The organism is Rhizobium sp. Root1220 (assembly GCF_001426265.1).
In the GTDB taxonomy this organism is placed as follows: Bacteria; Pseudomonadota; Alphaproteobacteria; order Rhizobiales; family Rhizobiaceae; genus Rhizobium.
This window is the reverse complement of record NZ_LMDG01000002.1, coordinates 169,069-210,049: the sequence shown is the minus strand read 5'-3', so window position 1 is coordinate 210,049 and position 40,981 is coordinate 169,069. Positions and strand designations below refer to the sequence as shown.

Sequence of the window (40,981 nt, the reverse complement as noted above, 5' to 3'; positions counted from 1 at the left end):
AAACCTGGTAACGCGGGGTGGAGCAGCCCGGTAGCTCGTCAGGCTCATAACCTGAAGGCCGCAGGTTCAAATCCTGCCCCCGCAACCAACGAAACTTGCAAAATCAGCTCGATCATACACAGCCCTTCGCTAACCCGAAGGGCTTTTTGCGTGCGCAAAGCAGCTCAACGACCAGAGCCGATCATACGGCCGCCTCGGCGGCGGCGCCAAAATAGAGCTTGGGGTGACGACGGCCCCCCTTGGTTTCGATGCGTGGCATGACTGTCGATTTAGCGACGCCAAAATGCTCGCCGTCATGATTGACGTTCTCTTCGGTCCAGAGCCTGCGGACCAGCCGCGTAAACTCCTTTGTTCGGCCGTAGCGCTGTGCCTGGTCGCCCTCGTGGTCGCCATAGGCGGCGAGATTGTCGAGGCCGGAGACGATATTGACACGGACACGACCGCCGGTGAGAAGGTCGAGCGTCGCGGCGGCGGAGGCAAAGTTCGCCGGCCGCCAATAGCCCGGACGGATTGCGATCAACGGCTCGAACGTCCGCGTGCTTATCGCGAGCGCGGTCGCGACGGTGAACGTGTCGGGCCTACCCCATCCCATTCCGATGAGTGCCCCTTTCCAGCCATGGTCTTCGAGTGCCCTGGCATGCTCAGTCAACGTCGCCAGACTATTGTGGTTTTCCACTGCGTCATCGCCGCGGTGACCCGGCCTGGTGTCGTTCGGTATGTACCAGAGGAATTCGCTGTCGTTGCTCATAATCTGCCTGCATTCATGAAATCGAACAGGGAAGGCGCGCCGGTGGCTCAGCTATCGCGCTACGAGCCGGCCGAGCGCGCTGCGTGCGGCGATCGTTCTGATCATGTGGCTCTGCGGTGCATGCGAACGGGCGGTGATGGCGTCACGATGGTGGCGCTCCAGCTGAAAATCGCGATTGAGGCCGGGGTTCCCGGCGAGGTCGAGGGCGAGGCTGGTAATCGCAACCGCGTTGTCGATGACGACGTGGCGGACATGCATGCCGTCCATTCCCACGACCCGGCCGGCATCGACGTCCTCGCCAAGCGAGCGCAGCAAGCGGGCATTGGTTGCCAGCCGGACTTCAATCTCTCCCAAGCCATCCTGAATGCGCGGGACCGTGGATAGCGGAGCGCCGAGACTTGCCGGTGTATGGTGGGCGGCGAAGGCGAGCACGCGATCCCGGGCGGAAAGCGCCACGCCATGGTAGACCGCGCCGATCAGCGAGAAGAAGAAGGCTGTCGCGTGCTCCTCGCGGCGTAGCGGTTCCGAGGCAGGCTGGAATTCGACGATGTCGTCCAGTGGGATGACGACGTCATCGAGAATGATATCGTCGCTGGCCGTCGCGTGCATGCCGGCGGCATTCCATGCCTTTTCAATTCGCAGGCCGGGGCTGTCGGTGGGAACGAGGAAGGACGCCAGCCGGGGCTGATCCTCTTCTGTCAGCGCCAGCAGCGATACCCATTTGAGCACGGGTATGCCGGTCACGTAGCTCTTGTGGCCGGTGATGCGCCACACGTCGCCGTCGCGGCGCGCGATGGTCTCTGGCAGCGCGCCGTGTGCGGGAGAGCCGATGCGCGGCTCGGCCTGGGCGGCATTGATCAGCGCCGGGCCGAGCCGGTTGGCCGTCAGGACCCGGTCGGCAAGATGGGCCGGCCACTTCGCGAAGCGGCGCAGGCTGTAGTGGCTGTTATAGTGCATGGCCAGTACCAGCGCCGTCGAAGGCTCGCCACGCGCGATCTCGCTGATCACAGCTTGAGCCTCAGCGAGCCCGCCGCCATGGCCGCCATGCTCGCGCGCGGTGACCAGGCCGAGCAGGCCGGATTCGAAGAGACGGGTGAAATTCTCGAACGGGAAATCCCCCGTCTTATCGTAATGCGCGGCGCGTTCGGCGAAATCGATGGCGAGCCGCCGTGCCTTGTCCACCGGGTCGATTTTTTCCTGAAGCATGGTTTTTCAGTCTCCCGGTTCAGGCCACGGCGCGCCTGTTGAAGCCGTCGATATGACGACGGTCGACCCATTCAGCGATGTCGAAGTCGGCGGCGAGGTAGCCGAAATCGCGCAGGAAATCCTTGTAGTGGCCGATTGCATCGACCAGCTCGGGCTGCAGCCCAAGGCCAAGGTGCTTGTGGATGTCAGGGCCATTGGCGGCGAGAACCTGCTCTTCCGTGGCGCCTGCCTCGCGGGCGACGAAACGTCTCGTTTCCTCGGGATGAGCTTCGGCCCATGCGCTTGCCTTGAAGATCGATTCCAGCAGGCGGGTGACGAGATCCGGCCGTTCGTCGGCCAGCAGTTCATCCACCGTCAGCACCCGCGGCGAGCCGGAGTTGATGCGGATCTTCGGATCGGGATGAAAGCCGAACTCGGCCACCTGGACCGCGCCGATGAGGTTGGCGACGTTGATCCCAGCCGTGCCCTTCACATAGATGGCATCGACGTCGCCGCGAATGAGGGCCGCGACCTCCTCGCCATAGGCCTGCCGGCGCTTCAGCCCGAACAGCGATGAGCCTTCCTGCGTCGACAGTACGGACTCAGAAAGCGCGATATCGACGATCTCGACATCGCCGATCACCAAGCCTTCGAGCGAGAGGGCGGAGATAAGCCCCTTCAATGCGGTGGCTCGCATGAAGTCGACGATACCTTCCGGCCGGCGGGCGATGCCGAAGCGGCGACCCTTCAGGTCCCTGGTGGCCTTGATGCCGGTGTCCGGCAGCGTGATGATCGCCTGAAACTCGTCGGTCCAGGTGATGCCGACCAGCCGTGTCTTGCGTCCCTCGGAACGGGCGCGGATCGGCGGGACATTGCCGCCATGGCGGAACGACCAGTCGAGCGTGTGGTTGAAATGGCTCTGGCGGATGTTGCGATCCGGTGAATCGATGATCGACTTCAGTGTCACGCCGTCTTTGCGGAAGTTTTCCTCGAGATAACCGAGTTGCGCGGCAAGGCCGACGGGCGTCGGCACCGGGCAGCGCGTGTACCAGATTTCGGAAATGGCATTACGTGTCATGGCGTTTCTCCTAGTGGCGCAGGCCGGCCTGTTTCATCAGCGGCAGGACGTCCGAGCCGAAGAATTCGAGGTCGTCGCGGAAGTCGAAGAAGCTGAGCTGCAGGCCATCGACGCCGGCTTCCTTCAGCTTGACGAACTGATCGACCACCTGTTCAGGCGAGCCGATGACGCGGATATTGCCGCCGATGGCGCGGTAGGGATCCTGCGGATCACGGCCCTTCCAGGCCTGCGCGTCCGAGTTCAGCGACTGGAAGCCTTGCGGCGAACGCTGGTCTGCGTGGGCAACGATACGGTCGGCCAGTTCCCACGCTTCCTTCTCCGTCGGCCGGCAGATCACCATCGGATTGAGCAGGGTGCGCACGGTGCGGCCGACGCCGATTGCCGCGTCCTTGACGCGTTTCGTGTGCGCCGGCAGAGATTCCAGCGCGCTGTCGATGTCGGCACCGGTCGGACTGGTGATGAAGACGATATCCGAGTAGCGACCGGCAAAGGCAATGCCGGCATCGGAGCCAGTGGCGTTGACGAGGATCGGGCGACCGAAATTAGGCTTCGGCGTCACGAAGCCGCCCCCGAGCTTCCAGCTGCTTTCGCCTTCGAAGGAGAAGTTCTCGCTGTCGCTCCAGAGGCGTTGAACGACTTCGAGGAATTCGGCGGCCAGTTCGTAGCGCTTGTCGTGCTCGATGCGTGGCCAGCCGAACATCTCGTGCTCGACTGCCCGGTGGCCGGTGACCACGTTGATGCCCCAGCGCCCGCCGGTGATATGGTCGAGCGTTGCCCCGAATTTCGCCAGATGCAGCGGATGCCACGGGCCGTAAAGCACATGCATGGTAGAGATCAGCATGATCTTCTTCGTGAGGCCCGCCAGTGCTGCGGTCGATACGAAGCTGTCGAGCGCATGGCCGTCGAAGACGCCGCCATAGCCGCCTTTCGGTAGCCATTGCGACAGCGCGAAGACGAGATCGAAGCCAAGCTCCTCGGCCCTGAGCGTCAAGGCCTTGTTGTAGTCGAAGCGCCAGTCGGTCGATCGTTCAAGCGTCGATTGCGTCCAGCCGCCGGCCTGGATCGGCAGGAAGAGGCCGAGCAGGACGGGCTGTTTCAGCGCCTGCGACAGCGGGCTGTCAGGGAAATCGGTCGGGGCGGCGAATTTCGGCAGGCCGACGATTGATCCGGGCGGGTGTTGAATGGACATGGATAGGCTCCCGTTTGCTGGACGATCAGGATGCTGCGACGTAGGCAAAGGCGAGGCTGCCTGCGACGCCTTCGCCACCGACCGTGTGATCGGAGATGCGCTTGTTGTAGATCGTCAGTTCCGGCTGGCTGACGATGTCGATGGCCGGGACGTCCTCGACGAGGATCTGCTGGATCTCGCGCCACTGCTCGACGCGCTTCTTCGGATCGACCTCGATGGCGGCTGCCTCGAGGAGTTCGTCGACCTTGGGGTTGCTGTAGGCAGCGCCGTTCGAAAAGGGGACGCCCGGCTTGAAGTTCTTGCTCCAGTAGAGGCGTTGCACGCCGACTGTCGGGTCGAAGAGGTTGCTCATGCCCTCGAAAGCGAAGTCGAAGTCGCGATCAGTGTAGATGCGCTTCGTATAGGTCGCGAAATCCTGGCTGCGAACGGTGGCGTTGATACCGACCTTGGCCAATGCCTGGCGGATATACTCGGAGCCGCGCGGATAGGTTTCTCCACTCGGCACGTAGTCGAGATTGATACTGGCGCGGATGCCATCGGCGCCGCGCGGATAGCCAGCCTCATCAAGGAGCTTCTCGGCTGCGGCGAGATCGATCGGATAGGTCTTGAGGTCCGGCACGTACCATTTTGCAAGGTTTGGATTGATCGGGCCGGGGATGGCGGCGCCGTAGCCGTAGTTGATGGTGTTGAGGATGACGTTGCGATCGATCACGTGGGCGAAGGCCCGGCGTACCCGCACGTCCTTGAAGAACGGGCGCTCGAGGTTGAACTCGATGCGGCTGACGCCGTTCTGGTACTGATAGCCATTGGTCTCGAAAGCCAGCCCTTCGGCGCTCTGCAGCCGTTCGAGGTCGCTGAGCGGCACAGGCGTCGAGGGCGCGAGATCGATTTCGCCGGTCTCGATCGCGATCGAGCGAGCGGCAGCATCAGGAATGAAGCGGATGATCAGTTGGTCGAGATAGGGGAGGGGCTGATCCCAGTAATCGGGGTTGCGCTCATAGACGAGATGGCTGCCGCGCACCCATTCCTTGAACTTGAAGGGACCGGTGCCGATCGGCGCCAGATTGGCGGGGTTCTCGGCGACCTTGGTTCCCTCATAGATGTGGCGTGGCACGATCGGCGTTTCGGAGGCGGCAAGAGCCGTGATCAGATAAGGCGCCGGCTTTGACAGTTTGAGGATAGCCGTCTGCGCGTCGGGCGTTTCGATGTCGACGAGATTGAGGAATGTGTTGCGCCCGCGCGGATGAACTTCCTTCAGCGTCTTGATCGAAAAGGCGACGTCGGCGGAGGTGAAGGGCTGACCGTCATGCCATTTCACACCTTCGCGCAACTTGAAGGCATAGGTCAGGCCATCGGGGCTGACGGTCCACTCTTTGGCCAGCAGCGGTTTTGGATTGAGCTCGAAGTCGTAGGTCAGGAGGCCTTCCGTGGTCTTCGGCGAGACGTAGACCGCATTGTAGGCCGTATGGGCGATCGTTGTCAGGACAGGTGGCTCGGCTGCCAGAAGGAGCGTTGCCGTGCCGCCGCGCGTGGCGGCCGCCGCAAAGGCCGGAAGCCGGGCTGTTGCGGTAACGCCGAGTGCGACCGAGGCCAGGAGAAAGCTGCGGCGTGTGGGTGCAGGGAATAGAGTCATCTTGTTCAACCCTCATCATCTCGGGGCCATCGCGGCCCGCTCAGTGCCATTCCGCAGATCGATCCTGCTTTAGAGATTTTTGCCCCATCATTGCTGCGAAGTGGCATAAAATTCTTTCACGTCACGATATACGGTATTATGTTTCTAGAAGATCGCTATAAGGCGATGTTGTTGGAAATATTTACCAATATGGATTTGACAAAACCCACAGAATTAGTCAACTACTAAGCGACAAGACGAGGTGAAATCTTTTCAGATCGCGGGGTAGGGCACATGTCGGCTTACAGGCGGATCGGTCGAACGATCAGCAGGACGATCATCCAGGCCGTGCCTACGATGCTCGGGATCGTCATCTTGAATTTCTTCCTGTTGAAGCTTGCGCCCGGCGATGCGGCCGATGTGATGGCGGCGGAATCTGGATCGGCAACGGTCGAGACGATGGCTGCGCTGCGAGAGCGGTTCGGGCTCGACAATCCGATCCTGGTTCAGCTCGCCAACTACCTGAACAACCTCGCACATTTCAGTCTCGGCTTCTCACCGCGCTACGGCATGTCGGTTGCCGATCTGATCGGCCAGCGTTTGCCGGGCACGCTTCTCCTCATGCTGACGGCGTTGGCCATCGCGATCGCGGTCGGCCTGTTGTTGGGTTCGCTGATGGCAACCTTCTCCGGGCGCTTGCCTGACCGGATCATCTCGGTTGTTTCGCTGCTATTCTATTCAATCCCAGGCTTCTGGATCGGCCTGATGCTGATCCTTCTTTTTTCGGTGAAGCTTGGCTGGCTGCCGAGCGGCGGTGACAGCACGATCGGCTCGCGGCTGACGGGTCTGCCGGCACTGCTCGACAGATTGCGTTACATGGTGTTGCCGGCAACCTCGCTCGCACTCTTCTATCTCGCGATCTATGCCCGGCTGACGCGCGCCTCCATGCTTGAAGTCAAGTCGCAGGATTTCGTGCGCACAGCGCGCGCCAAGGGCGTCTCGCCCTTCGTACTGACCACGCGACACGTGCTTCGCAACGCTCTCATCCCGATCACGACCTTGGCCGGAATGCACTTCGGGGGCATGCTCGGCGGGGCGGTGGTGGTCGAGACAGTCTATAGCTGGCCGGGGCTCGGGCGCCTTGCTTTCGAAGCCGTCATGGCGCGCGATTTCAGCGTACTGCTTGGCATCCTTCTGCTTTCATCCTTCCTCGTGATCGTCGCCAACGCGGTCGTCGACCTTCTGCAGGCGTGGATCGATCCCCGAATTGGAGCAAGCCGATGAACAGTCAGAAACTTGGAACACTGGCCGGCCGGGCGATCGATTTTGCGCCTCAGACAAAGACCGAGACCAGCCAATCGACAGCGGAAGTGCCCAAGCAGCCGCGCTGGACGCATATCCACGCGCCTGACGTGCGCGCCTCCGTCTCGGGCACGGCCTGGCGCGGCATGCGTCGCGAGCTGAAGATCTTCCTCGGCAACTACAACGCGCTTTTCGGCACGGGCATTCTGTTACTTGTCGCTCTGTCGGCGCTGTTTGCACCGCTTCTCTTTCCAGGCGACCCGCTCGAGATGGTGGCGCGACCCTTCCTATGGCCCGGGCAGAATCCGGCCTATCCGCTCGGCACGGATTCTATGGGCCGCAACGTGCTCGCCGGCATCGTCCATGGCGCGCGGATATCGCTTACCGTGGGTCTCGCGGCCACCGCGCTGGGGCTGACCGTCGGGATCGTCGTGGGGGCCGTTGCCGGCTATTTCGGTGGCTGGATCGACACTGTGCTGGTCAAGTTCATCGAGATTTTCCAGACCATTCCGAGTTTCGTGTTGCTTGTCGTTCTCGTGGCGATCGCCCAGCCGACGACGGGAACCGTGACCATAGCAATCGCGATCGTCAGCTGGCCGACGGTAGCGCGGCTGACGCGCGCGGAATTCCGGGCCATCCGTGAGAAGGACTATGTGCAGGCCGCCCGCAGCTTGGGCTTCGGCCATGCCCGCATCATCTTCCGCGAGATTCTTCCCAATGCGCTGCCGCCGCTGATCGTTACGTCCTCTGTAATGGTGGCGAGTGCGATCCTGATGGAATCGGCGCTCTCCTTCATGGGGCTTGGCGATCCCAACCGCGTCTCCTGGGGCTCGATGATCGGTGCCGGACGCGATGTGATCCGCACCGCCTGGTACCTGACGGCATTGCCGGGTCTGGCGATCGTCTTCACCGTGCTTGCGCTCAACCTGATCGGCGACGGCTTGAACGATGCGCTCAATCCGCGCTTCTCGGAGGAACGCTGATGGCCAAGCTTCTGGAGGTTTCCGATTTCTCTGTGGGCTTCGGGTCGGCCGAACCTGTGAAGGGCGTCAGCTTTTCCACCAATCCGGGCGAGATGCTGGCCATCGTCGGAGAATCCGGCTCCGGCAAGTCGTTGACTGCGCTCGGGCTGATGGGCTTGTTGCCGCGGCACGCGCGGGCCGGCGGACAGATCCGCTTTGATGGCCGAGATCTTGTCGGGCTTCAGGAAAGAGAATTGCGCCGGATCCGTGGCCGCGACATCGCCATGATCTTTCAGGAGCCGATGACATCACTCAATCCGGTGCTGACGATCGGCGATCAGATTATCGAAGTGCTGCGCATTCATGAGGATCTCAGCCGGCGTCAGGCTAGGGAGCGCGCCATTGCACTGCTTGATCTCGTCAGCATTCCCGAGGCCCGCCGTCGTATCGACGACTATCCGCACCAGCTGTCTGGCGGCATGCGCCAGCGGGTGATGATTGCGATTGCGGTCGCCTGCAATCCGAAACTGCTAATCGCCGACGAGGCGACGACGGCGCTCGACGTGACGATCCAGGCGCAGGTGCTGCAGCTGCTCGATAATCTTCGTGTGCAGCTGAACATGGCCGTCATCCTGATCACCCACGATCTCGGTATCGTCGCGCAATGGGCCGATCGCGTCGTCGTCATGTATGCAGGGCGCAAGATCGAGGAGGGGCTGCCGGGCGAGGTGTTCGAGAAGCCTTACCACCCCTATACCAATGGCCTCCTGTCGGCATCGCCACGCCTGAAGGCCGATTACCACTATCGCGACGGGCCACTCACGGAAATCCCGGGCTCGATCGTTTCGGCGGCCGGCGAGAAGGGCTGTTCGTTCCGCCCACGCTGTCCGGTGGCGCGACCTTCCTGCGCTTCCGTGGTGCCGCAGCTCATCGCACTGCCGGCTGGCCGGCAGGTGGCGTGCCCCTATGTTCCAGCCATTGCGGAGAAGGCTCATGTCGCTTCTGTCGGTTGATCGGCTCTCGACGCATTACCCCGGGGCTTCCGGCACGGTTCGCGCCGTCGACGGTGTCTCGCTTGACATCGCCGAAGGCGAGACGGTGGCGCTGGTCGGCGAATCCGGTTGCGGCAAGTCCACGCTCGGCAAATCATTAGTACGGCTTGTCGATCCGTCGTCCGGGAACGTCACCTTCAAGGGCAGGGACGTCACCGCCATGGCGGGACGCGAACTGCAGTCGGTCCGGCGCAGTATCCAGATGATCTTCCAGGATCCCTTCGCCTCTCTCAACCCGAGGCAGACGATACGCACGATCCTGACGGCGCCGCTTGCGGTCCATGGCATTGGGGAGCGCAAGCAACGCGAAGCAATCGCTGCCCGGATGGTCGAGCATGTCGGCCTGCCAGCGGATTCGCTCGATCGCTTTCCGCACGAGTTCTCGGGTGGCCAGCGCCAGCGGATCGGTATCGCACGCGCCTTGATCCTCCAGCCGGAACTGGTGATCTGCGACGAGCCCGTCTCGGCGCTCGACCTGTCGATCCAGGCGCAGATCCTCAACCTGCTGGTCGATATGAAGACGGAGCTGTCGCTCTCCTATCTCTTCATTTCCCATGATCTCTCGGTCGTGCGCTATTTCGCCGATCGCGTGCTCGTCATGTATCTCGGCCGCATCGTCGAGAGTGCTCCGACGAGCGAGTTGTGGACGGGCGCCAAGCATCCCTACACGCAGGCGCTGCTCGCAGCGGTGCCCGATCCGTCGCGGCGCAAGCAGGCCGCGCCGATCACCGGCGATCTGCCAAGCCCGCACAATCCACCTTCCGGCTGCCGTTTTCATACGCGCTGTCCGCTCGCCACAGATATCTGCCGGGCTGAAGACCCGGCGTTCCGCCAGTTCGGCAGCAGCCATGCCGCTGCCTGCCATCACGCTCAGTAAGAAGGAGAATACAATGGTCGATTATCGCTATCTCGGGCGCAGCGCGCTCAAGGTGTCACCGCTCAGCCTGGGAACGATGATGTTCGGTGGCCCAACGCCCGACGACGTCGCGTTCCGCATCATCGACAAGGCGCGCGAGCAGGGGATCAACTTCATCGACACGGCCGATGTCTATCACGACGGCAAATCCGAAGAGGTTGTCGGCAAGGGTATCAAGGCGCATCGTGACCACTGGGTGCTGGCGACGAAGTTCGTCAATTCGCACAAGAAAGGCCCGAACCTCGGTGGTCATTCCCGCAAGTGGGTGATCGAGACCGTGGAGAACTCGCTCCGTCGCCTCAACACCGACTATATCGACATCCTCTACTTCCACCGCGCCGTCTTCGACGCACCGCTGGAAGAACCGGTTCGTGCGATAGCCGACCTTATCCGCGCCGGAAAGCTGCGTTACTTCGGTGTCTCGAACTTCCGTGGCTGGCGTATCGCGGAGATCGCACAGCTTGCCGATGAACTCGGCATCGACCGTCCGGTGGCAAGCCAGCCGCTGTATAACATCGTCAACCGTACCGCTGAAGCCGAGCAGCTGCCGGCTGCTCATCACTATGGTCTCGGCGTCGTCTCTTACTCGCCGCTTGCCCGTGGCGTCCTGACCGGCAAGTACGAGCCGGGCAAGGAGCCGGCCGCCGATACCCGCGCCGGTCGTGGCGACAAGCGCATCCTCGAGACCGAATGGCGGCCTGAATCGATCGCTATCGCGTCCGAGATCGCGGCGCACGCCACCCGCAAGGGGATTTCGCCGACCGAGTTCGCGCTTGCCTGGGTGCTGAACAACAAGCTGATCTCGGCCGCGATCACCGGCCCACGCACCGAGGAGCATTGGGACAGCTACATCCGCGCACTTGATGTCAAGCTCGATGCCGAGGACGAGGCGCTGGTCGACCGACTGGTCACGACAGGTCATCCCTCGACCGCAGGCTTCAACGATCCGAGCCATCCGGTCGAGGGCCGGGTGCCGCGTAGTGCTGCCGGTGGTGCCGACAATGTCGTGCCGCTGACACGCGCAGTCGCCTGATCTGACGATCATGGCATAGGGGATCCGCCGCGCTGGCGGATCCCTCCATCTCTTTCCCTGCCGAGAAGGTTCCCGCATGCCGAATACCGCTCCTTCAGCACTGACCGCTACGCCCGCGCCTGCGCAGGAGGGCGGCGATCTCTCGGCGCTGCTTGCGAAAATCCCTGATCTGACAGCGGAAATATCGAAAGAGGCGGCCAAGCGTGATTTGGAGCGGGAGCTTCCCTTCGAAGCCTTCCGGCTGTTCAAGGAAGCGGGGCTCGGCGCGCTACGTATTCCGGCCGCGCTCGGTGGCCCCGGCGGCTCGGTTGCGGATTACATCGACATGATCATGGCGATTGGGGCGGCGGATTCGAATGTCGCACATGCCCTGCGCAGCCACTTCAACTTTACCGAAAACCTTATTCTTACTCCCAACACCGCCATCGATCGCACGCAGCTCCGCCGCGTTCTCTCCGGAAAGCTCTTCGGCGGTGCGCACACGGAGCAGGGCACCAAGCGCCCTGGCGAAGTGACGACGCTGCTGACGAAATCAGGCGATCACTACCGGCTTAACGGCCGCAAATGGTATGCGACGGGAACGGCATTTTCGGACTTCGCCTCCTTCAGCGCGAAGAACGACGAAGGCACGTTCGTGGGCGTTCTGCTGCCCGTCGATCGCCCCGGCATTTCCATTCTCGACGACTGGGATGGCATGGGCCAGCGGCTGACGGCAAGCGGTGGCGTCCTGCTCGAAAATGTCGAGGTTCTGCCGCACGAGATTTCCACGCGCGGGCTCAACACGCTGGTCGGTCGCCACACCTCGACCTTGCGGCAGCTTCACCTCGCTGCCTCGATGGCGGGCGCTGTGCGCGGCGTGCTGGCCGAGGGGACGGAGTATGTCCGCCGGCAGGCGCGCTCGGCGGCCCATAGCGCGGCCGAAACCGCCAATGCCGATCCCTTCGTGCAGAAGATTCTCGGGGAGATCGCCGCCGGCTCCTTTGCCGTCGATACGCTGATCCGCGAAAGCGCCCGCGCGCTGGACAGAACGGCCGCTGCGTTCAGCGCGAACGATCCGCAGACGATCGAGACCGCCCTGATCGAGAGCGCGTTGGCGACCGCCCGGACGCAGATCGTCGCCTCGCAAATCGCGCTTGCCGCCGCCACCAACGTCTTCGAACTCGGCGGCGGCTCCGCGACGTCGAGTCATCTCAATCTCGACCGGCACTGGCGCAACATCCGGACGGTGCTCAACCATAACCCGCTGCTGCACAAGGCGCGCGTGGTCGGCGATTTCTACATCAACGGAACCACGACGCACCTGGAGGAAGGCAAGGTCTTCTAAGGCCTGCCGCGCAGCGATTGTCACGGAGACACCATGAGCAAGCTCGATATCGTCGATTTCCATACGCATTTCCTGCCGGAGGGCTGGGAAGTCTATCGCGCGCCGGGTCGCCCGCTCGATCCGCTCTGGGCGCGGATCGGCACGAAGATCTCCGATATCGATGCGCTGATCGCCGACAGCGATGCGGCCGGCATATCGCGGCGGGTGATTGGCGTTGCCCTCTCCATGGTCGCGGCGCCCGATGCGGATCTCGGCGCAGTCAGCCGCCGGCTGAACGACGATCTCGCGGCGACGGTGGCGCGCCATCCGGATCGGCTTTTCGCCTTGGCAACTGTCGACGCATTTGGCGGTGAGGCTGCCGCCGCCGAGGCGCGACGCGCCATCGTCGACCTCAATCTGTCCGGTCTGTTTCTCGACAGTGCAAAGGGCGACAGGCTGATCGATGCGCCGGAGGCTAGGCCTGTGCTGCGGGTCGCCGCAGAACTCGGCGTTCCCGTCTTCCTGCATCCCATCAATCCCGATCCGCTTACGACGCAGCTGTCCGGCCTTGGCAGGCTCGGCACCCGCCTGAGCCGGGGCACAATCAACGCCGCCGCCGCGATCTCGCTGGTGACATCGGGCGTCTTCGAGGAGTTGCCGGACCTTCGGGTCGTCATCACCGCACTCGGGGTTTCGGCGCTTGCGCTGACCGGCCCCTTTGGCGAACTGCCTTCCATTTTTGCGGACGCTCCGGAGGGCAAGCGACGTCATCTCTATATCGACATCATGCCGTCGGAAGCGCGGTTCATTCGCTTCGTGACCAGCCTCGTTGACGCCGATCACGTGCTGACCGGCAGTGACTGGCCGATTCTCGGATACGACCCGACGCAGGATGGACTGGCTGCTGCCTTTAAGGAGGCCGGATTGAGCGCGCATGAGGCGGAGCTGATTGCCAGCCGCAATGCCCTCGAACTTCTGAAAGGTCATCGCCGCAACCGCGACCGGCTGATCGCATAACGGCGCGTCAGCCCATTTTCATAGGCCGTCATATCACGCCCTATCGACACCGATGGGAGAGGAGGTCCATTGCGCATCGATCGTATTCCGCATCACTCCGTTGCCATCGTTGGGGGCGGCTTTGCCGGCGCGCTGACCGCGCTCAAGCTGCTCGACCGAACCGAAGTGCCCCTGGCGATCACCATCATTGAACGGCGCGAGGAGCTCGGCCGCGGCATCGCCTATAGCACGCCAGAGCCGGTTCATCTCGTCAACGGACCGGCGGAGATCTTCTCCCTCCATCCCGAAGACCCAGGGCATCTTTCGCGCTGGCTTGTCGAAAACGGGCCCGCCAATGGCTGGACGCCGCCTGCCGAGGCGGGCTCAAGCAGCCCGCCGCGCTATCTCTACGGTACCTATGTTCGCGACGAACTCGCGCGTGCGGTGGCAAACGCGCGGCTTGGCTCGACCTTGCGGCATATCCGGTCCTCAGCCTCAGCACTCGTGGCTGCGCCGAACCGAATCCGGATCACGACCGCCGACGGCGCCGTCGTGGAGACTGACGAGGCCATCCTGGCCCTTGGCGCCTTCCAACCTCGGCTGTCGGCAACCGAATCCCAGCTTGCCGGCCATCCGCGCTTTGCTGCCAATCCCTGGGACGCACGCGCGCTCGATCGCCTGGTCGACTGCCATGAAATCCTGCTGATCGGTTCAAGTCTGTCGATGGTCGATGCCATCGCCAGCATGGAGGCAAGAGGTTATCGTGGGCGCTACCGGGTGATATCCCGTCGTGGCCAGTTCGTGGAGGGGCGCAGGACGGTCGACGCGGCACGCGACTTTCTGGCCGACGGCCCCTTGCCGGTCACCGCGCGCGAACTGCTATCGCGGGTCAAGGCGGAGCGACGGGAGATTTCGGCCCATGGCGCGGACTGGCAGGGGCTGCCGCTGGCGATCCGCCCTCACATCCTCTCGCTATGGCAGGGTGCGAGCGATCGCGAACGGCTGCGGTTCACCAGGCATCTCAGAGCGTTCTGGGATGTGACGGCGCACCGCTCGGCGCCGGAAAGCCACCAGGTCGTCGACAGTGTCATTTCGGAAGGCCGGCTGGAGCACGGCCGCGCCCGCATCCTCGGATTTGCCGTCGAAGGCAGCGATATCGCAGCCAGGCTGAAGACGGGAGTGGACGTCGAGACCGTTTCGTTCGATGGGGTGATCGATTGCCGTGGTCATCAGTTGCATGATTGGCGCCGCGTCTCCGATCCATTCGTGAAGGGCCTGCTCGCAAGCGGCGAGGTTCGCCCCCACAGCACTGGCTATGGCATCGATGCGACGCCTGCGGGAGACCTCATCAACGAGGAAGGCCTTGTTCATCGGAATCTCAGTGCCATCGGGCATCCGCTGCGTGGCGTCGCGTGGGAATCGAGTTCGATCACCGAGCAGCGTACCCAGGCGATTGCGCTTGCTGATCGCATCCTCGCGAAATTTACGCCGATCCGGATCGCCTGATCTCATCGCAAAAGCAGAAAGGGGCGCCTCGCGGCGCCCCTTTCTCGGCCAGATCCGCCCGCCTCGCCTCAGCCTTCGCCGTCCTTGATGTAGACATCCGCGAAATTGGACTGCACGCCCTCTGCCCCGATCGTGTGGTTCTTGACCCGCTTGTTGAAAACGGTGACGTTCTCCAGAGAAATCAGGTTCACCACTGGCACTTCATCGGCAATGATCTTCTGGAAGGCAGAGAATTGCTGCTTGCGTTTCGCATCGTCGATCTCGACGGATGCGGCTTCGAGCAGCTTGTCCACCTCCGGATTGGCGTAGTGGCTGGCGTTCGAGAAGGGCAGGCCGAGCTTGAAGTTCTTCGACCAGTAGACACGCTGTACGCCGAGCGTCGGATCGAACTGGTTGCCGAGATATTCGGCCGTCACGTCGAAGGCGCGCTCGGTGTAGACCTTCTTGATGTAGGTGGAGAAATCGTAGGAATCGATCGTGGCGTTGATGCCGATGCGCGTCAGGTTCTGCCTCAGATATTCGGCGACCCGCTTGAACCCTTCATTGTAGGAATTGTGGGTGAGACGCAGGTCGAAGCGCACGCCGTCCGCGCCGCGCTTGTAGCCGGCTTCGTCGAGCAATTGCTCGGCGGCCTTCAGATCGTAGGCATAAGGCTTTATCGAGGTGTCGAGATAACGTGGCAGGAAGGTGCTGATCGGGCTCGGCGAAACGTGGCCGTAACCGTACCACACGGTGTTCAGGATGACGTCGAGGTCGATCGCGTGGGCGATGGCGCGGCGAACGCGGACGTCCTTCAGATACTCGTTGTCGAGATTGAAGATCAGCTGCGTCTGGTCGCCCTTCGTCTCGTAGCCACGGGAATCGACGCCGATGTTCGGGAGTGCCTTTACGCGTTCAAGATCACTCAACGGGATTGGATTGTCGCCACCGATATCGAATTCACCGGTTTCGAAGCCGGCCGCACGTGCTGCGCCATCGGGCACGAAGCGGACGATGATCTGGTCTAGATAGGGCTTGCCGGCGTCCCAGTAGTCCGGGTTGCGTTCCAGGATGATGTGCGATCCGCGTACCCACTCCTTGAAGACGAACGGACCGGTGCCGATCGGGGCGCCGCCATTCGGATTGGTCGGCACGTCGGCAATCTTGACGCCGTCGTAGATGTGCTTTGGCACAATCGGCGATTCCGCCGCGTAAAGCGCACTCAGCAGGTAAGGGGCTGGCTTGGAAAGCCGGATCACGGCAGTCAGCGGGTCCGGCGTTTCGACCTTCGTGACATTGGCGAAGGTGCCGCGCCCGCGCGGGTGGACCTGCTTCAGAAGCTCGATGGAGTAGGCGACATCATCCGATGTGAAAGGCTTGCCATCGTGCCATTTCACGTTCGGGCGAAGCTTGAAGGTGTAGCTCAGCCTGTCGTCGCTGATCGACCATTCCGTCGCAAGCTGCGGTTTCGGCGTCAGGTCGAAATCGTAGGTCAGGAGACCTTCGGTGATCTTGGGGCTTACTTTCTGGGTGCCGCCCGCCGTGTGGGCTAGCGCCAGGATCGTCGGCGGCTCCGGCTCGACGATGAAGTTCAAGGTGCCGCCCTTTGTCGGTGCCGCGGTCTCGGCGAACGCGGTGAAAGGGACCAACGCGGTAAGGCCGGTCGCGGCGAGAAGCTTGTTGAGTTGGCGTCTGCTGATGTCCATGAATACCCCCTGAATTGCAATGGGACGCCTCCATCGAAGCGTGTCCCCGCAATCATCGGGCAGCGTGGTGCAAAACCGGAAGAATGTTTTTCTCCGCGTCTGGCAAAGGAAAACTTCGCGTCGGGGGACAGGGCTGATTCAATTATCTACCAAAAATATAGACAATTTTTGAAAATGAGTTTTTGCATCCATGATCCACGCTTCCGGCGCAAGAAAATGTTCCGCGCGCGGGATTGGACGCAATGCGCGTTCTCGTCTTCAGGGGCGGGTTTATGGTGCTATCGCCTTATGAGCACCTTTGCCGACACCCGTAGAAAAGCAATCCAGCCGACTCTTGCGCGGCTACCACCACTGACATCGCTACGGGCCTTCGTCGCGACGGCGCGACACTTGAATTTCGTGCGCGCCGCCGAGGAGTTGCACGTCACCTCCGCGGCTGTTGGCCAGCAGATCAGGCTTCTCGAGGATTACCTCGGTCAGCCGCTGTTCGACCGTGTCCGTGGCCAGCTGCATCTGACCTCGGCGGGGCTGGCGTTGGTGCCAGGCCTGACGGGCGCCTTCGACGCTGTTCTCGCGGCGATGGCCCAGTTCGTTCAGAGCGATCATGAACAGCCGATCCGCATCTCGGTGGCTCCTTCCTTCGCCAGCAAATGGCTGATACCCCGTCTCGATGCACTTCGACGTGCGGCCCCCGGCTTGGAAGTTCTGGTCGATGCATCGACACAGTTGACCAACCTCGATGCGGGCGATGCCGATTGCGTGATCCGCTACGGCAGCGGGCACTATCCGGGGCTTGTCGTCGATCATCTCTTCTCCGAAGCCGTGCTGCCGGTATGCAGTCCGGAGTTCGCCGACGCCCAGGGGCTATGGGGCAGTCCGAGCGCTATCGAGCATGTGCCGCTGTTGCATGAGGAGGGAGCCGAGCACGATCAGTCCTTTCCTGATTGGGCCGGGTGGCTGCGCGCCGCCGGATTTTCCTATCATCCGTCGCAAGGCGGTTTCAGGCTCAACCAATCCTCTCTCGTCCTTGATGCCGCTGCCGCCGGGCAGGGATTGGGGCTTGGCAAGATCAGGTTGGCGGAAGCCGATATCCGCTCCGGGCGCCTGGTCAGCCCTTTCGGCGTTCCGCAACCGATCAGTTCATCCTATTTCTTCGCCACCACGGCGCATGCGGCGCGGCAGATGCGTGTCGAGTTGTTTCGCGAATGGCTGCTCGCCGAAGCGCGCGCCCTGCAGACGATGGACGAGATTATCATGCGGCGTATCCGGCCGGCCGCCGACATGATGGCGGCCGAGTGAACTCTTCCTAAAACTCCGGCTGCGCTACTTGAGATGAAACCCGAGCCTGCGCACGACGGCTGCAAGCACGTGCCGACCCTTCAACGCCTCGACGGTGCCGATCCGGTTGCGAACCTGATCGCTCCAGTCGACCGATGGCATGGCCTGCTCCGCCTGGAAGGCTTTCAACGCCTTGTTGTAACTGGCAAGATCCCGCATGCGTGTGGCATCCGCATATTGCTCGCGGTGCAGAACCGTCGACTGCGGCAGGCGTGGCTTCACGCCGGCAGGTTGCGCCGGATCGGGAAAGCCGACCGTCAGGCCGAAAACCGGGAAGACGCCCTCCGGCAAGGCGAGTTCCCGCGCCACCGTTTCCGGATCGTTGCGGATTGCGCCGATGTAGCAGGTTCCAAGTCCCAATGATTCAAGAGCGACCACCGCGTTCTGCGCGGCGAGCGCCGCATCGATCACGCCAAGCAGAAAGCTCTCGGTGTAGTCGAGGCCTTCTCCGGCCGAGCCGCCTTGCGCGGCGATCGCACGCGGCCGGGCAAGATCCGCGAGCCAGACGAGCAGGAGTGGCGCCTGGGCGATCTGACGCTGGTTGCCGGCAACGGCATTCAGCCGGTTACGACGCTCAGGGTCTTCGACGGCGACGACACTCCATGCCTGCAGGTTGGAGGAGCTGGCAGCCGATTGTGCCGCGGCGACGGCTAGCTCGACCGCGGTGTGTGGAACCGGATCCGGCAAGTAGCTGCGCACGCTGCGGTGCGAAAGCAGCGTATCGATCGTTTCGTTCCATTCGCAGCCGAGGTGCTGCACCTGGCGGTAGCGGTGGGCGGTGAGGGCCGCCAGTCGATCGACGCCGTTTGGTTTTGCAGCAGGGGATGGCGTCATAGGATGTCCTTTTCCGGGGCGTCATTCCGCCGCGCTGGCGTAGGGGTTGTGGGGTCGTGACAGGCCAAGGTGGTCGCGCAGTGTGCGGCCGGTATATTCGCGCCGGAAGAGGCCGCGCCGACGCAGGATCGGGACCACCTCGTCGACGAAGACCTCGAGACCATGCGGCAGCACGTCAGGCATCAGATTGAAGCCATCCGCGGCGCCGGCGCTGAACCACGTCTCGATGTCATCGGCAATGGCGGCAGGGGTGCCGACGATCGTGCGGTGGCCGGTGCCGCCATTGAGTGCCCGGATCAGGCCGCGAACGGTCAAGCCCTGCCGCTGGGCCAGCGCCAGCGTGGCGCGGAAGAACGTATGCCCGCCGTCCGCCGGCAGCGGGATATCATCAGGCAACGGCTTGTCGAGTTCGAGCCTCGTCTGGTCGACCTGCAAGACCCCCGCCAGCCGGGCGAGGCTGTATTCCAAAGGAATCAAGTCGCGAAGCTCCTCCTGCCTTCGCTGGGCTTCCGCCTCCGTGCTACCAATGATGGTGGCGAGGCCCGCAAGCACGAGGATGCTGTTTTCCCGGTGTCCGTAACGGGCAGCACGACGGCGCAGGTCCCTGGCGTAGTCCAGGGATTCCTCGAAGGATTGCGAAGCGGAGAAGACGGCTTCGGCATGTTCGGCCGCGAGTTCGCGTCCGTCGTCGGATCCGCCTGCCTGCACGACGACAGGGTGGCCCTGCGGCGGGCGCGGGATATTGTGCGGTCCATGCACTGAAAAATGCTTGCCGCTATGGGCGATCGGGTGGACGCGCCCGGGATCGACGAAGCGGCCCGTCGTGATGTCGCCGACGAAGGCCTCTTCCTCCCAACTATCCCAGAGTGCCTTGACCACGGTGGCAAATTCGCCGGCGCGTTCATAGCGACTTGCATGCGCCACGGGCTTGTCGAGGCCGAAGTTTCTGCTTTGCGCCAGGTCCGCGCTGGTGACGATATTCCAGCCGGCGCGCCCGCCGCTGGCATGATCGAGCGTCGCGAAGCGCCGGGCAATGTTGTAGGGCTCGTTGTAGGTGGTCGAGGCGGTGGCTATCAGCCCGATGCGGTCGGTGTTGGCCGCGACCAGGGCGAGAACGATGGTCGGCTCCAGCGAGGTCAGCGGCCGGAAGTCGATGCGGTCCGATATGGCTGCCTGATCGGCAAGGAAGACCGCGTCGAAGGCGCCGCGTTCGGCGATCTTCGCCACCTTGATGTAGTGGTTGATGTCGAAGGAGGCGCGGGGATCGCTGCCTTGCATGCGCCAGGCGGCAGGGGAAAAACCGGAGTGGAGGATATTGATGTTGAGGTGCAGCTGCCGTCCGCTCATTGGAAAACCCCCGGTTCGGGATAATCGCCGGTCAGGAACCATGAGCCGACATTGCGGGTCTTGTACTCAGCCGGATTGTGGAGCGTGTGGATGCGAACGTTGCGCCAGAAGCGATCGAAGCCATAGGGACGCGCCGCCGAGCGGGCTCCCATCACCTCGAATATTTCGCTGGTGACCTCGAGCGCGACCTTGCCGGCCAGCACATTGGCCGCGGCGACCGCGATTGCGGTGGCACCGCGCTCTTCCGCCGTGAGCGCCGGACCCTTGGCATAGGCTGCGTCGATGGCGTTGGCGGCCCGGCCGGCGAGCGCGGTGGCGGCCTGGACCTTCGTCCAGAGCTCGCCGTATTGCCGCTTGATCCACGGATCGTCGGCATGGCGCTCGACGCCTGAATAGATCCATGGGCGGGATTTCGTAATGGTGTAGTCGCGTGCAGCGATAAGCGCGCCCTGGGCGCTGCCGATGAAGACGTTGAGGAGAACGCTCTGCTGCTGCTGAGGCGCGAGCAGCGAGATGGCGTCCTTGGGACGTTCCGACAGGATTTCGTCATCCTTGATCGCAACATCCTTGTAGAAGACGCGACCGCTGCCGGTCTGCCGTTGCCCGATACCGTCCCAATCGTCCGCGATCGTGATGCCGGGTCGGTTCGCGGGAATATAGGCGAAGCTGCGCGCGTTCGTCGCCTCGTCCTCCCATGCGACCATCAGATAGTCGGCGACGTGCGAGCCGGAGGCGAATGGCCGATAGCCGTTCAACAAAACGCCACATTCGACCTTCCTGCCGAACAAGCTCTTGGAAAAGCTGTTCGTGGTGTTGCCCCAAAACCAGCGACCCTCGGCCGAGCGTCGCAGGATCGCGGCCGATCGTTCGTCGTGGACGCTCGTCAGCGCATTCTGGATCGGGCTGAAGTGATAGCCGAAGAGATGGCCGAGCGAGCCATCGACCTTGGCGAACTCACGCACGATGCGCAGCGCCGTGGAGTAAGGCTGCCCCTCGCCACCGAATTCCTTGGGAATGAGCAGATTGACGAGGCCGCTTTCCTTGAGGAGCCGGACCTGCTCGGTGGGACGTCCGCCCTGTTGATCTCGCTCGATGGCATCGACGGCGAAGATGTTTCTGAGTTCGACTGCCTTGGCGAGATAGGGATTGGTCTGGTCCGGCTCGAAGAGCACGGGAGGCAACAGGGCTTGTTCGAAGCCTGAGGGCTTTACGGTCATCGTCTTTCCTCTGTCAGTCGTGAAGTCGCGGAAAACCATGTCGCTCGGCAAGCAGCTCGAGGATGCGGCTTGTCTTGGAGACGAAGCGCTTGCCTTTCCAGTCCGCGGCGTCAGGCGGCGGATTGGAGGCGAGCACCAGAACCGGCAAGGATTGGTTCTCCTCACCAACCGCCTCGATCACGCGCGTACGCGGGCGAGGGAATGGCACACGCTGTACGTCGATCCGGCTCGCAAGCTCGGGGAAGCTGGCAAGCAAGCCCTCAATGGCGTTGCAATGGGGGCAGACGAAGGTCTGGCCAGGCCGTTTCGGATCCGGGAAGCCGGGGGCGATGAGAAAGAGCGTGTCGCGGCTCATGTCTGTTCTCCTTATTCTGCCGCGACTGCGCTGCGATTGGCGGCGCGGCTGTTCTCGGGGCGCTTGAGGCCAAGGTTTTCGCGCAGTGTGGTGCCTTCATATTCGTGGCGGAAGAGACCGCGCCGGCGCAGTTCCGGCACCACGAGCTCGATGAAATCGGAAAGCCCGCCCGGCATGATCGGCGCCATGATATTGAAGCCGTCGGCGCCATAGTTTTCGAAGCGCTCCTCCAGCGTGTCGGCGATCTCGTCGGGTGTGCCGACCACCTGCCAATGGCCGCGCGCGCCGGCAATGCGCAGGTAGAGTTGCCGGATCGTGAGGTTCTCGCGCCGGGCAAGATCAAGAACCAGCGCCTGCCGGCTCTTGCCGGCGTTTGTTGTGGCAAGATTTTCGGGCACGGGTCCATCAAGCGGATAGTCCCTGAGGTCAACGCCGGAAAGCTGCGAAATCAGGTTCAAGCCGACCTCGGGCTGAATAAGCTCCTGAAGGGATTCGAACTTCTCCTGCGCCTCCGATCGCGTGCGGCCGACAACAGGGAAAATACCGGGCAGGATCTTCAGATCGTCATGCGAGCGGCCGTATTTGGCAAGCCGCCCTTTGACGTCGGCGTAGAAGCTGGTGGCTTCCTCCAAGGTGATCTGGGCGGCGAAGATGGCTTCCGCGGTGCGGGCGGCGAGCTCCTTGCCGGGCTCCGAGGCGCCGGCCTGAACGACAACAGGTCGGCCCTGCGGCGAGCGTGGAATATTGAGCGGCCCGCGGACCTTGAAGTGCTTTCCGCTGTGATCGAGGCGATGCAGCTTGGTCGGGTCGAAATACCGGCCGCTTTCGCGGTCGCGCGGGAAGGCATCGTCCTCCCAGCTGTCCCAGAGGCCGAGCACGACGTCGGCGAATTCCTCCGCGCGCTCATAGCGGTCGGAATGGAGGATCTGTGCCTCGTGGCCGAAATTGAAGGCGGCGTCGGGGTCGGAGGAAGTCACCAGGTTCCAGCCGGCGCGGCCGCCGCTCAACCGGTCGAGCGAACCGAATTGCCGGGCCAGATTATAGGGATCGGAGTAACTGGTGGAAGCGGTGGCGATCAACCCGATGTTGCGGGTGACGGACGACAGTGCGGAGAGCAGGGTGATGGGTTCGAATGGATAGACGCCGCTATGGGCCTTGCGGCTGGCCGCCTCGACATCCTTGATGCGCGCGGCAACGCCATCCGCGAAGAAGATCGTGTCGAACTTCGCCGCTTCCGCGAGCTTGGCCAGTTCCAGATAGTTCTCGAACTCGGTGTCGACGGAAGCCTTTGGATGCCGCCATGCGGCGACGTGGTGCCCGGTGAAGAGCAGAAATGCGCCGAGCTTGATCTTGTCCTTGCGTTTCGCCATTGCGGTTCCTTTCAACGATAGATGGCCGGCACCGGGAATTCGCCGGTCAGCAGCCATGTGCCGACGGTGCGCTTCTTGTACTCGGCGGGATTGTGAAGCGTGTGGGTCCTGATATTGCGCCAGAAGCGGTCGAACCCATTGGCGTTGGTCGCCGAGCGGGCGCCCATGACCTCGAAGACCTCGCTGGAAACGGCAAGCCCGACCTCGCCGGCATAGACATTGGCGGTTGCGATATCGATCGCGGCCGCTCCACGGTCGGCGGCGGTCAGCGATGGACCTAGGGCGTAGGCTGCATCGAGGCTGCGGGCGGCTTTGTCGGCGAGTTCCGTTGCCGCGAGGGTGCGGATATAGAGGTCGCCGTACTGGCGTTTGATCCACGGGTCGTCGATGTGCCGCTCGACGCCGGAATAGACCCACGGCCGTGAACTCGTCGTCGTATAGGCTTGGCCTTCCTCCAGTATGCCTTGCGCGCTGCCGACAAAGACATTGAGCAGAACGCTCTGCTGCAGGAGCGATGTGAGGGAGGAATAAGGCGTCAGCGGCACGTCCGGCGAACTGATCAGCTCGTCGTCCTGAACCTCGAGATTGACGAAGCGCACCGTGCCGCTTCCTGTCTGTCGCTGTCCGATGCCGTCCCAGTCGTTCTCGATGACGATGCCGTCGCGGTCGGCGGGAACGGCGGCGGTCAGTCGTGCCCCATCGGTATTCTCCCAGGAGATCTGGATGTAGTCGGCGATATGCGAGCCCGAAGAGAACGGGCGGCTACCGTTGATGACCCAGCCTGTCGCCGTCCTTTCGCCGCTCGACGTTTTCGACAAGGCGTTTCCGGAATTGCTCCAGATCCAGTTGCCCGCCGCCGAGCCGGTCAGCCACTTTTCCTTCTGGGCGGCCGAGCCGCGGAACAGGATGAGGTTGAGCGGCAGGTGATGATAGCCGAAGAGATGGGCGAGCGATCCATCCGTCTTGGCAAACTCTCTGACAATCCGCAGGATCGTCAGCCATGAGGCGCCCTGGCCGCCATATCCCTTGGCGATCTGTGCCGAGGGCAGGCCACTTTCCTTCAGAAGCCTGACCTGTTCGACGGGCCTGCCGCCCTGTTTGTCCCTCTCGACGGCATCGAGGTGAAACGCCTGCCGTAGCGCGGTCGCCTTTGCCAGAAGCGTGTCGTCAGCATCTGTTTCGAACGGCATCTTGCCTCCTTGGGATGACAGTAAGGGACATGTGCGCCCCCGCATTTCCCGCCAACGGTTGGCTGGTCGGCCGCTCAAGTCCAGAAACATCTGCTTGATTTCGCGGAAAGAAATTCTTTCGCTGCTGCGTGCGATTTTGGCGTTTCGTCGGGGCGCTATTCGAGGGAAACATCATCCTGTCAAAGCACGGAAAGTGGGTGGCTGTTCCTTTGCGTTGCGCCGACTGCGAACAATCTTTCAGACGCAATTATTCTTTCCCGGACGAGAAGAAACTTTGACTTCGGCTTTCCGGGCACACCACGGAAGCTTCACTCAGCGGACCACAGTCCAACCCGAGAGGAGCTCTTCGCATGTCCATCAACCGTCGAAGTTTCAACCAGCTGCTGTTGCTTGCGAGCGCCAGCACCTTGCTTCCGTCGATCTCCTTTGGGCAAGGTGCGGCGCCGGCAACGGGTGGCACCTTGAACTGGCTCTACCGGGTGGACCCCGGCAACGCACTCTTTGCAATCAACACATCGTCGGGCACCGGCCAGGCCATCGGCCCGAAGATCGTCGAGGGTCTTTTGACCTTCGACCTCGACGTGAAGCCGCAGCCGCTGCTGGCAACGGAATGGTCGGTTTCCGATGACAATCTTCGCTACACGTTCAAGCTCCGCAAGGGTGTGAAGTGGCATGACGGCACGGACTTCACGTCCGATGACGTCGCCTTCTCGATCTTCCGGCTGAAGGAAGCGCATCCGCGCGGTCGCATCACCTACCAGAACGTGGTGGCGGTCGAGACGCCGGATCCGCTGACCGCCGTTATCGTGCTGTCGAAGCCGGCTCCGTTCCTGCTTTCGGCGCAGTCGAGCTCGGAATCGCCGATCGTGCCGAAGCACATCTTCGAGAAGCTGGCGCCGGGTGACGGCCAGACGCTGCAGACCGCAATCGGCACCGGTCCGTTCAAGCTGACGGAGTGGGTGGCCGGCAGCCATCTGATCTTCGAGAAAAACCCGAATTACTGGGATGCCGGCAAGCCCTATCTCGACCGGATTATCCTGCGTGTCGTCACCGACCCGGCCGCCCGGTCGGCGGCGCTGGAGACAGGCGAGGCCGACATCGGCGACAACCCGGTTCCTCTCGCCGATCTCGACCGGCTGAAGCAGGTGCCCAATCTCACCGTCGACACCACCACCTATGCCTACTCCGGCCCGCAGCAGCAATTGTTCTTCAACTACGACAACCCGCTGTTTGCCAAGCGCGAGGTCAGGCTTGCTATCGCTCAGGCGATCAACCTGCAGGACATCGTCGATGTCGCGCTCTATGGATACGCGCAGGTGTCGCCGAGCCCGGTCAGCACCGCTCTGACGCAATGGTACGACAAGAGCGTCGTGGCCCACCCCTACGATACAGCCGCCGCCGAAAAGCTGCTTGATGAAGCGGGTTATCCGCGCAAGGCCGACGGCAAACGCTTCGACCTCCGGCTGACCTACAACTCCTACCTTCCGCAAGGCTATGCCGACGTCCTGAAAAGCCAGCTGGAAAAGATCGGCGTCGGGATCGAGATCAAGAAATACGACCTGCCGACCTTCCTGAAGACGGTTTACACCGATCGCGCCTTCGATCTGGTGGTGGAGTCGCTCTCCAACACGTTCGATCCGTCGCTCGGCATCCAGCGCGCCTATTGGAGCAAGAACTTCAAGATCGGCCTGCCGTTCTCGAACGCCAGCCACTACTCGAACGCCCAGGCGGACGCGCTGCTCGAGGCGGCAGCCACCGAGTCGGATGTGAAGAAGCGCTGGGAGGTCTGGAGCAAGTTCCAACATCTCATCCATGACGAGGTGGCGTCAGTCGACCTCGTTGCCGCCGGTGCCCAGATCGTCGCCAACAAGCGGGTGAAAAACTACGTCACGGGATCGCAGGGGCTGAACTGGAGCTTCGGTGACCTGTGGATCGATCCGAGCGCTTGAGGAGGCAGCACCATGACGAAACATTCGATAGACAAGGCCACGTTGATTGACTGGCTGGGTGACAGGCTCGAACTGGCAGTGCTTGATATCCGGCCGGCCGACGAGGTTGGTTACGCTTCGCCGCTCTTTGCCACAAACCTGCCGGCGGAACGCGTGGAAGCGGAACTGGACCGCTTCGTGCCGCGGCGTGTGGTCCGCACCGTTCTGGTCGACGGTGGGGACGGTGCTGCCGAGGCGTTGGCAGCCCGACTGGCGCAGGCGGGCTGGATCGACCTCCATTTCCTGGAACGCGGCATTCCCGCCTGGGTGGACGGCGGCGTGGAAGCACTTCCGACCTTCGATATTCCGGGCGTTCCCTTCGTAACGAAGGTGCGCGAGGAACGACAGACTCCGGTGATTACCGCTGTCGAACTCAAGGCCCTGCGCGACAGGGGCGAGGACGTGATCGTCCTCGATACGCGTACGCTCAGCGAATTTGACAAGGCTCATGTGCCGGGTGCCGTCGGCGTGCCCGGCGCCGAACTCCTGCTTCGCTTCGCGGATATTGTTCCCACAGCGGAAACGAAGGTTGTCATTTCCTGCGCCGGTCTGCCGCGCGCCATTCTCGGTGCGCAAACACTGATCGATGCCGGTGTCGCCAATGCCGTATCCTATCTGGACGATGGGACACGCGGCTGGACGGATGCGGGCTTCGAATTGGAAACGGGACGTACAGCCGCCTACGGTGAGCCGACCGAACACTCGCGTCGTTTCGCGAAGGAGCGCGGCGAGCGCCTTTCGGCAAAGGATGGCCTGACGTTCATCGATCGGCAGACCGCCGAGAGATGGAATGCCGACCCGTCGCGCACGACCTATCTGCTGGATGTCCGCACACCGGAGGAATTCGAGCGCGCACATCTTCCAGGGTCGATCTCCTCGGAGGGCGGACAGCTGCTCGGTGTGTCTTACCGGACGATTGCCGTTCGCGGCGCCCGCGTCGTCCTGGTCGACGATCTGCTTGGCTCGCGTGCCCGCATCGTCGCCCACTGGCTCGCCCTCCGTGGTTTTGAAATCGCGGTTCTGCTTCACGATTTCGAGGCCGAGCAACGGGCCGCCGCATAGGTTTTGGCCGGAGCGAGAACCCACTTCCCAATACCGCCGTCGTCAGCCGGCGGTATTGTTGCTGTAAACAGGAAACAACACCATGACTGATATCAATGGGGCTTGGGGCGCACCGCCAAGCGACCGCTTCGAGCGTCTTGCGGAGACCTTCAGGCCCGTTTTTGCCCGTATCGGCGAACGTGCTGTCGACCGCGACCTTGCCCACGAATTGCCTTTCGATGCCTATGAGTGGTTGAAGACCTCGGGCTTTTCGCGTCTCCGGCTGCCGGCCACCCACGGAGGCCTCGGCATAACCTTGCCGGAGCTTTTCGGCCTGATCATCGAGCTTGCCGCAGCCGATCCAAACCTCACCAACGCCTATCGCAGCCACTTCGGCTTCACCGAGGATCTGTTGAATGCACCCGACAGCGCCTGGCGCGATGCCTGGCTGACAAGGCTCGGGAATGGCGAGACGATTGGCAGCGGGTTCTCCGAACTGGGCGACACCCCAATCGGCAGCTATTCGACACGCCTTGTCCGCCACGGTGCCAACTGGCGCCTCGATGGTGAAAAATTCTACACCACCGGCTCGCTTTATGCAGACTGGATCACGCTTGGCGCGATCGACGGGGATGGGCAGCCGATCGGCGCGCTGGTGCCGACGTCGGCGCCCGGGGTAGAGATCGTCGACGATTGGGACGGATTCGGCCAATCCCTGACGGCCAGCGGCACAGCCCGCTTCCATGACGTCGAGATCGCCGACGAGCTGATCAAGCCAAGTTCGGTGCGTTTCAGCTACTCCGGCGGGTTCTTCCAGCTGGTCCATCTGGCCTCGCTCGCGGGCATCGGCCGTGCAGCCGCCAACGATCTGGCGCGGCATGTGGCGGCGAGAAAGAGGGTCTATGGCCGTGGCAACGCGTCCCGATCGGCTCAGGACGCGCAGGTTCAGCAGGTGGTCGGGAAGGTCAGAGGCGCCGCCTATAGCGCCGGCGCAATCGTGCTTCAGGCAGCGAAGGCGCTGCAGCGCGCCTACGAGGCCAATCAGAGCGGCGATCAGGAACAGATAGCGTTGGCCGGCCGCAATGCCGAGCTCGAGGTCAGCCAGTCCGTCACCGTCGTCACGTCGCTGATCCTCGATGCCAGCACGGTGCTGTTCGACGCACTGGGAGCATCCGCCGCCAAGCGCGGCCACGGCCTTGACCGTCATTGGCGCAACGCCCGCACGATCGCCTCCCACAATCCACGCATCTATCACGACCGCATTGTCGGCGATTTCGCCGTCAACGGCACGATTCCGGGGCCGCAGGCGGGCGTTGGTGTTGCAAAGCAAAAGCAGGCTGAACGGACAGACGCATGAGCATTCAAAGACGTCGCATGAACCTCAATGTCGGATTGAACTCCACCGGCTATCTCGCAAACGCTTGGAAATACCGCAGCGGTGACAGGCACGATATCAACGATCCTGCCTATTACCGGCGGCTGGCAGAAATCGCCCATAAGGGGCTGTTCGACGCGGTGTTCTTTTCCGACCATCCGGCGCTGATGACGGAGCCGCTGGGCCGTCCCTTTCACACGATCGACCCGCTGATCCTGTGCACAACGCTTGCCGCACAGGTGCCGGATCTCGGTTTTGTCGTCACCATCTCGTCCACCTACAATTCACCCTATAACTTCGCCCGGCGCGTCCAGTCGCTCGATATCGTTTCGGGAGGCCGGCTGATCGTCAACATCGTGTCGTCCTTCAACCCCAACGTCGCCGCCAACTTCGGCAGCGCGGCGCTTCCGCCGCGCAACGAGCGCTACGCCCGTGCGAGCGAATTTCTCGACGTGGCAAAGAAGCTGTGGTCGAGCTGGGATCCCCGGCGGGAGGACGACGTCGGGTCAGATCGCTTCTGGGATAGCGCGAGCGCCGTGGCGATCGACCACGACGATGCCTTCTTCCAGGTGCGCGGTCCGCTCAATGTTCCGCGCGGCCCACAGGGCCATCCCGTCATCGCTCAGGCAGGTGCGTCAGATGGCGGCATCGATCTCGCGGCGCGGCACGGCGAGATCATCTATTGCAATATTCTTTCCAAGCCGGCGGGCCGGGCCTTCGGCGACAAGGTCCGCAACCGGGCCGTTTCGCTCGGCAGGGATCCATCTGGTATTCGTATCGTCCCTGGCCTCGTCGTTATGCTCGGGGAAAACCGCGAGGAAGCGCTGCGCAAGCATGAACTCTACAGTGGCACGGGATCGGAAGATGGCTTGCTGGAACGTTTCGTGCGCGAGCATGGATTGGAGCGTGACCGTTTCGATCCAGATGCTGTTCTGGACCATCAGCGCTTCATACCTGATCCAAACCGGCAGCAGGCCGTAGGCATGGGGCTTGGACTTTCCGACCTGCTCCAGCACGAGAAGTTGACAGCGCGTCAAGTGGTGCGCCGCTCCGAAGGTCATCACCGACTTTTGCTTGGCACGGCCAAGGAGGTCGCCGAGGAGATGATCGACCTGTGGGAGGACGGCACTGTGGATGGCTACACACTGCAACCCCCTCGGGCGCCAGATGACATCATCGAGTTCGCAGACAAGGTCATCCCCATCCTTCAGGATCGAAACGTATATCCCCGCCAGTATGAGGGGCGAACGATACGCGACCGGTATGGGTTTTCCTATCCGACTTGAAGTTGGCTAGGGCTCGCCTTTGCTGAACGTGTGTCGTAGCCCATGCATCGGCGCCCCCAATTTCAAGCCTCCGTGTGATCAGGCCCCGATCTTTGATCAATAGTCGACGCCCACATTCATACCTTAGTCGGCTAATGTCGGACAAGGCCTACTTCAACGCGCTCGCACCGATGATGGTGGCCGCATATTCGAGGGGGAAATCCACTTAGCAAAATGCCCCGAGTTGTTCAGACGGACCCAGCCACCTCTCTCACCCCAGTGAACTGCTTTAGGCGACAGGGGACACAACTCACCCTTAAGGACACGCTTCTGGGCTTTCGTAGACGTAACAGACCGGGCCAATCGTTCCGCGTAACTGCCGCGAAGGACAGGGGAACATCGTTTGGCTTTAACGCGACTGATGGGAGGCGATCCAGTTCTTGACGCCCGCAATAGAACTGAATTCGTCGACACTGCGGCTCGGGAGGTCGGGGTAAGCCGAAATCGCCATTTCGCTTAGCGCCTTCCCAGGGCCGAATTCGAGAAACGACGTCGCCCCGGCTTCTACACAGCTTCGCAGGCACTCGGACCACTGCACGGTTTGCGATACCTGCCTTGCAAGTTTGGCAAGACCAGTCTCGACATCGACGACGGTCGACCCATCGATCCCGCTTATCAGCCGAACTCCCGGGTCTTGGGGAGAGCATGACGCAGTCTTCAGCAGAACACCGTGGAAGTCTTCCGCAGCCTTGTTCAGCAGGTTCGTATGTGACGCGACCATGACCGGAACGAATGCCACCCTCTGAGCCCTTGCGGCACGGGCCGCTTCGGCAATCGCCTCAAGAGCAGGCCGCCTTCCCCCGACGATAAACGCGTCACCGGGATTGATAATTGAAATCGCGGCCCTGTATCGCGCGCATAGCGCGTCAATCACACCCCGTGAAAGGCCGCGTATAAACAAAAGGCCGTCGCCCGGAGAGGTCTCGGCGTCCATGATCTCGGCACGGCGCGCAACGAGCTCCATGGTTTTCCTTGTCGAGAACAGGCCTGATACGCCCCAGGCCGCTACTTCTCCGACGCTATATCCGGCGATAATTTTCTGTGAGGGCAAGCATGACTTGAGGGTTTCGAACGTCACGAGCGCCTGCAGCGTGCAAAGTATCTGGCCCAATCGGTTGCTGTGAAGCGTCTCGATCGATCCTCGCTTGACGAGTTCGCGGGGGTCGGCTCCGCCAAGCAAACTTGCGCAGTACGCAAACAGCTCACCTGCTTCCGATGAGCTTTCCGTGAGAGAAAACATGGTAGAATGCTGATGTCCTTGTCCGGAACACAAGATGGCGACAGTCATTGCTAGCTTTCAACTTGGAAACAGTACGGCGATGGCAATTGCCAGTGTCACGATGCTCGAGATCGTACTTGCGATCACCATCGATCCCGTCGCGCCGGAGTCCAGGCGGTAGTTAACGGCGAACAGGATACCGAAAAAACCGGAAGGCACCGCCGCCAGCAGGATGGCGACCTTTGCGGCGTCCCACGGGATGGGCAATAGAAGCACCACGCAAGTCGTGAGGAGGGGACGCACCAGGTTCGACATGATGGTTGCGCTGATGACTTTCCTGTTGAGTTGGAAAGCCTGTGAAGAAAGGACGACCCCCGTCAGGAATAGCGCTACGCCGGGTGCAGCATGACCGATCAAAAGGAGACTGGCATCGGCGACATCACTTGTTTCGAAACCGCTGAGCGAAAAGAGTATCCCAAGTATGGGCGCGATCACGACGGGCTTGGTCAGGGCATGCCAGAGACTGCTCGCGATCTTGGGCTGATGGCCGCCATTCGCGCCTGGTTTTCCAGCATACATTTCTACGAGAAGCAGTGACAGCGGGCTAATGATGATCGAGCCACTTGCGAGCACGATTGCGAGTGGAATCGTCCCGGCTGGGCCGAGGACGTCAGCTAGAATAGGGAGCCCCACACCCGCCAGATTCGGGAACGCGATCGTGAGGGCTTGTAACGAGGCGTCTGCTTTGCCGACCTGCATGTAGCGTACTTGCAGTAGATACCACGCGATAAACACGACAAGCATCACGCCGGTACTGATGAGGAAAAGGGGTGCTTGAGAGAACATCTCAGTACGCGAGGCCGAAGCCGTCGCCGCAAACAGCGAAGCGGGCAACGCAAATGTCATGACGAGGACATTGAGCCCGTCAACGTGATGATTGTCCACGATATTACGACGGCCGGCAACGTAACCCAGCGCCATGACAAAGAAAATCGGAAGTAGCGCCAGCAGGATCGTATGGGCCATCAGATGCTGCGCCTTTCATGGGCATCGACAAACAGCGTCATGGCCAAGAGGTCCGCCGCCCCGCCCGGGCTGAGCCAACGGTCGGTAAACTGTTGATGGATCGAGGCTGCTCGACGTTTCCATTGGGGAGAACGGATTCCACCATCGTCCAGAAAGTCCTGCGCGAGCTGCTTCGCGTACAGAAGGCCCTGAGGACCACCCCGATGGAGTAGATTGGTGTCCTCCAGAACAGCGATGAGTGCGAAACAAGTCTGAACGCGGGCGGCATCCAGATCGTGCGGACTCGCCTCGACGGCATCCCTCAGAGCGGGCAAGCCAATCTGATATACAGTTGGAAAGCCCTGCGCCGCTTCCATGCGAGCACCGCCCGCACCAAATCGGCGTCTCGCCCTGTCGCCATGACTGCGCAACAGCACGGGGCCGTCGATTATGTCATGTCCCCAGCGTTTAGAGACGATTGTGCCAAGCGAAATGTCCTCCGCGACGACGCCACTTGCGCTGGCACCCGCTGCTGCGCACAGAAGTCCCATCCCGAATATCGCACCCCTATGGGTATTGATGCCGCCGGTGGCGGCGCGCATTGCGGCTTCCGCCTCGATACCGATCACTCGCAGGCGACCCATTTCGCAGTCTTGTGCCCCAGCGTCTGCCAAAGCCGCGAAGAAGGGTTTGATTGCGGCGGCGCTATCACGAAAGGTCTCGGAATTCATGTCGTAGTGGCTGCCGCAGTCGATGTGGCTTACCAGGCCGGGCTTCGGCCACGTCTCCAGCTCCAGCAAAAGACAGGCAGTCGCTGTCGAAGCGATCTGATGGACGTTTGCTGGCCGCCGGCTCTGGACGCGTGACCGTTCTTGCTGCGCGGGGGGCGTCAACAAATGCCCATTCATTGCAATGCGCCTCCATCCCTGAAGACCGCTGGGGCGCTCATGGTCGCTCCCGATATGGATTTCACCAACACATCCCCTGTCGCGCCGTCAAACTCCCGCCAGTTAACCCCGGCACCGTCGCTGCGGATCAACTCTCCATCCAAGCGCATCGGAGCTGCGGACTCAATACGCGCCAGATCTTCCACAAGGGAGACCAGGTTCGTATCCCGATGAAAATAAAACAGGAAATCGAGATCCGAGGTGGCTGTCAGGTAGTTCAGACCGGTAATCACGCTCCATCCAAGGCTGCCGAAAACCCTGGCTTCGATGCCGTGCCGCGATGCAAGGGAATCAAGCGTCCGAAGTGTTGGAAGCCACCCGCTGGGGGCTCTGTGGTCAACCGAATTCAACGTGGGTGGGCGATCAACCGATTGGATCTGATGCTCTTGAACAACCAACGAGAGGCGTTTCTTCCCTGCGTTTGGGGGTAGCGGAAGCCCCACCGAAATTCCGATGCGCTCGCCCGGTTCGGGCCGCCGGCTGATGAGCGGCCATCCACGCCTGCTCCATTCAAGGACAAAAGGTTCGGACTGCAGGCGCGGATGATCGGCAAATATCTCGCCCCAGGAGGGTGGGTTGATCGAAATCAGATCGTGCCGCCTTGGCGGCACCACGTTACGGTGCGAGTGCGAGCGCATGGACCCGCTCCGCGATCTCGGCAGCCTTCATACGCCCCTTGCGTTCCTTACCGAGTACATCCCGGACATCAAGAGCGTCCGGTAGTTCACCGAGCAGTGCCTCAAGCTGGGCCGCGAGAGAGTCGGTCTCGTTCCATGTGCGGTGAACAGCTCCGGTCTGCGCAAGGTTCTCGAGGCCGGGCGCGAAAACGGGCGTCGATTTTGCCTTTTCTTCGAGAATTTCGACCGAAAGCTTCGTCACCTTTGACATCGAGGGAAGGTCCATCACTGCCGGAGACGCGCCCGGCAGCCCGACCAGCACACGTGTCGCCAATGCGGTGGCGAGGAACGCCCCGGCGGCAGAATGGCCGTAGAGAATTCCGATGGTCGGACGATCGTGCATATCGGCGTAAATCAGGCATTTGGCGAGGTGCGCGAGAAATTCATTCAGGCCCAGCAATTCGTCGCGCTTGCTCATCCGCTGGCTGTCGCTGTCGACGATAACCAGGATCGGGCCGCTCCGGTTTCTAAGGGCCCCAAGCACGAAGCTCGAAAGATGAATTGCCTCGTCTACGCCCAGTGCTTTTCGGTCAGAAACGCCGACGATCAAGGCTTGGCCACCGGCTCGAAGCGTGCCGTACCCGGTAACGACTCCATTGTCGTTCGCCACCTCGTGGCCGCCGGGGAAAAGCGAGGCTAGGATCTCAGCGAGCGTCATGATCGGTACTCCGTAGTTTGTCGGCCAGGGATTTGAACTCGTCGGCAGGCATTCCCGGCACCGACGCCGCGTCGGGCGCGCCGATCGCCTGCCAGATGTCGAGCGCATCGCCAGAAGTCCCGAAGCTCTCCAGCCGCTTCTCAAGCCGAACCTGCTCGTTCAGCAGGGTTTCAAGCGTAAGCTCTGCAACGGTCTGCAGGAGGGCGACCGCGGCGTCTCGAAACGCTTTAGCCGTGTCATCGACGAAGTCGTCGGCCGCGCCGATCAGGCGTCTGTGCTTGCCGCCCATCGTTCGCCACACCAACGCTCGGTCGCGGGAATCGAATTCCTCGACACCTCGGTTCGTCTCAATGACTTCGGGGCCGGAAACTGCGATGCGGCCTTGCTCGGAAACGATCAGAGCGGAGCAGCAACCGGCTGTGAGGCCGCCTCCGCCGTAACAACCCGCGCGGCCGCCGATAAGTCCGATGATCCTGACGCCGGCGGTCCTGGCTTCGACGACAGCCCGCATGATTTCGGCAATTGCAAGCTCGCCGGCATTTGCCTCCTGAAGGCGAACACCTCCAGTGTCGAACAGGATCAGTACGGGTATCGACTTCACATCGCGCGCAGCGCGCAGGAGGCCCGTCAATTTGGCTCCATGCACTTCGCCGAATGCTCCGCCCATGAAACGGCCTTCCTGCGCCGCCACGAACACAGGGGAGCCTTCAACCATGCCGCGCCCGACCACAATGCCGTCGTCGAATTGCTCCGGAAGATCGAAAACGCGAAGGTGAGGGCTAACTTCCCGGTTTTCGGGCCCGAGGAATTCCCGGAAGCTTCCGGCATCCAGCAAGAAATCGATACGCTTTCGCGCGGAGGCTTCGTACCAGCTTGCAGAGTCTTCGCCGTGGGCAAAAGGCGATGGGCTTTTTATATTGCTCATTGCTGCTCCTCCATCACTCTGACCGCTTGCGCCAGTCGCAGCATCACCGTATCCGGCCGTGCGCCGCCATCATTGATGGACAACTTGAGACCGCCAGGTGCGTATCGCTCGACGAAGTCATGGACGACCGCTGCCCAGACTTCCTTGAAGCCCTCTGCAGCCGTCTTGATATCGATTTGGCACTGGTTATCGGGAAGGATACGCTCCGCGAGGACTTCGAGGTTCCCGGAGGCCACCACTCCGACGATGGCAAGTTTTCTGTCGCCTGAAGCCTGCTTGCGCGTCTTGTGGTGAAAGGTAAGGTCTTCCATCATGTTGCTCCTTCACCAGTTGCGGAATTTCGAGGGCGGGGAGTAAAGACCTCCCGACCATCGGACGAGGTCCTTGATAGAGCGGGCTGCCAAGAGGTTTCGGTCTGCGTCGAGAGGGTCGATGCCGAGGTCTTCCGGGCGTCGGATCACGCCCCGTTCCCGCAGGTGCTGGACCGCCTTTCTGTCCCGCTCTCGGCCAACGTCGGTATAGCCCGCCACCCCGCGGATGGCCTGTTCACGCTCACCGGCGTTCCGGCATAGAAGGAGGTTTGCAATGCCTTCTTCGGTCACGATATGCGTCACGTCATCGCCGTAGATCATGACAGGAGCCAGATCCAGCTTGAGTTTTTCCGCGAGAGCCAACGCGTCCAGTTTCTCGACAAAAAGCGGAGCGTTTTTCTCGCCAAACGTCTCACCAATCTGAACGACGAGTTTGCGACCACGTCGCAATGGAGCAGGCCCGTCGGGATCAGCTTCCTTGCCTGCTTGGAGCCAAGGCTCGCTTGGATGACGCCGACCTCGCGGGTCCGAACCCATGTTCGGTGCACCGCCGAAGCCTGCGATGCGTTGGGTCGTCACCGTGGATGAGTTGCCGGCGAGGTCGATCTGAAGTGTTGAGCCGATAAACATATCGCAGGCATAGAGGCCCGCCACCTGGCAGAAAGCCCTGTTAGAACGCAGGGAACCGTCCGGTCCGGTGAAGTAGACGTCAGGTCTTGCCCTAATATAGTCCTCCATGCCGACTTCCGAACCGAACGAATGGATCTGTTGAACCCAGCCGGATTCAATCGCGGGGATCAGCGCGGGATGAGGGTTCAAAGCAAAGTGCGACGCGATCTTTCCCTTGAGTCCGAGCTTCTCTGCGAACGTGGGAAGAAGCAGTTCTATGGCTGCGGTGCTGAACCCGATACCGTGGTTGAGACGTTGAACATGGTAGGGAGCGTAGATTCCCTTGATGGCCATCATGGCTGTAAGGATTTGCGTTTCCGTGATAGCGCCTGGATCGCGTGTAAACAGGGGTTCCACAAAAAACGGCCTGTCGGCTTCGACCACGAAGTGAACCCGATCGCCAGGAATATCGACGCGGGGAACCCGGTCGACGATCTGGTTGACCTGGGCGATTACAACGCCGTCCTTGAATGCGGTCGCTTCGACGACAGTGGGCGTGTCTTCCGTGTTCGGTCCCGTATACAGGTTTCCGTCACGATCAGCGCTGACCGCGGCGATCAAGGCGACATTGGGCGTGAGATCGATAAAATACCGGGCGAATAGCTCGAGATAGGTATGGACCGCGCCGAGCTCGATTTTGCCGCCAAAGAGCATCGTCGCAATCCGGGCCGATTGCGGACCCGAGTAGGCATAGTCGAGCCGCTTGGCGATGCCGTGATCGAACAGATCAAGATGACTGGGGAGGACTACACCGGACTGCACCATGTGCAGGCTGTTGACCTTGGTGCGATCCACGGCAAGCAGGGCGTTGCTTAACAGGTCGGCCTGCTTCTGGTTGTCGCCTTCGAGACATACGCGATCGCCGGGGCGCACTACGGCCTCCAGCAACCGCGTGGCGTCGCGGGCTTCGACGATCTTTCCGTTAGCCACGGCACTTCCCGCCTTGATACGGGCCAGATACTCCTCGCGGTGTCGTTGCCAGTTCATGGTTATCAGGGCTCCTGCTTGTCGGTCGGTCGACAACTGAATGGTTGTGCTTGACCGCTTTCGGGTTGCTCAAGGAGAATTCGACCACCGCGTTCGTGGCAAGCGGTGCCATCGCATTGTCGGAGTACTACTTCTTGGCGGCCGAGGCGTCGCTCTGCATCCTATTGCCTTGAATGCATGGCGTCCGCATGAAGCTGGTTCGTTCTGGTTCTGGTATGTGGAGGCTTTCGCGAAATTCTCAAGAAAACCTAATTGCGGGCGACGCATTCGAGAATCACACCTAAGTGTAGGACGAGTACGACCAAAGCACCCAACCGCCTTATATACCGAGCTTGCAGGTGAGATGTAGGGTGGCACAAGACCCCCTGGCGACCGTCACCTCCTCCCAGATCGCTCATCAGGGTGTCGAAGTCCATCGTGCGACTGTCGGCCGGTTTCTGCATCGCCTTGGGCTGAGCAATAAAAAGCCTCAGGGCAGGCGAGCATCGCAGACCGGAGATCGCAAAGGTACGTGACCCGTGGATCGGTCGTCGAAAAGGGGTTCTTCAACAAGGCTATGGCGCGGTTGGTCTTCATCGGTGAGACGTCCACGAATACACGGCTGACCAAACGCACGGGCTGGTCACCAGAAGGCCACCCTTTGGAAATTGGAAGACACTGAATGGCCCCGAGATTTGTAGACACCTTCTTTCGACGCCGCCATCGGAGCGGGTGCCTTTGCATGATCATCATCACGCGTACTGGCCGCCACGCTCGCTGAAGTGGTCAGAGGTGGAACGCCTTCAACGCATCGACAAGCCGTTTCAGGTCTGTCGGCTTCCCGATGTTGGCGATACCGGCGAGCGCAGTGTGAACCGCAAGCTCATTCGCATGAGCCGCGCTTGCGAGGACGAATGGAATAGCCAACGCCTTCAACTGAAGAGCGACGGCCGTGACTTTCTCGCCGCCGAGACTGAAATCGAGGACCGCAGCATAGGGACGTTCCTCGCTGACAAGATCAAGAGCGTAGTCGACCGACGCCGCCGGCCCCAAGACACGGAATCCCCCATCGATCAGGGCCGCCTTGAGTTCCATCGCTATCAGTAGTTCGTCTTCCACCACCAGGACGCATCGCCTGCCTTCAGCACCGTTTTTCGCAGGATCGTCCATTTATCCTCACACTGGAATTCTGATCGTGGCCGCCAAACCTCCGGGGTCGTACTTAAGTTCCACCTTGCCGCCGAGATGAGCGGACGTGCCCTCGATCAATTCGGTGCCATAGCCGCGGCGCGTGGGCGGCGTCACGGGTAAGCCGTTCTTTTCCTGCCACTCGCAATTCAGATATGTCCGGCCTCGCGGACCGGCCTCAAGTGCCCATTTGACGTGGATTTGCCCGTCGGGAACCGACAGGGCACCATATTTCACTGCGTTGGTGCCCAGCTCGTGAAAAATCATGCTGGCAGCGAGGACCTTGGAACTGGCAAGGGTCACCGCTGGGCCATTGAATTGGAGGCGTTCAGCGCCGGACTCGCTGAGGGATTGCCGTAGCAATTGCTCGAAATCGATTGTCTCACCGGCTGACGCGATTTCCTGAGCCCGATGCGTGACCTCGAGCCGGCGGAGGAAGATGTCGCGATATTCGGTGGCAGTGCGATTGTCTGTGTCAGTCTGCATAGCGATCGCTCGTACGACAGCAAACAGGTTCCGTATGCGGTGCAGTGTCTCCGCAATAACGAAATCCTTCTCCGCATCTTGGCGCTGCCGACTTGTAATGTCCTCGAAAAGGATAAGGATGTTCGCACTGTTGTTGTCGGGGTGAATGAGACGGCGGGCGTCGATCAGAAACGTCCGTTGTCCGATCGCGGGAAAGTCATGCGTTACTTCGAAGCCGATGATGGCGGCGGCTTTTGGGATCACCGCCGCTATCAGATTCCGGAGTTCTGGTATTTCCCATTGACCACTGCCGAGACTGAAGAAGCTCTGCCCCAGGATGTCGTCCCGCTCGACCTCGAAAGTCTGGACGAATGCGTTGTTTGCAGTCGTGACGCAGAGATTTTGATCCAGAACGACAATCGGTTGGGTCATCGTATCGACGACGCCCTGAGCCTGCACGTGTCCGCTTTTCAGCAAGCGGTAAAGGTCTTCAAGTATCATCTCTGCGCTGTTCCTCCGGCAGAAAAGTTGCACACCGATGTGTGCGGTTCAAGTATCCGACAAAGGCATCTAGGGTAGCAGTGGTGATGGGCAAGGGGTTCGTCACTGCCGAGGATGTGTTGCCTGCTCGCGATGCCGAGACTGACGGCATGAGCCGAATGCCGGCGCGGCTATCACCCCCAAATTGGTACCCGACGAGGCTCTGGTGCTGATTTTGAGCTCATCGCGGGAGTGTCGCGCGATGCCCACATCGTCCTGTGACCGCCAATTTTCGCCCTCGTCACGAAGCCAGTGCGAAAGCCAAGTTCCGAGGGAACAACAACGGTCCGGCGTGGTTACCTAAGCAGCGGATCGGCCCTCGATGCCCTTGCATTTCCTTTCTATTGAAGGGCCGAGCGGTATCGCTGGTCCGCTCTTTCTTGGCCGGAGGAAGACCGGATTTCGCCAAAGCTGGCCGGCCATTTCGTACAGGAACAACCAAAACCGTGCGGCGTTTACTACCCACACAAACCCATCCCACAGGAGGACCAACCATGGCTAATACCACGACAAAGACACTTGACGATCTCTTCCTTGATACACTCAAGGACATCTATTTTGCAGAAAAGCAGATTCTCAAAGCGTTGCCGAAAATGGCCCGCGCCGCTCAGTCGGAAGAGGGCAAGGCGGGATTTCTGCAGCACCGTGACGAAACGCAGGGGCAGGTCGAGCGCCTCGAGCAGGTGTTCGAGCTCCTCGGGAAGCCGGCGCGCGGCAAGACCTGCGAAGCGATCCAGGGCATCATCGCCGAAGGCGAGGAAATCATGGAAGAGTTCAAGGGATCGGCGGCGCTGGACGCCGGACTCATTTCCTCGGCCCAGGCCGTCGAACACTACGAGATTGCCCGTTACGGCACTCTTGTCGCGTGGGCTAACCAGCTTGGCCTCAAGGATGCGGTCCCGCTGCTTAAGGCAAACCTCGCCGAAGAAGAAGCTACCGACAAGAAGCTGACCCAGCTCGCGCAGGCATCTGCGAATGCCAAGGGTAAGAAGGCCGCCTAAGCGCCCGGAGCCCGGACGACTATGCAGAAGGCCGCCGCTATCGCTGGCGGCCTTCCTGTTCCTTCACCGGTCGAGTTTTTAGCGGTCGGTACACTCATCCAGGATTTCCGCGATCGGCGATCGGACCGTTTCGATAACGCTCCCAAGATCGGGTGATTCACGAGATGGAAATGACTTCGAGTTCTTGACCGCCAACACTGACAACATCGCCCACTGCCTTGCCGACAAGGATGCTTGCCACGGGGGATACGAAGGAAATCGATCCGGCCTTCGGATTCGCTTCGTCCTCGCCCACGATACGATAGGTCTGCACCCGTCCATCGTCACGGCTGAAGGTCACGGTGTTCCCGAAGGCGACAAGTTCAGTCGATGTCGGCTCCGGAATCACTTGCGCAGTGCGAACCCGTTCGGAAAAATAGCGCAGGTCGCGCAAAGGCGTTGCTGCCTGCCGTCGCCGTTCGTT

37 protein-coding genes, 1 tRNA gene and 1 pseudogene (1 of these 39 cut by a window edge) are annotated in these 40,981 nt (G+C 61.6%); 16 read left to right on the top strand and 23 right to left on the bottom strand.

Annotation, left to right across the window (positions count from 1 at the left end; genetic code table 11):
* Positions 1 to 11: 11 nt before the first annotated feature.
* Positions 12 to 88, top strand: a tRNA-Met gene (locus ASC90_RS04075).
* A 99-nt stretch (positions 89 to 187) separates the two neighbouring features.
* On the opposite strand, the pseudogene ASC90_RS04070 reads toward ASC90_RS04075, so the two are convergent.
* The 5 genes and pseudogenes from ASC90_RS04070 to ASC90_RS04050 all read right to left on the bottom strand — a co-directional run.
* Positions 188 to 748, bottom strand: a pseudogene (locus ASC90_RS04070) (LLM class flavin-dependent oxidoreductase); the annotation flags it as partial.
* A gap of 51 nt (positions 749 to 799) precedes the next feature.
* Positions 800 to 1,954 carry an acyl-CoA dehydrogenase family protein gene (locus ASC90_RS04065; RefSeq protein WP_056535702.1) on the bottom strand — a complete coding sequence of 385 codons (1,155 nt, stop codon included), beginning with the start codon at positions 1,952 to 1,954 and terminating at the stop codon, positions 800 to 802.
* Between the two features lie 19 nt (positions 1,955 to 1,973).
* A complete protein-coding gene (locus tag ASC90_RS04060) occupies positions 1,974 to 3,011 on the bottom strand; it encodes an ABC transporter substrate-binding protein (RefSeq protein WP_056535700.1) in 1,038 nt (345 codons plus the stop codon).
* 10 nt (positions 3,012 to 3,021) lie between these two features.
* On the bottom strand, positions 3,022 to 4,200 hold the full coding sequence (locus tag ASC90_RS04055; RefSeq protein ID WP_056535698.1) for an LLM class flavin-dependent oxidoreductase: 1,179 nt from the start codon (positions 4,198 to 4,200) through the stop codon (positions 3,022 to 3,024).
* Between the two features lie 25 nt (positions 4,201 to 4,225).
* Positions 4,226 to 5,833: an ABC transporter substrate-binding protein gene (locus tag ASC90_RS04050; protein ID WP_056535744.1), complete on the bottom strand. Its 1,608-nt coding sequence runs from the start codon at positions 5,831 to 5,833 to the stop codon at positions 4,226 to 4,228.
* 273 nt (positions 5,834 to 6,106) lie between these two features.
* On the opposite strand from ASC90_RS04050, the gene ASC90_RS04045 reads away from it, so the two are divergent.
* The 8 genes from ASC90_RS04045 (at position 6,107) to ASC90_RS04010 (ending at position 14,882) form a co-directional block, all read left to right on the top strand.
* The gene (locus tag ASC90_RS04045; RefSeq protein ID WP_056535696.1) at positions 6,107 to 7,096 is read left to right on the top strand and encodes an ABC transporter permease; all 990 of its coding nucleotides are present in this window, start codon (positions 6,107 to 6,109) and stop codon (positions 7,094 to 7,096) included.
* A complete protein-coding gene (locus ASC90_RS04040; protein ID WP_056535693.1) occupies positions 7,093 to 8,097 on the top strand; it encodes an ABC transporter permease in 1,005 nt (334 codons plus the stop codon). Before ASC90_RS04045 ends, ASC90_RS04040 begins: the two co-directional genes overlap by 4 nt.
* Complete coding sequence (locus ASC90_RS04035) at positions 8,097 to 9,089, top strand: ABC transporter ATP-binding protein (protein WP_056535691.1); 993 nt, start codon at positions 8,097 to 8,099, stop codon at positions 9,087 to 9,089. Before ASC90_RS04040 ends, ASC90_RS04035 begins: the two co-directional genes overlap by 1 nt.
* Positions 9,070 to 10,005 carry an oligopeptide/dipeptide ABC transporter ATP-binding protein gene (locus ASC90_RS04030; RefSeq protein ID WP_056535688.1) on the top strand — a complete coding sequence of 312 codons (936 nt, stop codon included), beginning with the start codon at positions 9,070 to 9,072 and terminating at the stop codon, positions 10,003 to 10,005. Before ASC90_RS04035 ends, ASC90_RS04030 begins: the two co-directional genes overlap by 20 nt.
* A gap of 13 nt (positions 10,006 to 10,018) precedes the next feature.
* The gene (locus tag ASC90_RS04025; RefSeq protein ID WP_056535685.1) at positions 10,019 to 11,077 is read left to right on the top strand and encodes an aldo/keto reductase; all 1,059 of its coding nucleotides are present in this window, start codon (positions 10,019 to 10,021) and stop codon (positions 11,075 to 11,077) included.
* A gap of 76 nt (positions 11,078 to 11,153) precedes the next feature.
* Positions 11,154 to 12,401: an acyl-CoA dehydrogenase family protein gene (locus ASC90_RS04020; RefSeq protein ID WP_056535682.1), complete on the top strand. Its 1,248-nt coding sequence runs from the start codon at positions 11,154 to 11,156 to the stop codon at positions 12,399 to 12,401.
* 33 nt (positions 12,402 to 12,434) lie between these two features.
* Positions 12,435 to 13,397, top strand: coding sequence for an amidohydrolase family protein (locus ASC90_RS04015; RefSeq protein WP_056535678.1), 963 nt, complete (start codon positions 12,435 to 12,437; stop codon positions 13,395 to 13,397).
* 69 nt (positions 13,398 to 13,466) lie between these two features.
* Positions 13,467 to 14,882, top strand: a complete 1,416-nt coding sequence (locus tag ASC90_RS04010) for an FAD/NAD(P)-binding protein (RefSeq protein WP_056535675.1) — start codon at positions 13,467 to 13,469, stop codon at positions 14,880 to 14,882.
* Positions 14,883 to 14,950: 68 nt separating this feature from the next.
* On the opposite strand, the gene ASC90_RS04005 is transcribed toward ASC90_RS04010, so the two are convergent.
* Positions 14,951 to 16,567 (bottom strand): ABC transporter substrate-binding protein, encoded by a 1,617-nt coding sequence (locus ASC90_RS04005; RefSeq protein ID WP_056535672.1) that lies wholly within the window; start codon positions 16,565 to 16,567, stop codon positions 14,951 to 14,953.
* A 288-nt stretch (positions 16,568 to 16,855) separates the two neighbouring features.
* Here ASC90_RS04005 and ASC90_RS04000 point away from each other — a divergent pair, with 288 nt between their 5' ends.
* Positions 16,856 to 17,866: a LysR substrate-binding domain-containing protein gene (locus ASC90_RS04000; RefSeq protein ID WP_056535668.1), complete on the top strand. Its 1,011-nt coding sequence runs from the start codon at positions 16,856 to 16,858 to the stop codon at positions 17,864 to 17,866.
* A gap of 24 nt (positions 17,867 to 17,890) precedes the next feature.
* On the opposite strand, the gene ASC90_RS03995 is transcribed toward ASC90_RS04000, so the two are convergent.
* Genes ASC90_RS03995 through ASC90_RS03970 form a run of 6 tightly spaced genes read right to left on the bottom strand, consistent with a single transcriptional unit; the run spans position 17,891 to position 24,218 of the window.
* Positions 17,891 to 18,739, bottom strand: a complete 849-nt coding sequence (locus ASC90_RS03995) for an NADPH-dependent oxidoreductase (protein ID WP_056535665.1) — start codon at positions 18,737 to 18,739, stop codon at positions 17,891 to 17,893.
* A 21-nt stretch (positions 18,740 to 18,760) separates the two neighbouring features.
* Positions 18,761 to 20,086 (bottom strand): LLM class flavin-dependent oxidoreductase, encoded by a 1,326-nt coding sequence (locus ASC90_RS03990; RefSeq protein WP_056535662.1) that lies wholly within the window; start codon positions 20,084 to 20,086, stop codon positions 18,761 to 18,763.
* Complete coding sequence (locus tag ASC90_RS03985) at positions 20,083 to 21,303, bottom strand: acyl-CoA dehydrogenase family protein (protein ID WP_056535660.1); 1,221 nt, start codon at positions 21,301 to 21,303, stop codon at positions 20,083 to 20,085. The genes ASC90_RS03990 and ASC90_RS03985 overlap by 4 nt, the downstream gene beginning before the upstream one ends.
* A gap of 13 nt (positions 21,304 to 21,316) precedes the next feature.
* A complete protein-coding gene (locus tag ASC90_RS03980) occupies positions 21,317 to 21,658 on the bottom strand; it encodes a DUF3088 domain-containing protein (RefSeq protein ID WP_056535657.1) in 342 nt (113 codons plus the stop codon).
* A gap of 11 nt (positions 21,659 to 21,669) precedes the next feature.
* Positions 21,670 to 23,028 (bottom strand): LLM class flavin-dependent oxidoreductase, encoded by a 1,359-nt coding sequence (locus tag ASC90_RS03975; RefSeq protein ID WP_056535654.1) that lies wholly within the window; start codon positions 23,026 to 23,028, stop codon positions 21,670 to 21,672.
* Positions 23,029 to 23,039: 11 nt separating this feature from the next.
* Complete coding sequence (locus ASC90_RS03970; RefSeq protein WP_056535652.1) at positions 23,040 to 24,218, bottom strand: acyl-CoA dehydrogenase family protein; 1,179 nt, start codon at positions 24,216 to 24,218, stop codon at positions 23,040 to 23,042.
* Between the two features lie 350 nt (positions 24,219 to 24,568).
* Between ASC90_RS03970 and ASC90_RS03965 the strand changes: the two genes are divergently transcribed.
* From ASC90_RS03965 to ASC90_RS03950, 4 genes are all read left to right on the top strand, one after another.
* Positions 24,569 to 26,167: an ABC transporter substrate-binding protein gene (locus ASC90_RS03965; protein ID WP_056535649.1), complete on the top strand. Its 1,599-nt coding sequence runs from the start codon at positions 24,569 to 24,571 to the stop codon at positions 26,165 to 26,167.
* 12 nt (positions 26,168 to 26,179) lie between these two features.
* On the top strand, positions 26,180 to 27,268 hold the full coding sequence (locus ASC90_RS03960; RefSeq protein WP_056535646.1) for a rhodanese-like domain-containing protein: 1,089 nt from the start codon (positions 26,180 to 26,182) through the stop codon (positions 27,266 to 27,268).
* Positions 27,269 to 27,350: 82 nt separating this feature from the next.
* A complete protein-coding gene (locus ASC90_RS03955; protein ID WP_056535643.1) occupies positions 27,351 to 28,604 on the top strand; it encodes an acyl-CoA dehydrogenase family protein in 1,254 nt (417 codons plus the stop codon).
* Positions 28,601 to 29,908: an NtaA/DmoA family FMN-dependent monooxygenase gene (locus ASC90_RS03950; RefSeq protein ID WP_056535641.1), complete on the top strand. Its 1,308-nt coding sequence runs from the start codon at positions 28,601 to 28,603 to the stop codon at positions 29,906 to 29,908. The genes ASC90_RS03955 and ASC90_RS03950 overlap by 4 nt, the downstream gene beginning before the upstream one ends.
* 388 nt (positions 29,909 to 30,296) lie before the next feature.
* Here the strand turns inward: ASC90_RS03950 and ASC90_RS03945 are convergent, their stop codons facing one another.
* The 8 genes from ASC90_RS03945 to mdcA are packed head-to-tail and all read right to left on the bottom strand — an operon-like array spanning position 30,297 to position 37,345.
* A complete protein-coding gene (locus tag ASC90_RS03945) occupies positions 30,297 to 31,235 on the bottom strand; it encodes an acyltransferase domain-containing protein (RefSeq protein ID WP_056535637.1) in 939 nt (312 codons plus the stop codon).
* A gap of 9 nt (positions 31,236 to 31,244) precedes the next feature.
* Positions 31,245 to 32,192 (bottom strand): AEC family transporter, encoded by a 948-nt coding sequence (locus ASC90_RS03940; protein ID WP_348270859.1) that lies wholly within the window; start codon positions 32,190 to 32,192, stop codon positions 31,245 to 31,247.
* Positions 32,192 to 33,079, bottom strand: coding sequence for a triphosphoribosyl-dephospho-CoA synthase MdcB (gene mdcB / locus ASC90_RS03935; RefSeq protein WP_082519787.1), 888 nt, complete (start codon positions 33,077 to 33,079; stop codon positions 32,192 to 32,194). Before mdcB ends, ASC90_RS03940 begins: the two co-directional genes overlap by 1 nt.
* Positions 33,076 to 33,756 carry a malonate decarboxylase holo-[acyl-carrier-protein] synthase gene (mdcG, locus tag ASC90_RS03930; protein WP_082519786.1) on the bottom strand — a complete coding sequence of 227 codons (681 nt, stop codon included), beginning with the start codon at positions 33,754 to 33,756 and terminating at the stop codon, positions 33,076 to 33,078. Before mdcG ends, mdcB begins: the two co-directional genes overlap by 4 nt.
* Entirely contained in the window at positions 33,734 to 34,453 is a 720-nt protein-coding gene (gene mdcE / locus ASC90_RS03925) for a biotin-independent malonate decarboxylase subunit gamma (RefSeq protein ID WP_056535630.1), read from the bottom strand. The genes mdcG and mdcE overlap by 23 nt, the downstream gene beginning before the upstream one ends.
* Complete coding sequence (locus tag ASC90_RS03920) at positions 34,440 to 35,378, bottom strand: biotin-independent malonate decarboxylase subunit beta (RefSeq protein ID WP_056535627.1); 939 nt, start codon at positions 35,376 to 35,378, stop codon at positions 34,440 to 34,442. The genes mdcE and ASC90_RS03920 overlap by 14 nt, the downstream gene beginning before the upstream one ends.
* Positions 35,375 to 35,689 carry a malonate decarboxylase acyl carrier protein gene (gene mdcC, locus ASC90_RS03915; protein WP_056535623.1) on the bottom strand — a complete coding sequence of 105 codons (315 nt, stop codon included), beginning with the start codon at positions 35,687 to 35,689 and terminating at the stop codon, positions 35,375 to 35,377. Before mdcC ends, ASC90_RS03920 begins: the two co-directional genes overlap by 4 nt.
* Positions 35,690 to 35,701: 12 nt before the next feature.
* On the bottom strand, positions 35,702 to 37,345 hold the full coding sequence (gene mdcA, locus ASC90_RS03910) for a malonate decarboxylase subunit alpha (protein ID WP_056535621.1): 1,644 nt from the start codon (positions 37,343 to 37,345) through the stop codon (positions 35,702 to 35,704).
* A 338-nt stretch (positions 37,346 to 37,683) separates the two neighbouring features.
* On the opposite strand from mdcA, the gene ASC90_RS30340 reads away from it, so the two are divergent.
* The gene (locus ASC90_RS30340) at positions 37,684 to 37,860 is read left to right on the top strand and encodes a winged helix-turn-helix domain-containing protein (protein ID WP_348270858.1); all 177 of its coding nucleotides are present in this window, start codon (positions 37,684 to 37,686) and stop codon (positions 37,858 to 37,860) included.
* A gap of 250 nt (positions 37,861 to 38,110) precedes the next feature.
* On the opposite strand, the gene ASC90_RS03905 is transcribed toward ASC90_RS30340, so the two are convergent.
* Both ASC90_RS03905 and ASC90_RS03900 read right to left on the bottom strand, forming a co-directional pair.
* The gene (locus ASC90_RS03905; RefSeq protein ID WP_056535619.1) at positions 38,111 to 38,494 is read right to left on the bottom strand and encodes a response regulator; all 384 of its coding nucleotides are present in this window, start codon (positions 38,492 to 38,494) and stop codon (positions 38,111 to 38,113) included.
* 6 nt (positions 38,495 to 38,500) lie between these two features.
* Positions 38,501 to 39,478 (bottom strand): PAS domain-containing protein, encoded by a 978-nt coding sequence (locus ASC90_RS03900; RefSeq protein WP_056535616.1) that lies wholly within the window; start codon positions 39,476 to 39,478, stop codon positions 38,501 to 38,503.
* 533 nt (positions 39,479 to 40,011) lie between these two features.
* Here ASC90_RS03900 and ASC90_RS03895 point away from each other — a divergent pair.
* Positions 40,012 to 40,518: a ferritin-like domain-containing protein gene (locus tag ASC90_RS03895; protein ID WP_056535613.1), complete on the top strand. Its 507-nt coding sequence runs from the start codon at positions 40,012 to 40,014 to the stop codon at positions 40,516 to 40,518.
* 157 nt (positions 40,519 to 40,675) lie between these two features.
* Here the strand turns inward: ASC90_RS03895 and greA are convergent, their stop codons facing one another.
* Positions 40,676 to 40,981, bottom strand: partial view of a transcription elongation factor GreA gene (gene greA, locus ASC90_RS03890; RefSeq protein ID WP_056535610.1) — the 3' portion only. 177 nt of this gene lie beyond the right edge of the window; the window shows 306 of its 483 coding nt (coding positions 178-483); its start codon lies off the right edge, out of view; it ends in the stop codon at positions 40,676 to 40,678.

Coding starts and splice junctions, on each gene's coding strand:
- ASC90_RS03970 (WP_056535652.1), bottom strand. CDS start 24,218: ATGCCGTTCGAAACAGATGCTGACGACACGCTTCTGGCAAAGGCGACC.
- ASC90_RS03905 (WP_056535619.1), bottom strand. CDS start 38,494: ATGGACGATCCTGCGAAAAACGGTGCTGAAGGCAGGCGATGCGTCCTG.
- ASC90_RS04040 (WP_056535693.1), top strand. CDS start 7,093: ATGAACAGTCAGAAACTTGGAACACTGGCCGGCCGGGCGATCGATTTT.
- ASC90_RS04015 (WP_056535678.1), top strand. CDS start 12,435: ATGAGCAAGCTCGATATCGTCGATTTCCATACGCATTTCCTGCCGGAG.
- mdcE (WP_056535630.1), bottom strand. CDS start 34,453: ATGACGCTCGCTGAGATCCTAGCCTCGCTTTTCCCCGGCGGCCACGAG.
- ASC90_RS04030 (WP_056535688.1), top strand. CDS start 9,070: ATGTCGCTTCTGTCGGTTGATCGGCTCTCGACGCATTACCCCGGGGCT.
- ASC90_RS03940 (WP_348270859.1), bottom strand. CDS start 32,192: ATGGCCCATACGATCCTGCTGGCGCTACTTCCGATTTTCTTTGTCATG.
- ASC90_RS03920 (WP_056535627.1), bottom strand. CDS start 35,378: ATGAGCAATATAAAAAGCCCATCGCCTTTTGCCCACGGCGAAGACTCT.
- ASC90_RS03965 (WP_056535649.1), top strand. CDS start 24,569: ATGTCCATCAACCGTCGAAGTTTCAACCAGCTGCTGTTGCTTGCGAGC.
- ASC90_RS04005 (WP_056535672.1), bottom strand. CDS start 16,567: ATGGACATCAGCAGACGCCAACTCAACAAGCTTCTCGCCGCGACCGGC.
- ASC90_RS03960 (WP_056535646.1), top strand. CDS start 26,180: ATGACGAAACATTCGATAGACAAGGCCACGTTGATTGACTGGCTGGGT.
- ASC90_RS03985 (WP_056535660.1), bottom strand. CDS start 21,303: ATGACCGTAAAGCCCTCAGGCTTCGAACAAGCCCTGTTGCCTCCCGTG.
- ASC90_RS03995 (WP_056535665.1), bottom strand. CDS start 18,739: ATGACGCCATCCCCTGCTGCAAAACCAAACGGCGTCGATCGACTGGCG.
- ASC90_RS04050 (WP_056535744.1), bottom strand. CDS start 5,833: ATGACTCTATTCCCTGCACCCACACGCCGCAGCTTTCTCCTGGCCTCG.
- ASC90_RS03950 (WP_056535641.1), top strand. CDS start 28,601: ATGAGCATTCAAAGACGTCGCATGAACCTCAATGTCGGATTGAACTCC.
- ASC90_RS04035 (WP_056535691.1), top strand. CDS start 8,097: ATGGCCAAGCTTCTGGAGGTTTCCGATTTCTCTGTGGGCTTCGGGTCG.
- ASC90_RS03975 (WP_056535654.1), bottom strand. CDS start 23,028: ATGGCGAAACGCAAGGACAAGATCAAGCTCGGCGCATTTCTGCTCTTC.
- ASC90_RS03955 (WP_056535643.1), top strand. CDS start 27,351: ATGACTGATATCAATGGGGCTTGGGGCGCACCGCCAAGCGACCGCTTC.
- ASC90_RS03980 (WP_056535657.1), bottom strand. CDS start 21,658: ATGAGCCGCGACACGCTCTTTCTCATCGCCCCCGGCTTCCCGGATCCG.
- mdcG (WP_082519786.1), bottom strand. CDS start 33,756: ATGCGCTCGCACTCGCACCGTAACGTGGTGCCGCCAAGGCGGCACGAT.
- ASC90_RS04020 (WP_056535682.1), top strand. CDS start 11,154: ATGCCGAATACCGCTCCTTCAGCACTGACCGCTACGCCCGCGCCTGCG.
- ASC90_RS04025 (WP_056535685.1), top strand. CDS start 10,019: ATGGTCGATTATCGCTATCTCGGGCGCAGCGCGCTCAAGGTGTCACCG.
- ASC90_RS03900 (WP_056535616.1), bottom strand. CDS start 39,478: ATGATACTTGAAGACCTTTACCGCTTGCTGAAAAGCGGACACGTGCAG.
- ASC90_RS04055 (WP_056535698.1), bottom strand. CDS start 4,200: ATGTCCATTCAACACCCGCCCGGATCAATCGTCGGCCTGCCGAAATTC.
- ASC90_RS04060 (WP_056535700.1), bottom strand. CDS start 3,011: ATGACACGTAATGCCATTTCCGAAATCTGGTACACGCGCTGCCCGGTG.
- ASC90_RS03945 (WP_056535637.1), bottom strand. CDS start 31,235: ATGACTGTCGCCATCTTGTGTTCCGGACAAGGACATCAGCATTCTACC.
- mdcC (WP_056535623.1), bottom strand. CDS start 35,689: ATGGAAGACCTTACCTTTCACCACAAGACGCGCAAGCAGGCTTCAGGC.
- ASC90_RS04065 (WP_056535702.1), bottom strand. CDS start 1,954: ATGCTTCAGGAAAAAATCGACCCGGTGGACAAGGCACGGCGGCTCGCC.
- ASC90_RS03990 (WP_056535662.1), bottom strand. CDS start 20,086: ATGAGCGGACGGCAGCTGCACCTCAACATCAATATCCTCCACTCCGGT.
- ASC90_RS04000 (WP_056535668.1), top strand. CDS start 16,856: ATGAGCACCTTTGCCGACACCCGTAGAAAAGCAATCCAGCCGACTCTT.
- mdcB (WP_082519787.1), bottom strand. CDS start 33,079: ATGAATGGGCATTTGTTGACGCCCCCCGCGCAGCAAGAACGGTCACGC.
- ASC90_RS04045 (WP_056535696.1), top strand. CDS start 6,107: ATGTCGGCTTACAGGCGGATCGGTCGAACGATCAGCAGGACGATCATC.
- ASC90_RS03895 (WP_056535613.1), top strand. CDS start 40,012: ATGGCTAATACCACGACAAAGACACTTGACGATCTCTTCCTTGATACA.
- mdcA (WP_056535621.1), bottom strand. CDS start 37,345: ATGAACTGGCAACGACACCGCGAGGAGTATCTGGCCCGTATCAAGGCG.